We start from the raw sequence: 57,671 nt of genomic DNA on the forward strand, positions 1-57,671 counted from the left end.
GTAGCGCCTGGTTTTAAATTTCATAGGATCAAACTCAGAGGTAAAACAGTGGCTAAAAATTCTGGATTTCGTGCATCAATTTTGCCATAAGTCAGCTCTTTTCCAGTAGTCAGATCGATGATACTTCCTTCCACTTCGCGCAGTAGCGCGTGGCCAGCTGCAGTGTCCCACTCCATCGTCGGGCCGGGTCGATGATAAATGTGTCCTTTACCTTCAGCCAGGTAAGTAAACTTAATAGCAGAACCCACTGAATGAGTCTCGACTACAAATCGCTCAGATAGTTTGTTTTGAAATTTAGTATTTGTTCCTGAATCATGGCTTTTGCTCCGAAGAAATACAACTTTCTTTTCTTGTACCGGAAGTTTAGGCTTTGGCACTGGTTGAGCAATACTACTATCCTTTGACTTCCAGTTTTGAACAATTCTTTTACGAATGCCTTCACCTGCCACTGACCAGTATATGGTATTTTGTACAGGGATGGCAATCACACCAATCATCGGCAAACCATTGATTACGAGCGCAATATTAACGCAGAATTCGCCGTTTCTTTTGATAAATTCCTTTGTGCCATCCAGCGGATCGACGAGCCAAAAAGTATTGATTTGGTCAATTGATTCAATTTTTTTTTCGCTTTCTTCACTAATAACCGGGATACCCGATTCTGACAAAATGTTCTTAATAACCTCATCAGAAAGCATGTCAGCTTGAGTGACAGGAGTTTTGTCAATTTTTTCTGTAATATTGAAATCACTGTTGTAATAAACATTCAATATAATATGGCTAGCTCTTGAGGCTGCTCTCTGCGCGAGTTCCGATAAAGATGTAAATTCTTTCATTTTTTACCATTATCATATCCGGTTGGCTGAAAGCCTATACTGTAAATCGTTTCCAGCGCATCAAAGTCATTTAAAATCACACCTACGTTTTTTAGTTGGTTTTTGATCAATTTGTACTCGAGATTTTTTAAGAATGAAATTTGTGTAACATTTTTACGAGCGATCATAAAGTTTATATCCGAATAATTCATCAACTCATTCGCATCATTTACTGCTAAAATGGGAGGAGAGTCAATTACGATGTATTCGAATCTTTCCTTTACTGTAGTAATAAGTTCTGTGAACTTTTTTGTGATTAGCAATTCACTCGGATTTGGTGGTATAGGTCCTGAGCTGAGGAAATAAAGATTTTCGATGAAAGTGTGACGAATCACTTCATCGATCGTAGAGTGGCCTGATAAAAAAGTGCTCAGTCCGACGTCATTTTTCACTTTCAACTCTTCATACAGCTTGGGTTTTCTCATATCGCCCCCTATCAAAAGCACTTTCTTACCTCCTAAAGCTAAAAGAGAAGCGAGATTGAGCGACACAAAGCTTTTTCCCTCTCCAGGAATAAAACTTGTAACCAACACTGTAATACAACCTTCCTCAGGATTTTTGTAAAAAGGAATTTTAGAACGAATGATTCTTAAAGACTCTGCTACTATAGACTGAGGATAGCTGATTACTACATTCGGCTCAGAATACTTGCTATGTGGAATCTGAGCAATAAAATTTAGGTGATTAAATCTTTTAAAATTCGTAATTTCATCAATTGTAGTTTTTGAAATTATACGTAGGAAAACAAACAAAAACGAAATAGTGAAAAAAAATGTACCTCCGATGGTAACGTTTGAAAACAATTTCGGAGATTTTTTTATAGGCTCAAATGAGTAATAATCAATAAATAAAATTCCTGATTTATTAAAGTTTAGGCTAATTTCTAATTCTGACTTTTTATAAAGAAAAAAGTTGTAGATATTTTCAATAATTTTATAATTTCTTTCTACAGAAAGCATTCCTAGTTCAAGCCCTGGTATCTCAGCTAATTTGCTTTCTATTTCCCGAATTTTAGCTGTGTTTTGCTTTAGTGCTTCTTCATTATTTTTTAATAAATTTTCAGCATTGATGCGTATGAGTTGTAAAGTAGATTTAATCTGTTCATTCAATTGGCGAATTAAAGGGTTATTTTCACTGAGATCTCCAAGCTTTCTCCGCTGAATTTTTAGTTGATTTAACTGGTTGATTAAGGATAACAACACCGGATCACTGATACCAGATGCATGTGGGGCGGTACTAAGTCCGTATTCCGTAACATCAGAAGAGGAAATTAAATACCTCAAAAATTTGTCAATCATCCGATGTTCATAGTCTTTTTTATCTAATTCTTGAAGTTTGAGGAAAAACTGTCGTCCTTGCTCAGCAGCGTTGATAAGCAGATTGCCGGCACGCATGCGTTGTATTTTCGTCTCTAAAGTTCGAAGTGAATCTTGTAACTTAACAAGTTCTGCATTTATAAAATTAAGTGTTTTTATGATATTTTCTGTTTTAATTTCATTACCTAGTTTTTGATACTCTTCAATGTGCTTCTTAAGTAAAAATTGAGTTTTTTCAGGTGTATCAGAATACATAGTTATATCAACTCCCGAACTCTCCTTTGCTGTAGGTGAAAATTTGAGATTACTTGATAACTTCAAAGCTAATTCATATGGGTCATTAAATTTAAAAATTATTTCATTTTCAGATTCTACTCCAGATTTTTTCTCAATCCGAATTCGGAAAAACGGTGACTCAATCCATTGACCGAAAATATACTTTTTGTCATATTTATTAAATTTATCAATCTCATTCTTAATTTCGGTAAAAATCTTTTTTTCATGCGTAGAATAATTGTATATATTACCACTTGATTTTTTAATCTTTAATCTATACGTTTGAGAAACTTCATCTACATCATAAAGAATAAATTCTGTGTTGAGAAGTTGCCACTTTTCATCATCAAAAATTACCTGAATCGGACTGGAGAAGGTAATGTCCTTTTTTTTGAAAAAGTAGGGCTTATAGTAACTTATTTCGTAATCATATGATTTAATTGTACGAAGACACAATAAGTTCGATTTCATCACCACGACCTCATTCTCATACATGAGCCGAGGGTTATAGCTACTCACCAGCTCCTGAAGGCTCTTTAATGCATTGCTACCATCGTCTTCAACATTTAGCAGTAGCATGGCTTTGGCTTCGTATTTAGGGGTAGTATAGAAATATGCGAATACTCCTACTGCAATGCCAATAATTATTGAAAAGACAAATAATTTCCAGTACCCAAAGAGTTTATTAATAAGCTCGTTTAGCGAAATAGATGATTCTTCTTCTTGCTCTTCGAAATGGTCATTGTCTTTTTGATAATTATAATTCAACATTAATATGAATATTTTCGTTTTATGCGTCCAAATTAAAAGGACAATCGGAAGAAATTTTTAGAATTTTTTTGAATTTGTGATTTCTTTATTTTTTAACAAAAGTTCAGTTTTATGTAGTTGCAATCTTAAAGCTTTACTTTTGACTGCGCTTTTTGAGATATTCAGAAAGTACATGATAATAGCCAGCTTGAACGTCAGAGAGGTGAATATCAATGCCAGCATCAAGACAGTAAGCGTGTAATTTCTTGATTTGCTTTAGGATGTTTTTTTTGTAAACTTCTTTTGCCTCTGCTGGCGACACTTTGACTTCTTTTCCTGTTTCAGCATCAACCAATATTATGGGTGCTGAAGTATCGAAGTCGAATTCAACTTCTGTTTTAAAGTGAAGAGTGTGGAAAATTAGGAGTTGTATTTTGTTGAATTTTAGATGATTAAAAGATTTATTTAGTTCATCTAAGGCATTTTGGTCGGGTAGGATCAGATCGCTAAAAAGTATAATTAGTGAATTTTTTGGGCTGGTTTCGGCCAGCTGGTGGAGTACTTCCGGCAGTTTTGTTTGTCGCCTTTTTTGGGTAGGAGGCATGGGTAAAGCTGCTTTAAGGTACTCGAAACACTGGCGCTGATGCAAGGCACTGTTGCCTTCGCCGGTGTGCGTATAGGTGTTTTCGTCGAAAAAGGTGAGAGCAAAGCTGTCTCTTTGCGATTTAAAAAGGTGGATAAGCGCTGCGGCCGAGAGTATGGAAAAGTGAATTTTTGAGGGATTTTCAGGTGTAATGTGTTGTGGATCGACTGCGGGATAGTACATAGATGAACTGGTATCTACCAGTATGCGACAGCGAAGATTTGTCTCTTCTTCAAATTTCTTGATGAGGAGTTTTTCGGTGCGGGCGTATACTTTCCAGTCAACAAATCGGATGCTTTCGCCGGCATTGTAAGGGCGATGCTCTGCAAATTCGACTGAGAAGCCGTGGTAAGGGCTGCGGTGATACCCACTCATAAAACCATTGGCCAGCTGCTTTGAGATCCACTCAAGCGAGCCAAATTCATATTGACCGGGAAGTTGTACTTCGTTGGATTTCAACTTAATGGAAATAAAAAAGCCGGATAGTCCGGCTTTTTTTTATTTTTTAGAGTTGTTTGTTAAGCTTTTCTGCCAAAACGCTTTTTGAAGCAACGCCTACATGCTTATCGACTACTTGTCCGCTTTTGAAGATGAGAAGGGTCGGAATGTTTCGAATACCATACTTTGAGGCTACGGAAATATTTTCATCTACGTTAACCTTTCCTACGATAGCCTTTCCTTCAAATTCTTTAGCCAGTTCTTCTACAGTGGGGCCAATGATGCGGCATGGGCCACACCACTCTGCCCAGAAGTCAACAAGTACGGGTTTATCGGATTTAACGACAATTTCGTCAAAGTTTCGTTCGTTGAGTTCTACGGTCATTGTTTCGTTATATTATTTTACAGGTACAAATGTACAAGGGATGCACAAATTTGACTTACTCGATGTAAGTAGTGATAGAATCCGTTTATTAAAGCTAAATATATCTCAAATGCCAATCTTTACTCTTTTGTAAGTTGGGCCTTTAATTTTTCGCTGTTGGTTTTAAAGGGTATTTTAAAAAAGAAAAATCCTTTCGATTTTTGGTTTTTTAAACGGGTCCTTATTCTTATAGCGGCAGCAACACCACTGCTGGATGAATAATATCAGATATTAATAATTGAAGAAGAGCCATTTTAAGGCTTTTGGGAACTCTCGCCCCCAGTCGCTCTCACTGTGATGGCCATGGGGATTGACAGAGAGCTTGCTTTTAATGAAAGGATTGCCTGATTGCTTAATGCCAGCATGGAGCTTACGCTGATATTCGACCACGCCTGAACCTTCGCGCCCACCGCCGTACATATAAATGCGGCCGCAGTATGGTGGATCCATATCGAGAAACTGTTGGATCAGAGAAGGTTGTACCCACAAGGAGGGCGAGAAGACCATTAAGCGCGAAAAGACTTCGGGCTGTGTGATGGCTGCATAAAGTGTGATGAGGCCGCCAAGGCTGCTTCCACCTATACCAGTAAACTCGCGATAGGGCAATGTGCGCAGGAGGCGGTCGATATGTGGCTTGAGCTCGTGAGCGAGAAAGTGGCTGTACTCGCGGCCCAAACCTTCGCCAAGGGCTGTTTTCTCAGAAGGGGTGAATTCGAGGATTCGCTTTTCGCTGGCGTGGTCAATAGCGATGATGATGATTTCGTGGAGTCTTATTTCGGCAAGACGTGCAAGGCGTTTGTCGAGTGCCCAATTGCCATAAGGAGCAAATTCGTCGAAGAGGTTTTGGCCGTCTTGAAGGTAAAGTACGGGGTATCGCTTATTAGTCTTGTGATAGTCCCAGGGCAAAAGAGCTGTAATTCGACGTGTTTGGATTTTAACGGGCATGTTGAATGTACCCTCAATGGGCTGAATGATGGGGAGAAATTCTTGTCTGAAAGTCTGGTGTTGATTGCGCCATTGTGGCACATAATCATATACGTGACGGGCTGTTTTATTGGTTTTCCGATTCATTCGTGTACGACCCTGGTCGTCGAGCTCTTCGTGATGCCAATCGCCAAGGGTGTATTTGTATTCGATGTGGTTCGGAAGCTTTGAAAGATTTTTGAAAGTATATTCGTAAGTATTAGCATCGATTTTTTTGAGTTTAAACTTGGGGTCGTCCACCTGCCAATTGTTAAAATTACCTGTGAGATAAATAGGCCTTTCGAGGTTTGGGATGGTTTTCAAGTGAAAGGTGAGGGTTTCTTTGGATTGGTCGATGGAGTTTGATTCCATGGTCTTGGCGATTGTAAACAGTAGGGTGATGAGTTAAGGGTTAAGGCTTAAAGTAATGAGAATTAAAAAATTAAAAGAAAAAGCTGCTTTAGAAAAAGCAGCTTTTATTAGCAATGTATTTGGTAAAACTAGTTCGCTCGGCCTTTGTATTCGCCTGTTTCGGGGTTGATGATGATGCGTTCACCTTGTTCGATGAAGAGAGGAACTTTCACCTCAGCGCCTGATTCTACTTTTACGATTTTAGTTGCGTTTGTCGCTGTATTACCCTTTACAGCCGGCTCGGCATAGATTACCTCCATGGTGACACTTGAGGGCAGATTGCATGCAAGAGGGCGATCCTCATCAGCGTGGTACATCACGATGCATTCCATGCCGTCCATTAAGAACTCAGGGGCGTTGATCACTTCTTTTGGGAGGGTGATTTGATTAAAATCGTTCATATCCATGAAGTGATAGCCATCGGCGTCTTGATAGAGAAACTGAAAATTTCTGTATTCGATGCGAATCACATCGATTTTAGCACCTGAAGGGAAGGTGTGCTCCAAAATGCGTCCATTGTTAAGGTTGCGCAGTTTGGTGCGCACAAAGGCGTTGCCTTTTCCGGGTTTTACATGGAGGAATTCGATGATTTGGAAAGGTTCACCATTTAGGTCGATACAGAGACCATTTTTGATATCAGCAGTTGTAGCCATTTGATATTGAGTGAATTAAGTTGTTTTTAAATTTGGTGCAAATATAGACACACCTGTTATTGAGACGCAGTTTCAGGGTCGAGCACCAGAACGATTGGGCGCCCTCCGGCATATCGCATAATCCAAAGGCTCACTTGATCAGCCGTAAGAGCATCAATAAGGGAGCGTTGATAAGAAACATCCGCTGACGACTCTGGCTTTGAAAATTTGATATACCCTTGCATGAGATTGTGCCAAAACTGGGCTGTAGTTCGTCCTTTTTCAATGTCCTGACGAAGGAGTTCTTGTACTTTGCGAAGGGTTTCAGCGTCGATTTGCTGGGCGTTTTTCGCCAATACATCCCTGGCAGCTTGGGTAAGCTCTCTTCGACGAGCCGGATCGGTATTAAAGGCGATTACAATGGTGTATTCGTCGTTGAATGGGCTATTTACGTTGTAAAACACGCTTACGCCATACACACCGCTTTTTTCTTCGCGCAACTCTTCGCGAAGCTTGATTTTCAAGACTTCGACCGCAGTTTTGAGCTGAAATTCATCGGCAGGATCAGCAAGTTTGCCGTGGTATACGAGACGCACTTGTGAGCGAGGATTTTCCCCTTTTCGAAGCTCATACAGTGTATCGCGAGCACTTATGCGCAGGTTTCGATCGATGAGATTGACTGGAGAAGTTTTGTTTTGAAGGTCAGATAAATATTTTATGGCAAGTGCTTTCACCTTCTCTTCGTCCACATCGCCAGTAATAATCCAGCGCAGGCGGGCTGGTGCTCCGAAGAGTGCTTGCCAAAGTTGGCGTTGAGTAGTTATTGTTATTTTTTCTACTTGTTCCACGGTTGGGGTTGTTGCTCGTGGATTGTTGTTGTAGAGTATTCTGTTCAGTTCGCGGCCGAAGTAGGTATCCGGATTGTTGTAAAGGCCCTGTAAAAGATTGATCTCTCGTGTCTTTACACGGCCGAGGGCTTCTTCATCGATGCGCGTTTCGGTGAGATAAAGGCGAATTAGTTGAAAAGCAGTTTCAAGCTCGTCGGGCGAGCAAAATCCGTTGATGCCGTGATAATAGTTGCTAAGATATGGATAAATATTTACGCGCTTGCCTGCCAGGAGCTTGCGCAACTCTATGATGTCGTGCTGTCCTACGCCAGACTCAAAAACCGTCTGCATCAGGTAATTAGCTGCTGGCAATAGTGAGTCAGCAAAAGGTGAGTTACCTCCAAAGAGGAATCCATCGATGATGATGCGGTCTTTTTCTTCAGGTACTCGTCGTATGTAGAATTCCATTCCGTTGGCAAGAGCAAAGCCTTTGTAGCCAGCCCGATTTTCTGGTAGAATTGAAAGCGTCTCATCGGGATAGGTAGCAGACGTAACTTGAAGCTTAGGAGCTGGAGGGTTGAAGATGTAAGGAAAGGTCTTATTTGTAAGAAAATAATATACAGCCGCCATCAGCTGAGCGTCGTTTGGTACATGTTTTTTGTCAGATTCAGGTGCTACAGCTGTGGCTGCCCAGGTTTCAGAATAAAAATAATCAGCAATCAGTTTGCGAACAGTTTCAGCAGTAAGCGACTCAGCCCATTCGTCGAATCGCTTTAGGCGCTCTTCAGGATCGATGAAAGGCGATTGGCGAAGTGCGTGGCTAACCAAGTTTGCTGTCCACTCATTTGAGGGAGTTTTTTCCTTCACCTTTACAGCTGACTCCAGCCGCTGGCGATATACGCGCTTAACGTGTTCGAGCTCAGCATCGTTGGCCGGATGATCGGCGGCTGTTTTTATAATGTTGAAAATTTGTGCAGATGCCTCATACCATTGTTGATTTTTTGGAAGTACTGAAAAGGTAAGTGCTGAAGCTGTACCGAGTGTATTTCCAATAAAAGCATTGGCATTGATAGCCTTGCTTTGAGCATTGGCTAAAAAATCTTGAATCCGCATTCCCATCAGCATATTGGCAATGCCAATGAGAAAGTTTTGCTCCACTCCCCCATCAGCAAAGTAGTCGATTTCAGGCCTCATGAAGCGAAAAGACAGATTATAGCTCTGAATTTCAGGGTCAGTGACTGTAATAACTCGAGCTCCCGGAGTAAGAGGAACCACCTGTGAATAGTGTAGTCTCGGACGCTTGGCGCGTTTTAATTTAGAAAAACGACGTCGGATGATCTTTTCCACTGTTTGCACATCCACATCTCCTACCACAACTACGGTCATCAGATCGGGTCGATACCAATCCCGATAATATCGCGTAAAAGCCTCATAAGGTGCATTTTGGATGATATCCGTCTTACCGATAGGAAAGCGATCCGGATATCTACTTCCTCTGAAAACCACAGGAAAAGTAATCTTGCTGATGCGCTCATTGCCTCCGGTACGCGTGCGCCATTCACTCAAAATTACACCTCTTTCTTTATCGATTTCATCGGGCTCAAAAGACACATAACCGGCCCAATCTTCCAGAATGAGTAATCCCTTTTCGAGCAAGCCTGCTGTATCGGTGCGTACTTGCAGAATGTAAACCGTCTCGTCAAACGAAGTATAGGCATTAAGATCAGGGCCAAATCGAGTACCTGTACTTTCAAGAAAATCTACGAGAGAGGTTTTGCTGAAATTTCTGGTACCATTAAAGCACATATGCTCTACAAAGTGCGCAAGTCCCTGCTGATCTTCGTCTTCGTTTAGGCTACCGGATCGTACTACTAAACGAAGTTCAGCGCGATTTTCCGGAGTTTTGTTTTGCATGATCAAATAGGTGAGGCCATTGCGCAGCTTGCCTGACTTCACATATGGGGGTAACTCAATAGAATTTTTCTGTTTTTGGGCGTGTAAGACACTGATAAAAATCCATAAAAATATAAAGAGCGAGAATCTCATACAGTTTTTTATGTGCGAATGTAATGGACAAGACCCAAAAATCCACTTCAGGTGCAGAGATCTTGACTGCTTTTCAACAAGGAAAATTCAATACCCCGCTTTCTGAAAGATTAGTTTTATTTTGACTCTTTGACCTCTTCAGAAGGAAATTCCTGACCTTTAAGCTTATGCGTAATGGGGTTGTATTTGCCCTTCAGGTCGTCGTGAAGGGAATTCTTCCACAAGGGTATACCAATGAAATAAGATACTCTGCCGATCAAATGTGCTCCTACAGGAGAGGTGAGAAACACAAAAAAAATTATAGCTAAAACCCTGGAAGCAATTGACTCGGTGCCAAAATACACTGCCGCTGAAGCCAGCATAAGCCCGATACCAAGGGTTACAGCTTTAGTCGTTACAGAAATACGCAGGTATATATCAGGCATTTTCACAAATCCTATGGCAGCCAGTAGTATAAAAATAGCACCAAGGGTAGCCAATGCGGCAATGATAAAGTTGCTCATTCGTTTTTGTTTTTCTTTTCCAGGTAATAACTAAAAGCTACTGTGCTCAAAAAGGCTATAAGCGCCAGAATCATTGCAATATCGAGAAAAGGTGCTCTGCTGCTCACAATGCTGTACATGGCTATTATCCCTATAGCGATAGTAATGAGCAAGTCGACCGCCACTATGCGATCGGGCATATCAGGCCCTTTTAAAAACCGATAAAAAACCAACAACATACTGATTACCAGTATCGGAAGAATGAAGTAATACAAGTAGTCCTGTAGTGTCATCGGGTCAGTTCTAACAATCGACGTTCGAAACCATTTTTTATGGAATGGACAAAAGTTTCCTTGTCTTTGATAAACATTCCATGCACATAGAGCACGCTCCGATCATCACTCACATCGAGGCTCAATGTGCCGGGTGTCAATGAAATAAGATTGGCTAACAGAGTTATTTCCAAATTTGTTTTAGCATCCAGGGGTATCATTACAATTCCCGGCGTCATGTAATTTTTAGGCGTGACCACGTCATATGCTACCTGAATGTTTGCTTTCAGAAGTTCGTATAAAAAGTAGAAAATAAATCCTATCACTTTCGGAACGATAATAAAATACTTTCGACCGGGGTCGCCCTTACTGCCAATACCGCGGCTTATCAACCATAGGATAAAGTAGCTTAGAGCGAAGCCGAAGAGAAAATTTTTTAAGGCAAACGTACCTGTGAGCGCAATCCAAATGAATGCGAGCATGTTGTTCATCAAAAACTGCGATCTCATGGGCGTACTAAGAGTTTATCTGGTAATACAATGTGTATGTAATCAACAGGATTCATCAGTTCTGAAGCGATTTTTTGAGAAATGATGTGGACGTCGCCCGCTCTTAAGGCAATTGCTAAGGAGATTAATGATAGCAGAGCAATTGGAAGTACATATTGAATTTTCTCAGCCTTATTAAACAGATGCCAAAAACGGAAGTTAGGTCTGTGTGGCAGATTCTCAGCTGGCCTCCAAAAGACCTCAGCCCACACACGCGCAATCACCAAAAGGGTGACAATTGTGCCGAAAGCTAAACTAAAGGTTATAAAAGTACCTCCCTCGTCCCAAGCAGAGCGGAAGAGATCAATTTTTGGCCAAAATCCAGAAAGCGGAGGCACTCCCACTAAAGAAAACAAAGGAATGGATAACAATAGTGACAGTCGAGGAAAATTTTTAAAAAACCCACCCAACCGATCGATGTGATGTGTGCCCTGAACGCGATAGAGCAAGCCACTGACCATAAAGAGATTGGTTTTTACTATGATGTCGTGAATCATATAAAAAACAGCTCCTGTAATTGCGAGTTCCGAATGTATGCCAAGAGCTATGACCATGTATCCAATATGACTGATAATGAGATAGCTAAAAATCTTTCGAATATTCGTTTGCACCATTGCCCCAAGTGCACCTGTGATGATAGTAATACCAGCGAGCACAATCATGATGTGGTCTATGATGGGATCTTCAAAAAAGACCAACGTAAATACTCTTAGCAGAGCATACACCCCGAGTTTGGTAAGTAACCCACCAAAGATGGCAGCTATGGCCGCCGGTGGAGTGTGATACGAAGCCGGAAGCCAGAAGTAGAGCGGAAAAATGGCTGATTTAATACCAAAACCAACCAGAAACAAAATAGCTGTAACCTCTACTAAGCCTTTGTTTGGAAGGTTCTTGACGTGAATAGCTAAATCTGCCATGTTAAGTGTACCTGCCAGGCCGTAGAGAACTCCAATCGCTGTCAGAAAAATAGTAGAAGCTAAAATATTGAGCGTAAAGTACTTAACAGCCCCTTCGAGTTGAGGCTTTTCACCCCCGATGGTCAACAGCACAAAGGAAGATATGATGATAATCTCAAACCATACATACAAGTTGAAAATATCGCCGGTGAGGAAAGCTCCGTTCAAACCGGCAAACAAGAGGTGCATGATGGGGAAATATCCAAACCGCATACGGGCCTCTACAATATTTGCCAGAGAAAAAAGGGTAACTGCAAACCCGGAAATAGAAGTAGCAATAACCAACACCGTCGCAAAGGTGTCGGCCACAAAAACAATCCCAAAAGGAGCAGGCCATTTGCCTGCGCTCATGGTTAAAATTCCCTTATGCTGCACAGCGTAGAAAAGGAAGATTGCAAGGCCTATCTGCACGCTATTGCCCACAATGCTGACTACACGCTGAATTCGCGGCTGAAACCACAAAAACATTTGAACAATCGCTATGATAAACTGCCAAACAACAGGAATAATGACTTCAATAGAATTCATAAATCGTCGTCTATGGTATTTACAGTGTCGAGATCATCGGTGTGAATGGTTTGATATACCCGCTTGAAGAGAACGATGGCAAATGATTGTAAACCAAAACTGATCACAATGGCTGTCAATATCAAGGCCTGAGGCACAGGATCAGCATAAATATCTGTTAACACTTTAGCATCCGCTGGTATGATGGGAGGTTTTCCTTTAGCGATTCGACCTAATAAAAAGATGAGGATGTTGGCACCATTACCTAATAAAATCAGACCAATAATCAATTTTACCATGCTTCTGCGCAGCATCATAAATAATCCTGCACCGTATAGCAATCCTGTAACTATTGCAAGTAATATTTCCATCTTCTAAGCAGCTTCTGCAAGTGTAAATATGATTGTAAGACTCACACCCACTACTACTAAATAAACGCCGATATCGAAAATGAGCGGTGTACCCACCATTCCTACCACTTCGAGCGGTTCCTTGAGCCATTTGGCTGTCATGAAGGGTTCGCCACTTGTAAGCATCGGAAACAATCCACTGCCCAAAGAGGTGAGCAGCCCGATGGGCATCAGAAATCCCGGATGTATGCGCAGCAAGTCGCGTGTTTGCTGTAGTCCATTAGCAAAACTGTGCAACACAAAGGCAATGGAGGCAATCAATCCGCCTACAAAACCACCTCCCGGCAAATAGTGCCCTCTAAACAAAATGAAAACCGAAAAGAGCAGAAGCAAGGGAAGCAGGTAATCGGAAGCTTTTTTAAGGATAATACTTTTCATAGCTATTCCCAGGTTTTTTCGTTGTCTTTAAGTCTCAATTTCATTAAACCAAATACTCCTAAAGCAGCAATCGTTAGTACTGTGATTTCCACCATTGTATCGGCCCCTCTGAAATCCACAAGGATCACATTGACTACATTCTTACCCTTGGCAAGTACGTAGGAATTTTGTACGTAATATTCCGTCGTTTCACGATTTACAGGCTCATTTAGTACTTCGAGTGCCAGCATAGTAATCATCACCCCAAACATGGCCGAAACAATTACATCGCGCACCTTAATGGCTACTGAAGATGCATTGATGTACTTCGGAAGTTTATACAACACTAAAACAAAGAGAATCACAGTAAGCGTATCAATCGAAAATTGAGTCATCGCCAAATCAGGAGCACTGTAAAACACAAACATCAAACTAATCGATATGCCTAAAACTCCCATTGCAGCCACCGCTGCCAGTCTCGATTTTGCCAGCAAAATGAATAAAGTGCTGATTATCAAAAGAAAAACAATAGTTGCTTCATAAAATGTAACTTCCGAAATTTTTCGAAAATCAATGTAAATATGTACACCCCTGAAAAGAGAATAGCCTACCAATAACATCAAGAAAATCATGATTGTAAGCACATATAAGCGCAGGTATCCATTTTGCAAAACATTTGTGTAAAGCTGACTCAAAAACTTAATGAACTTTTGAATTTTATCGTAAATCGAAACAGATGAATAGGAGAGACTCTCTATCGAATTGCGATAAATCTCGCCGGGCTTTGTAAAGTAATAAGCACTCACACCTACTATCAACGTAGCTAATGACAAGAAAAACACCGGTGTAAATCCATGCCAAACCGAAAGAGGTACGTGCTCAACCTCAAATCCATTGGTCAATAAAACCCCCTCCAACAGTCCTTTCATTAGTCCCGGATAAACTCCAAAAATCACAGTAAGTGTCGCCAGTATATAAACTGGTAGCGACATCCACCGAGAAACGTGAAATTTCTGATCCATATGTGAATTCTCAGTTCCAAAAAATGGCTTTACCCCTACCCAAAACCCAGCAACAAACAGTAAACAACCTGCAAAAAATGCCGATAATATTGGCATATATGATCGCGATGAAATACCAAAAGCAGCTTCGTATAAAAATTCTTTACCGATAAAACCAAAGGTCAGTGGAACTCCTCCATGACTAAGTGCCGCAATCAAAGCTGCCGTGCCAATTCCCGGCATCGATCTGATAAGTCCATTGAGTCGTGTGATATCGCGCGTATGAGTTTCGTGATCTACAATGCCAGTTACCAGAAAGAGGGTTGCTTTGTATAAAGCATGAACAGTGATAAATACAATGGCAGCTGAAATACCCTGCTCACCGCCAATGCCAGTTAAAAACACTAAAATTCCCAAGGCGCTCAATGTTGTATAAGCCAAAATGCTCTTCATATCGCGAAAAAAAAGGGCCTGCACCGCACTGTATACCATTGTAATGCCGCCGACAACCATCAAAACCGGTTGCCAGTAAGTATAATGAGCATAAACCGGATAAAATCTCAACAGCAGAAAAACTCCTGCTTTCACCATCGTAGCCGAATGCAAATATGTGCTAACAGGTGTGGGTGCCTTCATAGCGCCTGGCAGCCAAAAGTGAAATGGAAACTGCGCTGACTTTGTAAAAGCAGCGATCAGAATGAGCCAAAATGCATTCTGCCCGGCCTTTGAATTAAGGAGTACTTCTTTATTTACTAATAGGGCTGAAAACGAAAAACTACCCGTAACCGTAGATATCAGTATTGCAGCCAGCAACAGAGCTACACCTCCCATGCCTGTGATGGTAAGTGCTCTCAATGCAGCATCTCTTGAGGCTTTTTCCTCGTAATGAAACCCTATGAGAAAAAAGGAAGAAATGCTTGTTAATTCCCAAAACATAAACATCATCACCAAATTGTCGCTCACCACCAAGCCAAGCATGGCTGTCATAAAAAGCGACAGAAAACCGTAAAAACGAAATTTTTCAGGATGACCTTTTAAATAATAATGCGAATAAGCGAAAACTAAAGTTCCAATACCACTAATCAAAAGCAAAAACAAGAGCGACAAGCCATCAATCCTCCACTCAAAGTGTACACCCAGCCCCTCTTGCCATCGAATAATACCGGTAAGTGGCTCTTTTATATGTAAATAAGTTGAAAAATAAGTAAATACAGCAATCGGCACAATGAAAAAAAACGCTGATAAGTACTCCTTCAAATAATCTCTAAAGAGTACTAAAAGACTCGAAAGCAGTACCCCTGCAAGCACAAAAAAAAGTATCATCCCCCTGTACTCTTTTTAATAAAGGCAATGCTAAAAAAAGAATTTCTCAAACTTAAATATTCTAAGTTACTTTTTGATGAAATTCTTAAGAATATCAGCACTGCTTTTTACAAGCAAAGATAGATCAGGCGACAGGCGGTAATAAATAATTCCTATAAAAAGCAACACAGCAGCTAGGATAACTTTTAAAAGCGAAAGTAACACAACTGGAATATCAATACTAATAAAATGAACCAGAATAAACACGAATACCAACAACATTAGAGCTTTAGCTGAAGAAGTGTTAAAAGGTGTAATGCCATAATCTCTCTTCATTAAATAATAAGACAAAAGATTGTACACCAAATATGATATAAAAGTAGCTAAACCTGCACCGGTGATTCCATACAGAGGTATCAGAAAGTAATTGGTAACCACAGCAATACCCGCTAATAAAAGCAACAGATACAAATTATATCGGTACTTCGGCGAAAAGGAGATAATCTCTGCCGTTAATCCAAAGGCAAGATCCGTGAGCTTAGCCAGGCCAATAAATAATACCACCCATTTACCGGCTGAATACGTTTCACCGTTGGGCATGATGTAAAAAATGCCATCAATCCCCGCCCAAATCAACAAAAGCATGCTTCCACCAAACAAGAGTTGATTTATCGAACTACGAGCATGCAATTCATTGATTTTTTCAATGTTCTGATGTTTCCAACTCTCTGAGAGTACAGGTCCGGCTATGGCATTCAGCGAACGCTTTGGCATCTCTATTACTAATCCAATGTATGATGCTATTACATAAATACCGGCATTGCCGAGGTTAATCATTCCTCCGATCATCAGACTGTCAATTGTCGTAACCAAAATGCTGGCAGTAGAAGTTAGCACCGAAAATAATCCGAATGAAGCAACTCCTTTTAAATGAGGTTTTAACCTCCAAAACTGAAACAACGGACGAAAAGGTGCCAAACGGTGATTGTACCAAAACACACCGAGCAGTGCAAGGCCATATATCGCTATTTGAAGGTTTAAGAAATGGTCGAAGTCAAACCATTTTACTACTATTCCCAGGAAGAAAAGAATGGTGAGCACACGGATTCCAACATCTTTAATTGCTGAAGGTACTACAATGCGGTTGTTCATCCGGGCATATGAAGCTGCTGCGAGGTAAAGGGTATTTAGAAGGGTTATACTCCAAACAAGATAGTAATATCGGGTAAGTTCTTTGGCGTTTTGAGAATAAAAATCAGTGATGGGCTGCTTAAAAGCCAAAAAAATCAAATAGCAAAGCAACACACCGACTAAGGGAACTATATAAAGCAAAGTGGCATATGCTCTGTAATCATCACCCTGCTGAACATAGGGAAGGTACTTCACAGATATCTGAGGAATACCCAAAACAGCCAGGGTTGAAAACATACCTGCTGCATTGGTCACTATACGCAACAGGCCTATTTGCTCTTGACTTAAAAAAGCAGGGAATAGAAATAAAAGTGTGAAAGTACCCAGCCCAACGCCTACGTAGGAGGCTACGCTACCTTTTATGGTCTGACGAGCGATGAGTCCCAAAGAATATCTGCAAATTATAAAGTTAGAATCTGAGGTGTTTTACAGTCAAGCCATTGTTGATAAGCTCAAGCAGCGATTCTACTCCAATTTTTACATGTAAATTCACAAAATTCGCAGTTACTACTTTGTCGCTTTCTTCGGTTTTTACTCCTTCAGGCACCATGGGCTGATCACTGATAAGCAAGAGCGCTCCTGTAGGAATTTTATTTCGAAAACCGGCAGTGAAGAGCGTAGCCGTTTCCATATCGATGGCAATGGCACGAGTCACCTTCAGATACTTTTTAAATTCCACATCATGCTCCCATACACGGCGGTTGGTCGTGTAAACGGTGCCAGTCCAGTAATCGCGTTCGTTGTTTCGAATGGTAGTTGATACTGCTTTTTGCAAAGCGAAAGAAGGCAGAGATGGCACTTCAGGAGGCATATAGCTGTTTGAAGTTCCTTCGCCTCGTATTGCACCAATAGGAAGGATGAGGTCGCCAATGGCATTTTTCTTTTTCAATCCACCGCATTTGCCGAGAAACAGCACTGCCTTGGGCTGAATGGCGGTGAGCAGATCCATAATAGTAGCAGCGTTGGGGCTGCCCATTCCAAAGTTGATGAACGAAACGCCATTGGCATGTATGCTTGGCATGGAGCGATTGGTTCCCATAATCTCGCCACCATACATCTCCCGAAATACTTCTAAGTAATTATTGAAATTGGTGAGCAAAATGTATTTACTAAACATGTCGAGCGGTACTCCGGTGTATCGTGGCAGCCAATTGTTTACAATTTCTTCTTTCGTCTTCATTTCTATAGTTTTTTGATTAGTTTATCGCTTTTCCAAATGCCTTTAGCTACAATCTTGTTCTCATCGTCCAGAAGTTCTCCGTAGCCTTCGCGCAGGTCATCGCGCCATCCACCTTTGTATCTATAGCCATTGCTGTAAATGTATTCTCCTTCGCCGTGGCGTTTATCGTTTAAAAACTCTCCTATGTAGCGATCGCCATTTTTCCACACATATTCACCCCTGCCATGGCGTATGCCCTCTTTCCAATAACCGATAAAATAGCCTCCTGTACTGTAAAAACCTACCCCCAGTCCTTCAGGACGCTTATTTTCAACTTCACCGATGTATCGAAGTTGTATATTGTCTTTGAGGTTCAAGTTGATTTCAACCACGCGATTCATCAGTTGATCGGCCTGTCGCTTGGTCAATTCTAATTCTTTTTTCAAAAGTTCAATTTCGGCATTTTGGAATAAATATTTTTCTTTGAGTTCTTCGACGGATAGTTGGGCTTGGTTTTGCATTTTTTCAGCGATGCCAATACTGTTTCTAAATCGCCGAAACATTTCATTCATTACCAAGATTGAATCTGAATTTTTACGGATATTTTGATGTAATTGTCGCATTTTTTGCAGCAGCAAATCAGGCATAATAGAGTATGCTGAGTCACCTTGATAATCAAACAAAGCATCTTCTTCGCTAAGTGCTCTTTTTATTGCATTAATGAGCATCTCATTACGAATTGAAAAAGTATCAATTTCACGCTTCAAAAACTCAATATTTCTTATCAGCTTATTGTACTCAAAATGCTGATAAATATTGAATAATATTGACAGAATTAAAAGTGAAAAAAGTATGTAAATCGTTCTTTTGTGCATTAAAATCCGAGGTTAATATTTGGCAGTCTCTTTTCTACACTTCGCACATCAAGTCCTATCATCACATTAAAGCGAAGAATATGAGAAGTTTTGTACTCAAAACCTGAAGATTTTTGACCAAGGGTGTACATATGGCCTACAAAGAAAGTTAAGTTGTTGTTGTAAACATATCCTATTCCATTATAAGTTCTAAAATCTTCAAAGGGATTGTTAATAATGGAACGGCCTGATTGCATAAAGATTTCAAAAGACGGAGAAACAAACCAAGTTTTTTTTTCGATTTTTTTCTTATTAATGGGGATATAAGCGAAAAATTTATATCGATATCTATCGGTATATTCATAGGTAGAGTTTTTCAAATTACTTCTCCTCCAACGATGTTCAAAGCGAAATTGGTGATAAATTTTTACCCTGCCCATCGCTGGCATGGAGAAAAGCCATTGATGCCATATACGAGGCTCGAGAGTTATTTTATCAAAAGCTGTATCATCCATCCTTGGCGCATAATTGAATACCAAAGTGGGTCCTATAACAGCTTCGAAGTAGGGATTGAATAAAATATTGATTCCAGCTCTATTGTACCACTGTCTTGGCCTGCCGTAAAACGACCAAAGATCTTCTTCACGATTTCGAGTTCGATAATGATGCTCTCCGTAATAACCTAAATATTTTGAAAATCGCACTTTTAAATACAAACCATTCCAAATACCGGTTTCTTCCATCTGAATGCTGGGCTGCTGGCCATTAAGCAACCGGGAGATGCAAAAAAATATAGGTAAAATAATCTTAAATCTCAACAAATCAATATTTTAAAGGCTTTTTCTTTCCATTTTCGTCGTACGTAAACCACTTTCCAACCTTCTCACCCATTTTATATTGACCTTCTACCTTTATTTTTCCGTCTTGATAGAATTCTTTGTACGGACCGTCGAGCTCATTTGCCCGGTAGGTAGATATGGCTGCTATTCCACCCTCTTTGTAGTATTCAATAGCTTCACCTTCGATTACGCCCATTTTATAGGTATAAGCCACTGCCGGATTACCATTGTCGTAATACCATATGTATTTACCGTGTTTTTGATTGTTTACATACGTTCCTTCTTCGCTGATTTTGCCTGTGTTAGGATTAAATTTTTTATAAGCGCCCGAAAGTACCCCTTCGGTAAATTCCTTTAATTCCATTAGTCGAGCAAATCCGTCGTAAATCTTCTGCTCGCCGTGCAATTTGCCCATTTTGTAATATTCTTCGATATTTAGGTATCCGCGATCATTTAGCGTAATGCGGATTCCATCCAGCACATTATCTACATAATTTTCAATTGTTTTCAGATTACCGCTTGGATGGTAATAGACCCATATCCCTTGTCTTTTTCCGTTTTCGTCTGTCCTATTTGGATGGTATTTACTTTGGGCTGTAACACTTGAAATTCCAAATAATATCGAAAATGCTGAGATGAAAAATTTTTTTAAAAAATGCACCATTGAGTCGATTTTTTGCAAAAATAGAATTTTAGCTCATCAAAAGCTGTCAATACAATGTTATCAAACCTTTTTAGCTAAAAATGAAAAAGCCACCTTTTGAATGAGATGGCTTTATACCTGTGTTAATTAATTCTAAGCTTGCTCCTCAGTTACAGTTGACTCTTCTGTGATCAATAGAGCGTCTTTGGCCTCGTTTACTTCTACCACCAGAATAGATCCTTCTTTAAAGCGGTTGTTTATAATGTCTTCTGCCAACGGATCTTCCACATATCTCTGGATGGCACGTGCCAAAGGACGTGCACCAAACTGTGGATCGAAACCTTTCTCAGCGAGAAACTCTATGGCTGCGTCGCTCATCTTGAGCTTATAGCCGATCTTTTCAATTCGCTGTAGGAGTTTATTGATTTCAATGTGAATAATTTTGAGAATGTCTTCTTTTTTAAGGGTATTAAAGAGCACGATGTCGTCTATGCGGTTTAAAAATTCGGGTGCAAAGGCTTTCTTAAGGGCATTTTCGATCACGCTCTTTGTTAATGCATCCATGTTTTCTTCCTTTGCCTTGGTCACAAATCCCACACCGGTGCCAAAGTCTTTGAGCTGACGCGTACCGATGTTTGATGTCATAATGATTATGGTGTTTTTAAAGTCAATTTTGCGACCTAGCGAATCGGTCATCTGTCCATCGTCGAGTGCCTGCAGTAAGAGGTTAAAAACATCGGGATGTGCCTTTTCGATTTCATCGAGCAATACTACAGAGTAGGGTTTGCGTCGAACTTTTTCGGTCAGTTGACCTCCTTCTTCATATCCCACATACCCCGGAGGCGCGCCTATGAGACGCGAAACGGAGAACTTCTCCATGTATTCGCTCATATCGATGCGTATGAGTGCATCCTCAGAGTCAAACAGCGCTTTAGCGAGTTCTTTAGCCAGTTGAGTTTTACCAACTCCGGTAGGGCCGAGGAAGATGAAAGAGCCAATGGGTTTTTTGGGATCTTTTAGTCCGGCTCTGTTGCGCTGTATTGCTTTTACAACCTTTTTAACTGCCTCATCCTGACCAATGACTTTACCCTGCAGCTCGTCAGCCAGTTTGGCAAGTCTGCTGCTCTCGGCTTGAGCTATGCGTTGCACAGGTATGCCAGTCATCATAGATACTACTTCGGCCACATGGTCAGCAGTGACGATCTCTTTATTTCGCTTCACCTCTTCTTCCCATTCGCGCTGAGCTTCGAGCAGTTGATTTTCAATGCGTTTTTCATCGTCACGCAAACGGGCAGCATCTTCGTATTTCTGGCGTTTTACTACTTTAATTTTCTGCTCGCGAATTTCTTCGAGCTGTTTTTCAAGGTCGAGTATAGCCTGAGGAACTTTAATGGAGGTAATATGAACTCTTGAACCTGTCTCGTCGAGAGCATCGATTGCTTTATCAGGTAAGTGTCTGTCAGATACATATCGCTGTGTGAGATACACGCAGGCTTCGATGGCCTCGTCGGTGTACACCACGTTGTGATGCTCCTCGTATTTGTCTTTTATGTTTTTGAGTATTTGAATGGTTTCTTCAGGTGTAGTTGGTTCTACCATCACTTTTTGGAAGCGTCTTTCCAAAGCACCGTCTTTTTCTATGTATTGGCGGTACTCATCGAGTGTGGTAGCACCTATGCATTGAATTTCACCTCTAGCGAGTGCCGGCTTAAACATGTTTGAAGCATCGAGAGAACCAGTGGCACCACCGGCACCAACTATTGTATGGATTTCGTCGATGAAGAGTATGATGTCTTTGTTGCGCTCCAGTTCGTTCATGAGCGACTTCATGCGCTCTTCAAACTGTCCGCGGTACTTAGTACCTGCCACCATCGAAGCCAGGTCTAAGGCTACTACGCGCTTATCAAATAGTACACGACTTACTTTCTTTTTTACAATGCGAAGTGCGAGCCCTTCAGCAATTGCTGACTTACCAACACCTGGCTCTCCAATGAGTAAGGGATTGTTTTTCTTACGGCGCGAAAGTATTTGAGAGACGCGCTCTATTTCCTTTTCCCTACCTACGACGGGATCAAGTTTACCTTCTTCAGCCAACTGGGTAAGATCTCGGCCAAAGTTGTCAATAACGGGGGTTTTTGATTTTGTTTCCATTTTTCCTCCGGGTCTATTCATACTGCCGAAGCGCTCTCTGCGCTCAAACTCATCATCGTCTTCGTATGCACTCATGGAAATTTCTTCTTTGTATTTGAAATCTTCCGCTGAGGTAGGATCCTGAATTTTTAAGAAAGCCTGGCGAGCGCTTTCATAAGTAACTCCAAAATTTTTGAGTATGCGTACTACAGGGTCATCATTGTCCTTTAATATACATAGCAGTAAGTGGGCAGTTCGAATCTCAGGGCTATGAAGCAATTTTGCTTCTAATAAAGTAACCTTTAGCACCTTTTCTGCTTGTCGAGTAAGAGGAATATTCTTTTTGATATTGATGTTAGTCGAATAATTTGCTGGTATTAATGCCTCAATTCTTTTGCGCAGAGCTTGTATATCTACGCCCAGATCATGCAATATCTGGATGGCACTTCCTTCTCCCTCGCGAATAATTCCAAGCATAAGGTGCTCGGTACCAATCACATCGTGCCCCAGCCTGAGTGCCTCCTCTTTGCTGTAACTAATTACGTCTTTAACTCTTGGTGAAAAATTCTCTTCCATTGAAATATCGAAGTATTTAAATAACGAAATTCAGCCAAAATCTGTTTATCAAATGTAATGCATGAAAGAATCATGCAATTTTTACACCGGTTATATTTTTAACAAAAATCTGTGTAAAATTCGAAAAAGTGTGTAATGGTTCAAAAAGATTAAAGCTAACGAAATAGCTATTTTTGCCACTTTGACGAAAAAGCTCTATTTTTTGAGACATATTTGACATTATGGCAGAAAACGAAAGAATTATTCAGGTCAACATAGAGGAAGAAATGAAATCTTCCTATATCGACTATTCGATGTCGGTAATTGTATCAAGGGCCTTACCTGATGTGCGCGACGGTCTTAAGCCAGTACACAGGCGGGTGCTCTACGGAATGTATGAATTAGGTGTTTTATCCAATCGCCCTTATAAAAAGTCAGCCAGAATTGTGGGTGAAGTGCTTGGTAAATACCACCCGCACGGCGATAGCTCAGTGTACGACACCATGGTGCGCATGGCTCAAGACTGGTCAATGCGCTACACTCTGGTGGATGGGCAAGGAAACTTCGGCTCTATTGACGGCGATAGCCCGGCTGCTATGCGTTACACAGAGGCGCGTCTTCGAAAGATCGCTGAAGAAATGCTTTCTGATATTGAAAAAGATACAGTCGATTTTCAACTAAATTTTGACGATTCGCTCCAAGAGCCCACCGTTCTGCCCACAAGAATACCCAACCTACTCATCAACGGCGCTTCGGGTATAGCCGTGGGTATGGCCACCAATATGCCGCCCCACAACCTCAAAGATGCTATCGACGCCATAGTGGCATGTATTGATCAGCCTGATATCAGCATCGATGAACTAATTAAATACATCAAAGCACCTGACTTCCCCACCGGAGGAATTATTTATGGCTATGATGGTGTGAAAGAAGCCTATCACTCAGGTCGCGGAAAAATTGTGATACGCGGAAAGGCCAACATCGAAGAAATAGACGGGCGCCCGTGTATCATTGTGACAGAAATTCCTTATCAAGTCAATAAAGCGGAAATGATCAAAAAGACCGCTGATTTGGTTAACGAAAAGAAAATCGATGGCATATCAGACATCAGAGATGAAAGCGACCGCGACGGGCTCCGTGTTGTATATGTCTTAAAGCGCGATGCCATCCCGAATGTAGTGCTCAACCACCTCTATAAATACACCCCTCTTCAGAGCACCTTCTCAGTAAACAACATCGCCCTGGTAAACGGCCGGCCGATGCTCGTAAACATTAAGGAACTCATCCAGCACTTCATCGACTTTAGGCACAGTGTTATAATGCGCCGTGCGCGCTACGAACTCGACCAGGCAGAAAAGAAGGCTCACATCCTCGAAGGGCTTCTCAAAGTCATCTCTACTAAAGACGACCTCGACCGCGCTATTGACCTCATACGAAATTCAAAGAACGTAGATGAGGCTAAAACTGCCCTTATATCGGCATTTGAGCTGTCAGAAGTCCAAGCCAAGGCGATACTTGAGCTGCGCCTGCAGCGTCTTACTGGTCTGGAGCGCGAAAAAATAAAAGAGGAGTACGATGCCCTCATGAAAACCATCGCCTACTTAAAAGAGGTGCTCGAAAACCGCGAGCTTCAAATGAAAATCATCAAAGACGAACTGCTCGAAATTAAAGAAAAATACGGCGATGACCGTAAAACCACCATCGACTACTCCGGTGGAGACCTCTCCATAGAAGATATGATCGCCGATGAAGAGGTTGTAATCACCATATCGCACGCCGGCTACATCAAGCGTACCTCCCTCAGTGAATACCGCACACAGAGCCGTGGAGGTGTCGGTCAGAAAGGCGTAGCTACGCGCGATGAGGACTTTGTAGAACACATTTTTATGGCGACCAATCACAACTATTTACTGCTCTTTACTGAAGCTGGTCGCTGTTTCTGGTTGAAAGTGTATGAAATTCCGGAAGGGGGTAAAACTTCAAAAGGTCGTGCCATTCAAAACCTCATCAATTTACCGCCCGACGACAAAGTGTTGGCCTACATCAACGTAGATAACCTTTCAGACCAAGAATATCTGGACAAGCATTACATCACTTTGGTTACTAAAAAGGGTGTTATCAAAAAGACCACGCTGGAAGCGTACTCTCGCCCAAGAGCTAATGGCATCAATGCCATCACTATTCGCGAAGGCGACCAGCTGCTCGAAGCTTCCCTCTCAGATGGAAATTCCGAAATCATCATCGCAGTAAAATCCGGAAAAGCCATCCGCTTCCACGAGAGCACTGTTCGGCCAATGGGTAGGAATGCTGCCGGAGTAAAAGCTGTAACACTTGCTGATGAATCAGATGAAGTGGTGGGTATGGTCTGCGTGAGCGACCCCAATCGCGACATCCTGGTGGTTTCAGAAAACGGTTACGGTAAACGCACATCCATCGACGAATACCGAATTACCAACAGAGGAGCTAAAGGAGTAAAAACCATAAACATCACCGAAAAAACCGGTAAACTAGTAGCCATAAAAGACGTAACCAACGACGACGACCTCATTATTATTAACAAAAAGGGCGTGGCCATACGCTTTTCAGTAGCCGACCTTCGAGTGATGGGTCGCAATACTCAAGGGGTAAAGTTGATTAATCTAAAAAATGGCGATGTAATCGCCTCAGTGTGTCGGGTGCCCAGATCTGAAGAAGAACAAACAGATCAAAACAACGAGAATTCTATCTCTGAAAGCACCTCAGATAATGCTGAATAATAATAATCGTGCGTACTTTTGGCATACTTTTTAAATTTTTAAATTGAAATTCAAGCATATAACCATTATGAGAAAATCAATCATCCTTCTTTTTGTGGCAGCCGGTTTTGCTTCTGTAGCCCAGATTGGTCCTACGGTAAGCTCTGCCGTCATCGCTCTTGAGCGCAGAAATGACCTGGCCGATGCCAAGCGAAACATCGACAATGCGACAGCAAAGCTCAAAGAAGTAGGTACTTCCGGCATTAAACCCAAAGATTTAGCCAAGTACTACTATTACAATGGCAAAATACACCTTGAAATCTATCAATCACAAAATCAGGCTATCTCAAGTTTAGAGCCAAACGCCCTGGACATTGCTGCCGAAAACCTGAAAAACAACCTCGAATACGAAAAGTCCATCAATAAAAAATTCTTTTCTGAGCAGGCTGTAGCCGATATGTACACCGTTATTAATCTAATACAGCGCAGAGGTGAAAAAAATGCCAGAAACGAAAAGCTTGAAGAAGCTTACAAAGACTTTATGCTCTCTTTCGAGCTGGGTAAATCCCCAGGCATTGACATTATTGACACTGTGATGCTGTACAATGCAGCGCTGATGAAATTCAACGCAAAAGACTTCCCCGAGGCTATCCGTTTATTTAACCAATTGATCCAGCTCAACTACAAGGGCGTACAATATTTCGCATATGATAACGAGCAAAAGCGCGAAGTTCAATTTGGCTCCCCGAAAGAGTTGCAACGCAACATCAAGTTGAGACCCGATCGCTTCACAAATCCTCGCGAAGAGGGCGACATTCGTCCTGACCTCTACATCATGCTGGCTGTTGCTTACAAGAGCATCAACGACCAAGAGAATTATCTATCCATCTTAAAGAAGGCCCGCGCCGAATACCCGAATGAAGAACGATTCATCCGTGAAGAGCTCGACAGCTATATTAAAACTAAACAGTACGACAAGGCAGTGGCTAACCTGAGACTGTCGCTCCAAAACGAACCTAACAACAAGCTCTTCTGGTTTATTCTCGGTACAATTTATCACACCGAAATGAACGACCTAAAACAGGCCGAAGAAGCATATGACAAAGCCTTAGCCATTGATGAAAATTACGCCGACGTGCTCTACATGAAAGGTCTCATTTACATCACAAAAGCTAATGACTTGGTAGAGCAAATGAACAAGCTCGGCTTCAATGAAACCAAAAAGTATGAAAAGCTCAAAAGCCAGCAATTAGATCTCTTCCGCCAGGCGTTGCCCTTATTTGAAAAGGCGCATCAAATTAATCCAAAAGACAAAGACACTATCAAAGCTCTGCGCGAAGTGTACTACAAGCTCGGCAATGCACAAAAAGCTCTCGAAATGGATAAGCTGCTTCAGCAAGGATAGTACTAAACAGTAACCACTAAAAAAAGCGCTTAAGCCAACCGGTTTAAGCGCTTTTTTTATCCTCCTACATTTTTGGTTTTAATTTTTTTGGTGGCAAACCAGTTGGCCACCCCTTTTCGACAATTTCCTTGAAGCACAATTTCGCCGTCTTTTATACTACCTCCCGTGCTTAGCACTTTTTTAAGCTCTGAGGCAGTTTGTTCCAGATCCATCGAGGCTGGTAGATTTCGCACGATGGTCACTGGTTTTCCATTTCTTCCTTTTATCTCGTAGTGAAGCTCTACTACATTTTTGTCATTTGTTTCATTTCCATCATCCGTTGAATTAGCCAATACAGCTAAGGCTTCAAAAGGATTATACGAGGCATTGGTGCTATAAGCAAATGAATAATCCTCACTAATGTCTTTTGATTTTGACTTCTTCACGAGCGTTAAAACATTTTGAACAAAAATAAAAAAGCGCCATCGGTAGTGCCGTGGCGCTTGGGAATTTCAAGCAATAAATTTACACTGTGGCAGCATTAAGCTTATTTACATGTCTCATCAGCTTCGATTTAAGATTAGCTGATTTATTCTTGTGAATAATGCCTCTTTTCACAAGTTTATCGACCATTGAAATAACCTTGGGAAGCACTTGAGCGGCTTCGTTAGAATCGGTCATAGCTCTTAATTTTTTAACAGCATTTCTGGCTGTTTTATAGTAGTATCTATTGTGAAGACGTCTTTTTTCGTTTTGACGAATTCTCTTGAGTGCTGATTTGTGATTTGCCATTTTATCTAATCCAATTTTTTAACTGTAGCCCATAGGGGAATCGAACCCCTCTTTTCAGAATGAAAATCTGACGTCCTAACCGATAGACGAATGGGCCTAAAGGCTTTGTAGCCCATAGGGGAATCGAACCCCTCTTTTCAGAATGAAAATCTGACGTCCTAACCGATAGACGAATGGGCCTTACCGCAATCGGGCTGCAAAAATATATCACTTCGAGTATCTACCAAAAGTTAGCATGAAATATCTCAAAGATTTTATTACTTGATTTTCAATAATTTATCACAAATGCAAACCACATAAGATGCGTATTAATTATTCATTAAGACTCTAAAAAGGTGTGAAACTTTGGTACCTTTGCTTCAGAGAAACAAAATCGTGGTAAACTATACTACCACTTCTTTGTCTATTCTTTGATTTTGGAAAAAACGGAAAATGAACAGTCAATCAAAAACTGTTTCAGCACTCTTAAAGGATTACGAAGCAGCTGATTTGTCAATTCACTTAAATGAACTTTTAAAAAATCCCTCATCAAAACACTTTCATCTTCATGGGGTTCAGGGCTCACTCATCTCATTAATAACGGCACTTACATTTAAATTTTCAGCAAAAAATTGTTTGTTAGTCTCTCCATTTAACGATGAGTCGTCCTATTTGTATAACGACTTGCGGGAGCTGGTTGGTCAGGAAGGGGTTTTTTACTTTCCACCTTCGCACAAGCAACCCTACGAGACAGAAGAAACAGACAACGCTAACGTGCTCCTGCGTGCTGAAACATTAAGCCGTATAGCTACTAATCCACAACCCTGTATAGTAGTAACCTCTGCCGACGCTTTTTTTGAAAAGGTAATTTCTCAGAAATCACTTGCCCGGCAAATGATCGAGGTGCATGTGGGAATGATTTTGAGCATTGACTTTTTAAACGAAACCTTGTTTGAATATGGCTTTGAACGCGTTGATTTTGTTACAGAACCAGGTCAGTTTAGTATTCGCGGTGGTATCGTCGATGTATTCTCATATGTAAATGAACATCCTTACAGATTGGAATTTTTTGGAGATGAAGTAGAGAGCATTCGACTGTTTCAGATCGATACGCAACTGTCTTTCTCCAAGGTTGATAAAGCTCTGTTGTTACCCAACATCGAAAACAAGCTGGTTGAGGACCAGCGCCTGTCGCTCGCAGAAGCTATGGCTGAAGACAAAACCATAGTGCTCATGGTGGATAGTCACCAGATTTTGGCGAGGATGAATCAACTCATGGAGAATGCCCGGCAGAAATTCCAATCGCTTAGCTCTCCGATTCGCCGTCTGGCACCTGAAAATTTATTTATTTCAGGAGATGATTTTTTTGAGTGGTTACAGTCAAAAAATTCAAAAACAATCGAATTTGGTAATTCAACATCCTTTAAAGAAGTTGCATTTTTAGATTTTTCCTGCAGTCCGCATCCAGTATTTCATAAAAATTTTGAAACCCTCTCAGAGTATCTACATCAAAAAAATGCGGAGGGATATGAAGTGACCATCAGTTGCAGCAGTGCCCGTCAAATGGAGCGCCTGCACTCTGCATTGAGTGAACACGGTTGCTCAGCCGAATTTTATACCACTTTGGTCACCCTGCACGAAGGTTTTGAAGATCACACCCACCGCAAAATACTGCTTACTGACCATCAGATTTTTGAACGTTTTCACCGTTTTAAAATCAAGAATTTTTACGAGCAGAAACAGGCTATTACTCTCAAAGAGCTCACATCGCTGCAATATGGCGATTACGTAGTGCACATTGATTACGGCATTGGGAAGTTTGCCGGGCTCCAAAAAATCGAAAACGATGGCAAGGTTCAAGAAGCCATTAAGCTTATCTACAAAGACAATGACGTGCTCTACGTGAGCATCCACGCTCTGCACAAAATATCAAAATACAACAGCAAAGAAGGCACCGAGCCCACTCTAAGTAAACTCGGCACGGCTACCTGGGCCAAAAAGAAGGAAGCTGCCAAACGAAAAGTAAAAGAACTAGCCTTCGACCTTATACAGCTCTATGCAAAACGCAAAGCCAGTAAAGGCTTTGCGTTTTCACCCGACAGTTATCTACAAGCTGAGCTCGAGGCTTCCTTTATCTATGAAGATACACCGGATCAGCTCAAAGCTACTGCCGACATTAAGGCAGATATGGAAAGCGATACACCTATGGACCGCCTGGTGTGTGGCGATGTGGGCTTTGGAAAGACAGAAGTAGCAATACGCGCAGCCTTCAAAGCAGCTGTAGATGGCAAACAAACAGCCGTATTGGTGCCTACTACCATTCTCGCCTTTCAGCATTACAAGACTTTCTCAAACCGCTTAAAAAACTTCCCCGTCAAAGTAGAATACTTGTCGCGCTTTAAAACTCCCAAACAACAAAAAGAAATACTTGAAAAGCTCGAAAAAGGAGAAATTGACATCATCATCGGCACTAATCTATTGGTTAGCGACCGAGTAAAATTCAAAGACCTTGGCCTGCTTATCATCGATGAGGAACAAAAGTTTGGGGTAGCCGTAAAAGAAAAACTGAAAACACTTCGCGTAAACATCGATACTCTCACCCTAACAGCCACTCCTATACCTCGCACCCTTCAGTTTAGCTTAATGGCGGCTCGCGACCTTTCGGTGATGACTACTCCCCCGCCCAATCGTCAACCTGTCGACACACAAATCATTACCTGGAACGAAGAAGTCATCCGCGATACCATCATTCAGGAGCTGCAGAGAGATGGACAGGTGTATTTCATCCATAACCGTATTGAAAACATATACGAAATCGCCGGCCTGTTACAACGGCTGGTGCCAGGTGCCAACATTGCTGTAGCCCATGGACGGATGGAGGGTAATAAATTGGAAGAAATCCTTTTAGGCTTTATGGAAGGTGACTACGATATACTGGTTAGTACCTCTATCGCTGAAAACGGCCTTGACATCCCGAATGCAAACACCATTATAATAAATCAAGCTCACAACTTCGGTCTGAGCGACCTGCACCAGCTGCGCGGGCGCGTTGGTCGAAGCAACAAAAAAGCTTATTGTAAGCTCATTGCTCCTCCTCTCTCGAGCCTTCCGGAGTTTTCGCGAAAGCGCCTTAAGGCTATTGAACAATTCAACGACCTCGGAAGTGGTTTTCAAATTGCCCTTAAAGACCTCGAAATCAGAGGAGCTGGAAACTTGCTCGGCGGGGAGCAAAGCGGATTTATCTCCGATATTGGTTTTGAAACGTACCAAAAGATTCTCGAAGAGGCAATACAAGAACTTAAAGAAAACGAATTCAAAGACTTATACGAAACCGAACTTTCCAAAAATGTAACTCCCAAAGAATGCAGTATAGAGACCGATATCGAAGTACTCTTTCCTGATGAATACATCAACAAAACAGAAGAGCGCTTTAGGCTATATCAGCAACTCGACCAGGTGCAAAACGAAGATGAACTGACAAAATTTGAAGAAGAACTCGTGGACCGGTTTGGCCCATTACCTCAACCAGCAGCAGAACTGCTTAACAGCATAAAACTTAGATTGCTCGCGCGCGAATGCGGTTTTGAAAAAATTACGATCAAGCAAGGTGTTTTTCTTGGATATTTTCCTCAGAATCCTAAGCACCCTTTCTACCAAAGCGAAAAATTCAAGCAAATGTTACAAAACATTTCTATGTTTAGACACATTCAATTAAAGGAAAAAAACGAAAAGCTCTTTTTGCGCATTGATGCCATAAATAGCATTAAAAGCGCTATGGAATGGATAGTGAAAATTGCTCGCCACCCCATGCCTGCCTCATTGACGTAAAGAAATTTTGACAAGATTACAAGATTGATGAGCATTAAACAATTTCCAAAATTTTTCGATTAACGAAATGCAATAATTTTTTTTATCGAATGTTAAATGATTTAGTAATATTGTTGCCCGAAAAATAGTTAACCAATATACCTGTTGACTATTTTTGTGAAAACAAATGACAATCCTGTAAAACCTGGTATAATGTCGATCAGAGGTAAAACTCTAATTCAAATTATTGCACTTATTTCCTTTTTAGCGGGTGTTAAGGCTCAAGACGCCCATTTTTCTCAATACTACGCCAATCCCCTTTATTTGAACCCAGCATTTGCCGGTGTAGCTCGCTGTCCGAAGGTGCATCTGAATTATCGATCACAGTATCCCATCGGAAATGTGTATCAAACCTTTTCAGCTTCTTACGACCAATATTTCGACAATTTAAAAGGTGGTATTGGATTTTTAGTGCTGCGAGACGAAGCCGGAGACGGCACCCTCAACACCACTGAAATTGGGGCCATCTATTCCTACCATCTACAGGTATCGAGAACATTTTCGGTACTGGCTGGTTTCCAGGCCAACTTCAGGCAGAGAACACTCGAATGGGGCAACTTCCGCTTTCCGGATATGATCGACCCCTTTTATGGATTTGTAAAACCTACAGAAGAAGTAGGGCCTGATCGCGTTCAAAACAACCACGTTGACTTAGCCGTAGGTTTTATAGGTTACTCCAAAGATTTTTACATTGGAGTCGCCGGTCATCATCTGACACAGCCTGATGAGAGTTTTTTCGTAGAAAGCAAGCTTCCTTTTAAGCTCACCATCCATTCAGGGGCTAATATTCCTATCAGCCGCAGAAGATTGTATGGAGAATATCAAAGCGTTTTAATACCAAACATTGTAATCCAAAATCAGGGGTCTTTCTGGTCGTTTTTTGGAGGGCTCTCGTTTAATTATGCAGCTATTACGGGCGGATTAGGTCTCAGACATGGCAATACCAACCCTGATGCCCTCGTTATATTACTTGGATTAGCGCCCTCTGAAATGCCCTGGAGAATCGGATATAGCTACGACTACACCATTAGTAAGCTCACCAATGCCCTCGGAGGAGCGCACGAAATCTCGCTAATGTATCAGTTTGCCTGTCCGAAAAAAGTCAAAAAAATTGAACCTTTGCGTTGTCCAAAATTTTAATCTTTGCAAAATCGTATAAAAGAGCATATGAGAAACCTTTTGCCACTTGCCTCATTAGCCCTTGTAGCTCTCATAAGCAGCTGTGGAAAACCTAAATCAAGCACCACTGGCTGGAGAATCAACGACACAAAACACGGGGGCTTTATGGCCAATTTGAAATTTAAAGGCCAAATGACCGGCCCAGGTCTCGTATTTATCGAAGGAGGCACCTTTACGATGGGTCGCGTAGAAGAGGATGTAATAAAGGATTGGAACAACATACCTAGGCAGGTTACAGTGTCGTCTTTTTACATGGACGAGCACGAGGTTACCAATCTGGCATATCGCGAATACCTCTACTGGCTACAGAGAGTTTTTGACCTCGATTATTTTCCAGAAATATATCGTTCTGCACTTCCAGATACGCTTGTGTGGAGAGATAAGCTCGCCTACAACGAGGCCTTAGTAGAAAACTACCTCCGCTATCCGGCATACAACTTCTATCCGGTAGTAGGCGTAAACTGGGAGCAAGCTATGAAGTACTGCGCCTGGCGTACCGACCGCGTGAATGAAATGATCTTAATCGAAAAGGGTGTACTTTCACCGCTTAACGACCAAAAAGATGCAGATCACTTCGATACCGAAGTATATCTCTATCTACCGGGTGAATACACTCAGCAAAACAAAAAAGGATTAAAAGACTACCGCCCAAACAGCCCTTATGGAAAGGAAGGTCGCCCTGTAACAATCGAAGATGGCATTCTGCTACCGAAGTATCGCCTGCCAACAGAAGCCGAATGGGAATACGCTGCTTACGGTAACATTGGCAACCGTCAATTCGACAGATTGTACGAAGGCAATAAGTTTACCTGGGCTGGTAACTCAATGAGAAATTCAGATAGCCGTTCGCGAGGCGATATGCTTGGAAACTTTAAGAGAGGCCGTGGCGACAACATGGGTCTTGGTGGCTGGCTTAACGACCAGGCTGACATAACCATGCAAGTGAAATTCTACCCACCAAACGATTTCGGTCTTTACGATATGGAAGGCAACGTGGCTGAATGGGTAATGGACGTATACAGACCTTTGAGTTTTGAAGACATTACTGACTTCCGACCCTTCAGAGGTAATGAATTTACAACCTTCGACACCGATTATCAGGGTGCTGGCGAACTTACTGTACTACAAGAAGCTCAGGTAGATCAAAATGGAAAAATTGTAAGACTGCCTGGCCAACTCCCCATTCGCCCTGTAACAGAGCAAGAAAACCTGAATCGTAGAAACTATCAATACAGCGACTACCGCGATTACCTCGATGGCGATGTAGAATCGAGCATTTACTACAGCAAAGATGTACCTCAAGGCGAGTCGCCAATGTATGATTACAACAAAACAACCCTCATCGGAAATACAGTGCGCGTGGTAAAGGGAGCTTCCTGGAAAGATAGACAATACTGGGTAAGCCCGGGTACCCGCAGATTTATGGAACAGACTGTGGCTACTGACTGGATTGGTTTCCGCTGTGCAATGGATCGCCTGGGTATGCAAAACGACCTTAAACGCAAAAAGACATCTAAGAAGCCCAAGCGCCAGAAATTTAGACCCTATCGCATGAGCCGATAAACTTTTTATTCAAAAGGATTAAAACCTCCGTTCCGAAAGCACGGAGGTTTTTTTATTTCTTTGCACTGTTATGAAATGCTATTTGCCAAACTTTTTAACCCTTCTCAACCTGCTCTGTGCATTACCAGCTATAGAATCGGCATTGGTATATAATTTTTATGGTACTGCATTTTGGATGGGTTTGAGTTTAGTTTTCGACTTTTTTGACGGATTAGCAGCCAGGGCGTTGGGTTGCACTTCTCCATTGGGAGCACAGTTAGACTCCTTGGCCGATGTGGTGAGCTTTGGGGTGGTGCCGTCATTGGTACTCTACAAAGTGCTTCAAACCTATATACCGCCTGAAGTTCCTGAACTGGGTCTGCTGCCCTATCTGGCCTTTGGTATTGCTGGTGGAGCAGCCTATCGACTCGGCAGATTTAATGTAGATGCTAGTCAAACGTTAGATTTTAAAGGATTACCCACACCTTCCATGGCCATTTTTGTATTAGGGATTCCATTTTTTATTGAAAGCAAAGGACGCGATATTTTAAGCCTACCTATGTTGGCACTTCTGCCAATATTTCTCATTTGGATCATGAATTCAAATATTCGTCTTTTTGCATTGAAATTTAAAAGGAATGACACCTACCTCTGGCTTAAACTTTTATTTTTATTACTTTCCTCTGTTGGATTGCTATTATGGAAATTGGCTGCTCTCAGTTTTGTGATACTTTTGTACACCCTTTTATCCATAGTTTTTTACAGACCATCAAAAAAAATAAAAAATGAAATTTCGAGTTGAAGTTAACGTAATGCCACACCGCTCTCTTCTTGATCCTCAAGGAAAAGCTGTGTGCAACAACCTGCCAAATCTTGGAATTACCGGGGTAGAAGAAGTCCGAATCGGTAAACACATTCAACTCGAACTCGAAGCAGCCTCAGAGGAAGAAGCAAGAGAAAAAGCTGAAATTTCTTGCAAAAAGATTTTAGCGAATCCAATTACCGAGTATTACGAATTCACGATTCATCCCTTAAACTAAAAAATTTCAGGAAGTACCTCTCAAACTGCCTACGTAGTTCAATTTCGTTTTTTTAAAATTTTAGCTGTTAGGATAAGATGGAAATCTTTTAATCTATGCGCTGATAATCAATAATTTTTTAAAATTAGAAACAATTTTTAGTCAGTTAAGTCAACTACAAGTTAACCAAACTCATTTCAACTGTGCATACTTTGCACTGTTAAGAGGGTCAATTTCATTAAGTACGTTTCGAAGATTCACTGTATTAATGGGTTCGCCCCCAGAAAAAATTCCCGCAATCTCATCAGCTTTTGCCTGGAAGAAGATTTGAAGCAAGATGCTTTGTGGGCGCTTTTTGTACACAGGTTGAAGAGCCAAAAGCGCTTCACTGATTTTTTCTTTACCCTCCTTAATGCGACTGTTTGAATGTAACACATCGATACCGAGCCTGTGATAGGTGTAAAGAGCCTGGAGAAAATCGCCGGTTGTACTGTGATTTAGGTGTTCGGCAATCCAAAATCGATTTCGAAAGCCTCGGCCATCGTCGCGCCATCCCGGGAATCTGCCTTGGCTTTGCATGAAATTTACAATGTTTTGCATCATTTCAAACTGTTCTTTACCCGCTCCGAGAGCGAAAGTAGCATTATCAAAACCAATGATCATGTAAGCATAAAAAGCCATTATGGCTACCAAATTGTTATCGACGTTTTGAGGATTAAACTCAAGGCGCTCAAACTCTGTGTAGGGAAAGTAAATATCGACATCCTGATAGTTGATGACGGGAGAGTTATAGGAAGTGCCATAGGCTGGCCTGCTATATTGGATTTGCAGCTTGCCTTGAAATTCGTTAGGCGAAGGCTCAAGTTCAAGGATAAGGGTGAAGTTGCACTCAATGCGCTCTTGTGGAGCATAGCGCGCACCTGTCCAGCGCGTATTGTTGAGAAATTCGTAAAGCGAATTTTCAAGAGTTTTGAAAATACTTATGTTGCTGCGCTGAATCTGCTGGTGATTCACTGTGACGCGTGCATTCAGCTCTTGGGCTAAGAGCTCATGGACACTAAAAAGCAATTGAAAAATTACAAATGCAGTGATTTTAGAAACATATCCCATAGCCAAGACGCTAACTTTTCTTTTAAAACGAGCTGACTGGTAGCTGTAGTACCGTCTTTAAACAATACAGAGACTTGATTGGTGGGTGTGGAAAATCCGGTTGCTTGACTTGGCGAATTCAAAACAATGGCATCCACATTTTTATTTATGAGTTTTTTTCGGGCATTTTCGATCTGATTTTCGGTTTCCAAAGCAAACCCAATAAGCACTTGGTTCTCTTTTTTACGCTTCCCTAAGGTGGCGAGAATGTCTGGGTTTTTTTCCAGTTCAATAAGAAGGTTCTGTTCGTTTTTTTTGATTTTTTGTTGAAAGGTAACCTTCGGTCTATAGTCGGCTACGGCAGCAGAACAAATGACTATATCTGAATCAGCTGACAGTGGCAAAAACACATCGAGCATTTCAAGTGCGCTTGTCACATGCTTTACCGTAAAGGGAAAGATATCGTTTTTATACCTTGTAGGGCCGAGAACAAGGGTCACTTCAGCACCTCTTTTATGAGCTTCCCATGCAAGAAAGACAGCAGTATCGCCTGACGAGTGATTTCCAATAAAGCGGACTGGGTCAATGTACTCATAGGTTGGACCCCCGTTTATGAGCACTTTTTTTTTAGCAAGACTTGATTTGGCTGCAAAAAACTGCTCAATATGCTGGAAGATATGCTCAGGCTCTGCCATACGCCCCTTGCCCTCAAGACCGCTTGCGAGGGGACCCACTTCTGCATCTATCAGGTAATTTCCAAATGATTGAAGGCGAGCGATGTTTTGCTGTACTGCAGGATGTGCGTACATATCTAGATCCATCGCTGGTGCGAAGAATATGGGACACCGTGCACTCAAGTAGGTGGCCAACAACAAGTTGTCGCACAGCCCGTTGGCCATTTTTGAAAGGGTATTGGCTGTGGCCGGGGCTATCACCATTACATCAGCCCAGAGACCGAGCTCTACATGATTGTTCCATTGACCGGATTCTGGTTCGAAGGTATCAGTATAAACTGGTCTTCCGGTAAGGGCGGAAAGTGAAAGTGGCGTTACAAAATCGCGGGCTGAAGGCGTCAATACGACCTGTACTTCAGCTCCAGCTTTTACAAAAAGCCTAGCCAGGTGAATAGATTTGTAGGCAGCTATTCCACCTGTGATACCCAGTAGAATTTTCTTACCTGCCCACATCAGGCATTTTTAGCTTCGGCTTCGGCGTAGCGGTAGTAAATTTCACCATCAAGCCACTCTTGCAAGGCCATCAGATGGGGCTTTGGCAAACTCTCATAGTAACGCGAAAGTTCTATCTGTTCCCTGTTTTCAAATACCTCTTCTAATATTTCGGAAGCAGATTCAAATTCTTTCATTTTGTTATTGATCTCCAACTTAAGCTCATCGGCGATCTGAGCAGCTCGCTTAGATATGATGATGATAGCTTCATAAATGTTACCTGTCGGGGCTGCTACTTTTTCGATGTCAACGGTAGCAGTGATTCTTGGGGCGTTCAGCTTCTTTTTAGATTCCATATTCCGATTGATTCTCTTTTAAAAATTGAATTTGTGACAGTGCTCTTTCTTTGATTTCGCGTGCCTCTTTCGCAAATTTACTTTCGGGATAGCGCTCCAAAAAGTCGTCGCAGGCAGTTTTAGTTTCTATGAAGCGCTGAAGTTTTTTGCTTTCGACCGAAAACCGCGCTAATTCGTAATTGCTTCTCAAAAGAAGTAAGAGTATTTCTTCCCGAAATTTGGTTTCAGGGAAGTCGTTCAGTACATTATTGAGGGCTACCACAGCAGCCTGGTATTGCATGGTGGTATAGTATTGTTTGGCGCGTTCAAAGTTTTTTCGCTCCAGTTTACGTCGCAATTCGATGATCAGTTCGTTGCATTGGTCGATTCTGCTGCTGCGCGGATGGGTATTGATGAAGAGCTGCAGCTCGTTAATGGCCTTTAGTGTATAAGCCTGGTCGAGAGAATAAACAGGCGACTCCAGATAATAGCAATAGCCCGTCATAAACGCAGCTTCCTCAGCATACTTGCTCTGGGGAAAAGTTTTGTAAAAATTTTTAAAGTGATATGCTGCCAACAGGTTGTCCTCCATCTTATAGAGGTTCATACTATAGTAATAGTACACCTCTTCTGCCTGTGCGGTACCGCGGTAGAGGTTCAGCAATTCGTCAAAAAGGGGGTAAGCTTTGTTGTATTTTTTGCGTTCAAAATACCTTTTGGCCATGTCAAACTTGTAATTCAAGTCGTTTGACTTGAGCACTTTGTTGTACTCACTGCACGATGTACCGACCAAAGAAAGTAATGCAAACAGAATGAGGAATTTACTAACTTTCATAAAGCCCGCAAAAATAGATAAGTTTTGGAAAAAGAAACCAAAGCTCTAAGTGCTTTATTGGCTGATAGTTGTGTTTTTAGGGAATGTTTTATGGATCACAGGTAATCTTTTATTTTCCTGCATTTTGAATTTTTAAGAGCAATATTTCAGTAAGAGTCACATCTTCGCCTGCTTCGCGACCTAAGGCAACAGACCGTTCTGCCCACTGACGGGCCTCTTGCCAGTAGCCGAGGCGGTAAAGCAAATGAGCTAATGTATCAGTATTGTAGAACTCTTCGCGTATTTGCACCGACTTTCGCGCCCATGAGAGGGCATATTTAAGCTCTTTTTTCGAAGCATCCGGATTTTCGTATATCTCCCAAGCGGCATTGTTGAGCTGGTCGGCATTTTCTATGTATTTTTCATATAATATGTTGTCTATTTCAAGCAATTTCTTGTGATTGTTTTTGTTCTTCTCGGCATAACGCTGAGCCGTGAGCATCACGCGATCTCTAACAAATACGTTTTCATTAGATTTCAAAAATCGTTCGGCCACTGAGTTGTCGTATTTTTTGTCGTCGATCTTTCTGGCAAACGATTTGGCGAGTTTTACATAAAAAAATTCTTTGAGCGAGCGCTGGTAATCGGGATACATCGCCAAGGCTGTGATTACCGTATTGTAGTTATCAAAAATGCCCTTTGTGTATGGGTCGCTGCAATCTTCAGTTCTGCCGGAGTAGTCGAGCAGTACTGAGAGAATGTCTATATCTTTCCAATCTTCGGGAGTCATCAAATCCAGATATTGCCTCAATCGCTTTTCGTCGCTTTCCCCCTGTTCGTTCAATAGTACCAGATACTTTCTAAGTATATTTTTATCAACTTGTTCCGACGATTCTATCAATTTTTTTATCGTGCTGAAGCGATTGTCTTCGTTCATGAGTTCTTTGGTCTCTTTTAGCAGTCGAAAAGCTTCTCTTGCTCCTAAGAGACGGTGAATTTCATTTCCTTCGGCATCAAAATAAAGCAAGGTGGGATAGGCCTGAACATTGTATTTTTTGGCAAAGTCAATGCCTTCGCCTTTTTCCATGTCGATTTGTAGGCTTACAAAGTTTTCGTTGTAAAACTTCCCGAGCTCGCTGTCCGGAAAAACTTCGCGCGCCAACCATTTGCAAGGGCCGCACCAAGTAGTATAGGCATCTACAAAAACGAGTTTACCTTCGTTTTTTGCCTTAACTAGTGCTTCGGCAAAGGTGCCGCTTTCAAATCGAATTCCTTGAGAAAAAATCTGAAAACCAACAAGGTAGAGAAAAAAAAATGAGTGTTTCATGCAATCGTATTATAAATCAAAAACGGATGTTTTCCGCTTTCTGATATAGTATCTGATTTCTTTGATGAACAGCAAGATCATGTAGAGAATTACCGGAGATCCCATTGTGAGAAAGGCGGCATAGATGAAAAACAAACGGATTCTCGCAGCTTGAATTCCCAAATAATCACCCAATCGTTCACATACCTCGAAACCAAACTTCTCAAAGTAACTTCGCAGATGTTCGATTTCTCTGTTCATGATTTGATGATCTTATATCCGATGGAACAAAATAAACACTTTTTCGGAACACAGTAGAAATTTCTTAATTGCAATAGTCCTTGACTTTCTAAAGCACTTTTGTTTTGAAATCCTGAGGCAGTCATGTGCCGAATAAAGCGGTTGTTTTCAGATGGAAGTTGCTCCAGCCATTCCAAAGGAATGTTTTGTAAGTCGGCATTGTCTGTGTTTTTGCCAAAACTTAACATAATTGGTATTACTGCATTAATGAGGATGCGATTGATCAAGTCATTTCCCACCTTTTTCGGAACGTCCTTCTCAGTAGGTACGCCAAATCGATAGTGGGTATTCCAATAGGGCGAAGCTTCAACAGCTAGGATATTTTTTAAGTGCTCTAAATCTGGTCTTTTAAATACAGCTTGCACCAATTCATCCCATCGCAATAAAAGAGCAGCTAACTGAGAAATACGAATGGTAGGAAAGCTAACCGGCTGTAGGCGATGAAACTTCCACATGTGGGCCGGCAGACAATCGTCGATTTGGTGTTTTGCTTTCAGGTAATGGAATTCACGCAGGAGTTTTTCCGAATATTCATCTACGGGAGTATCTGGCAAAAGAGATGCTAAGCCATACAAAAGAGCTTCGATCGACAGCCTTTCGTCGGCAAGTTGCACAACTTTAGAAAGGGGAACGCGAATTGCTAAAGACTGCATGGGCTGCGTATTGGCCTTAAGGCCAAAAGCTTTAAACACCTCCGACAAAAGCCATTTGTGATAATCGTAATCGAGCGAAGCTAGTACTTCGGATTTTTCCAGTTGTTTTTGTTCCAGTCGCTCAATAGCTGCTCGGCTTATCATTGCCATTTTGGTTTTGTCATCTACATTTTTAATCTGGTTCGCACAGGCTATTTCATCGGTTGAGGTAAGCAGGTTTTCTGCTTTGTTTACGATCTCAGGTTCCAAATAGTTCTTAAGCTCTAAAATAGGAGGTTCACTAGGGTCTAGAGGAAAAATATCAACTGAATGCACCACATGCAATACCACGTTTCTATAAGCTTGGTCGAGGTGATGACCATGCTGACGCCACTGGGAGGCGTGTACGTGTATTTCAACATTTCCTGCCCACAACTGCCCGTCGATTCTGATGCGAGCATTTTGAAAATCAGGACCTGAGTCGTGATTTTGATACCCAGGATGTAGTATTTCTACCGGTTTGCCGTCAAAAGTCTTTAACAAAAGGGGTTTAAACAATCGGTTTTTCCACACAAAGTGCAAAACAGATTCGCGCATGTGTACATTTGTGAATTTACTTACATTTTAAGAAAAGGAATAACAAAAGTGTTAAAAAATTTTAAATAAAGCGCTATGCTCGGCGACATGGCGTAATTTTTTCATTCACTATTTTCTATAAAATCATGAATATGAGAAAGATAAGGTTACTTGTTTTATTTTCTATCGCCGTTTCTCTCACCGGCTGTGCAGTCATCAGACAGGGTGACGTAGGTGTTAAAAGAACTCTTGGCAAAATTTATAAACGGGAGCTGCAACCTGGTCTGGTGCTTTACAATCCCTTTATAAGTACAATAATGCGCGTACCTACCCGTACTACCAATATTGAGATAAGGCTCGACCTGCCCAGTAAAGAGGGGCTTAATGTGAAAGCCGATATTTCAATTCTTTATCACGTAAATGAACGAAAGGCTACAGATGTGATTGGTACCATAGGCAAGGACTATGAGACCAGTATGATACTGCCAGTATTCAGAGCTGCTGCTGCAGATGTCACCGCAAAGTTTATGGCAAAAGACATGCATACCGGTAACAGATTAGGCATTGAAAACGAAATCCGTAACAAAATGGCTGAGATTCTCGAGCCTCGCGGATTTGTGATCGAAGCTGTACTGCTTAAAACCATCATGCTGCCGCCCGGACTCTACCGCGCCATCGAAGAAAAACTCGAAGCCGAGCAAGAAGCTCAGCGAATGGAATTTGTGCTGCAGCGAGAAAAGCTCGAAGCTGAGCGGAAGCTGGTAGAGGCTAAAGGTATAAGAGATGCAAACAGAGTAATTTCTGAAGGATTGACTCCCATCATCATTCAATACAAGACGATCGAAGCCTATCGCGAACTCTCAAAATCGCCCAATACAAAGATTATCATCGGCAGCGGAAGCCAGCCGATTCTCCTTCAGCCATAGTGTTGGTGATGGATTTTGGTTAGCAGGAAGGCCGGCATTCTATAAAAGCCGGCTTTTTTTATTTTAAGGCTTCTACAATACGCTGAGCCAGTATTTCAGCCAACTTCACATGACTCTGAAAGCTCCAACCGGCAATATGAGGGGTAATCATTACTTTGGGATGCTGAACTAAGTATTGAAAATCAGCCGGTAGCTGTTCCTGTTCCAGACCCTCGAAAGAAGTTTTTTCGTATTCGAGCACATCGAGACAAGCTCCGAGCACTTTACCGCTCTTCAAACCCTCTACCAAACTGTGGGTATCAACGCATTGGCCACGTGATGTGTTGATCAGATAAAACGGCTTGTGCATGCGGTAAATCCAACGGCTGTTGATCAGATGGGTAGTTTCGGCAGTTAGAGGTATGTGTAATGATACAATATCTGCTTCCTCTTGAATTCGATATTCGTTTGTTTCTATGATATTGCCATTTGAAAAGCCGGTTTTGTATTTGTCGTAGACCAGCACTTTTACCTCAGGAAAAGTACTCACCAACCGGGCAAAGGCTGAACCTGTGTTCCCGTATCCGATTATGCCGACCGTCTTGCCCGACAACTCCTCTCCCCTGTTCTCTTCGCGCTTCCATTGATTAGACTTGACCTCGGCCGATGCTTTGCATAGGTTGTTGAATACCGAAAGCAACATGCCTAGAGCGTGCTCAGCCACAGCTTGTCGATTGCCTTCGGGTGCGTGTACACATCGGATGCCCTTTTCAGTGGCATAAGCCACGTCGATGTTTTCCATGCCACTGCCGTAACGTCCAATTACCTGTAGTGTAGAAGGCATTCGATCGATAAAATCCTTATCTATCTGAAATCTGCTGCGTATTGTCAAGGCATGGATTCCGTCCAATCTGCTTAAAATTTCCTCCTTGTCAAATGAGGTGAGATCCACTATATGAAATCCGCGCTTAGTGATAAGTTCCGTAAAGCGCGGGTGAACGGTATCTAAGAGCGCTATAGTTTTCACTTTTTGTACTTATTGCCTGAGATGTGTTTTTGTCTATCGCACTTGTGAGTACTCACGGAAAAGCCCCTTAAGCTTCGGTGCTTGGTGGCGCGCCCGGATACGCGCTCTCGCCACATCCTGAAAGACGATGGCTTCATATTACGACGCATGATGTCGATAACGTCCTTCTCAGCCAGGCCAAACTGTGCCTCTATCGCTTCGAAAGGCGTTCGGTCTTCCCAGGCCATTTCGATTACGCGATCCAAAATTCTGGGATTGGCCTCCACCCATTTGATACGATCGCTACTGTTCGTCTTTTGAGCCAATTTCACCGTTTTTGTACGATAAAAACAAACCGGCGCCAAAAAGGATTAGAAAACCAATCGAAGCAAAGCGCGCGTACTGCTCGCCTTTCAGGTAGCTCTCCGGCTCAAAGCGAAACTCTACTTCGTATTGACCTGCAGGCAGCTCCATGCCACGCAAGGCATAGTTTACGCGTATGTGCCGAGCCTCTTTGCCATCGATGTAGGCCTTCCAATCGCTGCCAGAGCCCTCGTAATAAATTTCTGAAAAAACGGCAAACTGGCTGCCTGAAGGATTACTTACCGAATACCTGAGCACATTCGGGGTGTAAGAGGTGAGCTTGATTTCTGCTCCATCAGGACTGTAATCATTTTTTGTTACTCGGCCTTTGTAGCGTTCGTCGATCACAACAGTTGTTTTTGGATCAAAGGGTGCATTGAGCGCTCCAATTTCTTCGTCGGCGTTCTTTGCCCAGCGTATTTCTCTTACAAACCACGCATTGCCACAGGCATTCGGATTAAATTGGGGCTGGTCGTTTGAAATGATGTACTTCGTATTTAGCATGTTAAAGACAGCCTCATTGCCCTTGCTCAGGTGGGCATCGATCAAGTCCTGATATCTGCCCAGCTTGGCACCGTGATAACCGGCAATCGAATGGTGGTGATAGCTCGTAAATGCATCGCTGGTAAGGCCTCGCTGCGCATTGAAGACCCTAAAATGCGGATCGGGATCCTGGCTTATCTGAATATTGGCTTGGGTAGGTCTCAAAGGTTTTTCAAATTCTTGCTGAGACACGAAGTCCTTCCAACTCAAGTGCTGAAGAGTAAACGACCACTGATCAAACAACACGAGTGCACCAAGAATCAAGGGTAAAACCTGAGCCTTTACAAATCCTTTTAAATGCGCCCAAAGTGCACCAGCTGCAAGCAGTACAAAGAGCAGCGTTTTGCCGGCACTGCTCCTCAGCAGTCCGATGCGGTCTTCTACCAGCTGGTCCAGATTGAGCCCATTTTGGCGAAGCATCTCATCGTTATTGCCTGTAAAGTCAAATAAAGCCCCTCCCAACACGATAAAAAACAAACAAAAACCGCCTGCTATGTAAACGGCTTTCAGCAGCTTTTTCTCAGCTTCTTTTTTGTTTTGTAAGTTTAAAAAGCGCTGCAAAGCCATAAAACCAAGCATTGGTACAGCCACAAACAAGATGGTGAATGCCATCGAAGGCACCCGAAACTTCTTAAACAAAGGAAGGTAGTCAAACAGCATTCGGTTGAAGCCCTCTAAATGCTTGCCCCATGCCATTGCGATCGACAACACAATCAAAACACCCAATGTAATAAGCCAATGCCGCTCAACCACAAAAAAGGCCAACACAAACAGGAAGAAAACCACTGCACCGATGTAATAGCCGCCATTTACCAGGCTCTGCTCGCCCCAGTAGAAGAAGGAAGCAATCGTGCGATTGGCCTGCTCCTCGGCCATTTTCTTGTTCATCCCTTGGTCCATATACATCTGCCTGAAGCGCAAGAAATACGCATCGTGCGTGCGTGTGCCCTCATAATTCTGCGCTATACCGCCACCTGTGGCGTTCGGAATTACCAGATTAAATGTCTCTACCGGGCTGTAGCTCCACATCATGGCGTAGTCAAAGTCAAGCCCGCCTTTAAACTCTTGATTTTTTGAAAGTTCTGATATACCCCCGCGCATTGTCTCTTTTTGATATACGTAGTTGGTCCACAAATGGCTCACGTTGGGCAGTATGCCGATTACAGCCGCCAGGAGCAGGCCTGCCGAAGCGATAAACCACTCTTTTAGCTTTCCAGCTCTTACCATCAGCACGGCGTATAACACTACCACTACCAGAATCATAAACGACTGATAATAAGTAATTTGTATATGATTTGAGTTGATTGCCATACCTATAAAAAAAGCTGTCAGGGCCCAGCCCAACCACTTCCGGCCCTGATAGGCAAGCAAGATCGACGCCAGTGTAGGAGCGATCAATGCAGCTGTGCGCACCTTAGCTACGTGACCGGCTCCAAACGATATGATGAAAAATGCCGAAAACCCAAAAGCCAGTCCGCCCACGGCAGCCAGCCGGTACTCTACTCCCAGCACTACCAGCAGAAAGTACATGCCCACCATCAGCCAGGCAATCGTGTATATCTCCGCATTGATCACAAAGATCCTCGCCAGCAGTTGCTGTAAGTAGTGGTACACATTGTTCCAGTAAATCACTCCGCACTGAAAACCCGGCATTCCTGAAAATAGCGCATTCGTCCACAGAGCCTCTTCTCCCGTCTTCTCGCGCCAATCGCGAATCTCCTTGCTGATGCCAAGCCCGTGCAGAATATCATCTTGCGGAATAAGTTTCCCGCCAATGGCTGGAGCAAAATAGAGAACATTAAGCACCACTAGTACCAGGGCCGGAAGTAATACAGTTTTTAAAGATTTCATTATCTCAATCTGAATTTGGACAAACGTACAATCGAAATCCAAAAATCAGCATTCTTTCGCCATTGTTCAGTATTTGGTAGAGGGTTAAGGGTTAAAAATTAAAGATTGTGATTGACTCAATAAAGTGGACTTGAGCTTTAATTATAACTGGAACATAGATTAATGCGGATTTTTATACGGATTTTTCGCGGATTTTTTTCAGCAGATTAATACGAGAGCCGCGAAAAGGCGTCAGTTAATAGCATCGCCTTTACTATCGAATAATCAGCTTCACAGGAGCTACACTAAAGAAGCTCTCTTTACTCACCATCCTATGCGAATCCACATCACCTTTGCGTTACTTTTGAGGCATGAGAATACTTAATTCATTCCACATAACCTTTTTCGCACTGTTTCTCGCAGCTCATACTGCCTCTTTCAGTCAAAATCAATCTATTCCACTGGGAGGCTGGATCGAGCATGTATCTTTCCGCTCAACCTCGGCCGTGGTTGAAACCGGCGCTGACGTGGTAGCCGCCTCAGAAAAAGGCCTCATCATCGTAAACAAAGCAGACCGCTCCGAAATCCAAACCCTCACCAAGAGTCGCGGACTCAGCGACATCGACATTCAACACTTGGCCTGGTACGCTCCCGAAGACCTGCTCATCGTGGGCTATCGCAATGGCAACATCGACCTGGTCAGTTCGACCTACACGGTGCGAAACATCAGCGACATAGCCCGCTCAAACATCTTCCTCGGCCGCCGTCGGCTCAACAAAATCCGCATATATCGCGATCGTGCCTACATCTGTATGGGATTCGGCATCGTCGTTTTCGACCTTCGCCAGCGCCTCTTCCCCGAAACGCTCATTATAGGCCCCAATGGCTCACAAATCGAGGTCTTCGACCTAGCCTTCGACGAAGCCGGCGGCCGTGTGTACGCGGCTACAGAGCTCGGTGTGTTTTCAGCCTCGCTAAGCAGTTCGCTCAGCTTCTTTCTCAACTGGACCCCAGAGCCCGGCATGGTCAATAGACCATTCAATCACATCGTCAACTGGCAAGGAAAAATCGTAGCTAACCGCCTGACCGGTACCAATGACGACAGCCTCTTCATCCGCGAAAGTGGCACCTGGGTATGGATGAGCGATGTGTTTATCTCCAAGAATTTCGACGTAGAGGTATGTGGCGAAGAACTCGTCATTACCAACGACTTTTCGGTCGTAAGCTATCGGCCCAATCGCTCTAAGCGCCTAAACATCGAGCCAGGCAATGTCTTCAATCCGCGCTTTAAACCCAAAGCAGCAGTGCTGGCCAGAGACGGCAACTGGTACTGGATCGCCTCCGAATTCGAGGGTATGTACGGCTACTTTTACCCCGAAGGCTGGCTCTTTACCTTCCTGCCCGACGGACCGTTTGACGAAGACGTCTTCCGGATGCGTTACTACAACGGCAGACTCTGGGTAGCGCCGGGAGCTCTCAACAGCGTGTGGGGTCCGACCTTCAACAATAAAGGCATCTATTACTACGAAAACTTTGACTGGCAGCACCTCACCGCCTCACAGCTCAACAACCACACAGACATACTCTCCATCACCCCATCGCCCAGAGAGCCGGGCACTGTGTATGCCACCGCCTGGGGACAAGGCATCGTTCAAATCACCAACGGCCAATATGTCACCACCTTCAATGCCTCTAATACTGGTGGCGCCCTTTCGCCAGTGGCTGGTGCACCCGATCAGGTGCGCGCCTACGACGTGGTATTCGATTCTAAAGGCAACCTCTGGACGGCTACCTCGCTCAGCGAAAGGCCATTGACTCGGCGAACATCCACAGGACAGTGGATGAATTACGCCATGGGTACCGTGGCCGGCACCTCTACCAACATAGGCCGAATGCTGGTGACCCGCGAAGACCAAATCTGGATGATCGTGCAAAACCGAGGCATTGCCGTTGCCCGTCTCGACCAGAACGGCACCTTGCAGTTGCGCCAGCTCACCCAGCTCGAGGGCAGCGGCAACCTACCCTCGCCCGATGTGCGCGCCTTTGCCGAAGACCTCGACGGGGCTGTCTGGATCGGTACCTCTGCCGGTGTGGCCGTGCTCTACACCCCGCGCTTCATCTTCGAACCCAACCGCAACTACGACGTGCGTCGCATCACCTTCGAAGAAAACGGCATTGTACAAGCCCTATTGGCTCAGGAAGTGGTAACAGCCGTTGCCGTGGACGGTGCCAACAAAAAGTGGTTTGGCACCCAAAATTCAGGCGTGTTTTACACCTCAGCCGACGGACGCGAACAAATCTTTAACTTCAACCGCAATAACTCACCCTTGCCCTCAAACAACATTCTCGACATAGAAATCGACCGCCGTACCGGCCTTGTATATATCGCCACTGATCGCGGCATTGTGGCCTACCAGGGAGCTGCCACCGAAGGCAATGAAACCTTCACCGAAGTATTCGCCTACCCTAACCCCGTAAGGCCTGACTACGAAGGGCCCATCTTTATCCGCGGACTGGTTACAGGAGCCTATGTAAAAATAACCGATGTGGCCGGAAACCTTGTCTTCGAAACCCGAGCCGAAGGCGGTCAAGCCATCTGGGACGGCAAAAACTTCAAAGGCCTCAAAGTACAGTCGGGCGTGTACCTCGCTTACATGAGCGACGAGCTGGGCTTTAACACCCATGTGACCAAAATTCTCATCGTCCGATAGCTCCATCGGTTTTTTTATCAACGGCTGAGAGAACAATTTTTCGGTATTTTTGATATCAGTTTAAAAAAGGATTAAAATGCAGTGGAGACAAGGAGATGTGCTCATAGAGCGCATCGACGACAACGCAGTGTTGTCACAAAAAACAGAAGAAACGCTGCTGGTGCGCGGTGAGGGCCGTTACCACGGGCACTTTGCCACCGGCGACGTAACGGTGTACACCGACAATGGCAACTTGTACCTCGAAGTACACTCTCAAGCTCAGGTAGAACACCTCCATACCGAAACGCGCTCTTTCACCGGCGAACACCACCCCATCAGCCTGCCGCGCGGCAAGTACCGCATCATTCGCCAGCGCGAGTACAATCCCTATGAAAAGACCATCGCTTTTATTCAGGATTAAACAGACGCTTGGAGGGCTATACAATCGACATCATCGGCTACTACTACGACCTCGGCGGCTTTCAGCCGCCTTGTGAAATTGTTTTTTCACAGACTCCTGCTGAATTCTCCAGACAACTGGCTGCACTTGCTGCCAAAGATGACGCTAATTCGCTGCATTCTAAGGTTCTCGATGGCTTTCGGCAAAAAATTCTGGCCCCGCTCAGCAGCTGGCTACAGCGGCATAAACTCGCGTCAGCGTACCATTCTACGTTCAATGCGCATTACCGCACGCGCTTTTTAAACCTTAAACACCAACGCGATTCGCTTGTCACTGCCCTTTTGCCTTCGGCCAAAGCAGCCGAAAAAATCCGCAAAATCCCTCATCACGACTTCCTGGCCGCTACCTTCATTGAGGCTCTCTTTATCGATTTTCTCAAAAATTTTTCAAATGAGCGACCCTTCGAAGGTCAGGCCGGACTTTTTTTAGAGCTCTATCGTCAGCCCATCGGTTTTTTAAGCTTCTTTACCCCTGAAACAGCCCTTGTATTGCGCTGGCCTGATGCCTTCGAAACAATGGCCGACGGGACACTACACTCGTCTGTTGGCCCGGCACTGCGCTGGGCTGCCGAGAGGCATTACTTCTACTCAGGCTGGAAGATTCAGCCTGAGTTTTACGAAAACCCAAAACTGGTGAAGCCGGGCACCGTTCTGGGTGAAAGTAATGTGGAGAAACGGCGTGCCTACATGGAACTGCTGGGCACCAGCCGCTATGCCGAACTACTCGACCTCGAAATCAAAGACCAATCCATCGACCGATATGGCAATCTGATAGAGCTGTACCGAACCCGAACCATCGACGAGCTGGCACGTGATCACTTGCAATTCGTAAAAGTGACCTGCCCCAGCACCGGTCGCAACTATATGCTCTGTGTGCCGCCCACCATAGCCACTGCCCGCGAAGCTGTAGCATGGACCTTCGGCAAACGCCCCGACGACTATAATCCCCTGGAGGAGACATAAGTTAAATTATTCAAGGATTTTCTTACTCATATCTCAGCGCTTCTACCGGGTCGAGGTTAGCGGCTTTGTTGGCCGGATAATAGCCGGCAGCTACCCCGGTAATAAAGCAGAGCACAAAGGCCAGCAGTATCCACTGCCAGGGTGCGATGAACTTGCCGCCGATGAAATAAGCCGTTAGGTTGCCTATGGCTAGGCCGAGTATTATTCCGGCTAGGCCGCCTAATTGCGTAAGCACCACAGCCTCCGTGAGAAATTGTTGCCGTATAGTGGCCCTGCGGGCACCGAGGGCTTTGAGAATGCCGATTTCGCGGGTGCGCTCTGTCACCGATACAAGCATGATGTTGAGCAAGGCGATGGCAGCACCCAGCAGGGTGATCAGTCCGATACCTGTCGCTGCCAAGGTGACGTAGCGCAGATTGCTGATCAGGATTTGGGCAAAAGAGTCACTTTTTACGATTTCAAAATTGTCAGGCTGGTCGGGTTTCAGCTTTTTGATGGCGCGCATGGCGGCCGTTACTTCGCCGATGAGAGCATCAAGCGCTTCAGCTGAAGGAGCCATTACATTTACTGAATAGGTTTCAGAGCGACGCTTGTAAATGGCGCGCGCATTGGTGAGAGGGATGATGACCGTGCGATCGCCTCCGAAGCCTGAAGCCGCTCCTTTAAAAGCCAGCACACCAACTACGCGATATCGATTCGGCCCGATGGTAAAAGTTTGATTCAGTGCACTTTCTAATCCGGGGAAGAGCAGTTCCTTTACATCGTGACCAATTACCGCCGAGTAGCTTCCACGACTTATTTCCTGGTCGGTAAAATAGCGTCCTTCTTCCAGGTCATACCCAGATGTGATTAAATAGTCGCCTTCAGCAGCCCAAATGCCTACATTTGGATTGGACTTAATGGAACCGCGTTTTACTTCAGCCACACCGGTTGCCAGATAGGAGATCGAATTAACAACGCCTTTCTCATTTAAAAAAGCTGCCAACTTGCGTGCCTGTGTCAATGTGATTGGCGGAAAGGTGCGAACAGGCTCGCGCCTGCGACCGATTTGAATAGTGAGTGCTCTGTTTTGTACAGTAAAGGTAGTGGCACCGAGTCGGCTGAACTGCCCGCTGATGGTCTGCTCAATAGCTGAAGTAGAGGTAAGAATGCCTACCAGTGCCGTGATGCCAAAAGCAATAATCAGCAAGGTAATGATGGTGCGAAGCCTTTGGTTAAAGATGTTGCGTATCGACTGCACCAGATTCTCCCGAAAGACGATCCAACGCTCCAAAGCTCGAAGAGATTAAAATTCGATGATTGCACTTTGATAGGGCTCCAGGTGCACTGATACCCGACCTGATTGTCCTTTCACTTCGATGACATAGCCATTGTTACGATTCAGTATATCCTTACCCGGAAACTTGCCCTGAGCCAGCTGAAGTCGCTTCACCGCCACAGGCGATAGCCTTAAAATCAAGTCCGAACTTTTATCTGAAAAGTTCACTACAACCAGCAGTCGGTTCAACCCCTTATGGCGAATATAGCTGAAGAGCATATTGTTGTACTCAGACGGGTTTTCTGCGCGGTTATAGAGGTGCAGGTCGATGTAGTCGCCACCCAATGCCGGATGGCTGCGGGCTATATTGAGCAAAGTTTTGTAGTAGTTGCGAAGGTCTTTTTCGCGCTCTGTAAGTCCTCCGCCGTCAAACTTGCCACCATTCATCCATCGCTGATGGGAAGGCACTCCCACATAGTCGAAGATGCTTGTGCGCGTTGGCTTGCCAAAGCCGGCATCTTCAGCCCCCGGTTCGCCCACCTCCTGGCCGAAGTAGATCATGGTAGCACCTTTATCAACCGTTGCAGAAACAACCATTGCCGGCAGGGCTTTGAAAGGATCGCCTGCAAAGGCCGGACTGGCAATTCGCTGCTCGTCGTGATTCTCCAGAAAGTGCAAGAGCTTGTGCTGAATATCGGCATTTCGCTCTATGATGGCAGGAAGTTGGTCAGTATTGCCACGTCCTTCTACAATGTGGCGAAGGGTATCGTACATTTCCACTTTGTCGTAGAGATAATCCATTTTGCCCAGATAGATATAATCGCGGTAAATAGACGGGTTGTAAATCTCAGCCAGTAAAAAGGCATCGGGCTTTTTCATCTTAATGGCCGAATTCATGTAGCTCCAAAATTCCACAGGCACCATCTCGGCCATGTCGTAGCGAAAGCCATCGACGCCAAAGTCGATCCAGTACTCAGCAATTTGCCGAAACTTCACCCACGTGTCGGGTACAGTCTTGCCTTTCCAAAAGTCAAAATGTGCTTTATAGTCCTTATTGCGATAATCAGCCGGAAGTTCGGGGAAGTGCTTCGTACCGTCAGGCGCTATGCCGTAGTTCACTTTTACAGTTTCATACCAGTCGTAAAAGTCAGGGCGAGGTGAACGGCTGCCGTTGCCTGTCCACTTGGCCGGAAATTCGTCAAATTTTCCATCTGCCAGCGGATGCGGTTCTCCGCCTAATGGGCGATAGCCATCGCGCCATTCAGGCACCTGAAAGGCCTTGCCCGGGATGTAGTAAAAGTTGTTGTTCACATGAAATTCGACCGAAGCGTCGTCGTCTTCACCTAAGTCTTTCACACCTGCAGGTCGGCTAATGCTGTTGTACCGACGAGCCACATGGTTGGGCACAAGGTCGATAATCACCTTGAGCCCAAGGCTGTGCGTACGGTCGATCAAGGCTTTGAATTCCTGAAGTCGCTGGGTCACGTCTACGGCCAGGTCTGGGTTTACGTTGTAATAATCCTTTACGGCATACGGACTGCCGGCGCGACCTTTTACGACGTCGGGATCGTCAAGGCTGATACCATACTGTGTGTAGTCGCCCACCAAAGCATGATGGGGCACCCCAGTGTACCAAATGTGTGTAGCCCCAAGATCTTTGAGCTCCATCAGCGCTTCAGTCGTAATGTCGTTAAACTTACCTACGCCATTTTCTTCCTTTGTTCCCCAGGGTTTGTTGGTGGTCACCTTATTGCCAAAAAGACGTGTCATCATTTGGTAAACCACCGGTTTTTGTTCAAAAGCTGATGATTCGCTCATCTCATTTGATTTTTCTGAAGTAGTACACCCATGCCAAAGTATTGCACCTGTCAGTAGGCTGAAAATTCTTTTCATGGCACCGCCTGATAATTTGCTACGAAGTAAGGATATTTTGCCCATCTGTTAAAAAAGATATTGGGATGATTTTTTTCAAAATCAGACGAGAAAAAAATATTAAAACTTCTTACAAAAACTGACGAACCGTAAAATAAGACAGAGGCCGGGCGATGGACGTGTATCTTTGTGCCTTGAACTGGAAAAATCCCATTCGTACATGAATACCGCACTGTATCCGCCGGTAAATCTAGCCACAGCCAGGGAGCTCGGCCTGCTGGAAGAGGAATTTGAACGAATTAAAGAACTTTTGGGTCGCGAGCCAAACTTCACTGAGCTGTGTGCTTACTCAGGCATGTGGTCAGAGCACTGCTCGTATAAAAATTCGATCATATGGCTCAAAACGCTGCCCAAAGACGGTCCTCATATGCTGGTGAAGGCCGGTGAAGAAAATGCCGGACTGGTGGATATAGGCGATGGTTATGGATGTGCCTTCAAAATTGAATCACACAACCACCCCTCAGCGCTGGAGCCCTATCAAGGGGCTGCCACCGGAGTTGGCGGAATTAACCGCGACATCTTTACTATGGGAGCACGCCCGATTGCACTGCTAAATAGTTTGCGCTTTGGCGACCCTGCTCTTGAACGCACCAAATGGCTGGTCAAGGGCGTAGTAAAAGGTATTGGAGATTACGGAAATGCTTTTGGGATACCCACTGTGGGAGGCGAAACGTATTTTGATAAGTGTTACAATCAAAATCCACTCGTGAATGCCTTTTCGGCCGGAATTGTTCGCACTGACCGCATCATTCGGGCCAAAGCCGAGGGAGTGGGTAACCCGGTCTTTATCGTAGGTTCAAGTACCGGCAAGGACGGAATCCACGGTGCTTCATTTGCTTCAAAAGACCTCACAGAAGATTCGGCTGACGATATACCTGCCGTACAGGTGGGCGACCCTTTCATGGAAAAACTGCTGCTCGAAGCCACAATGGAATTGGCCGAAACCGATTACGTAGTGGGCATGCAGGATATGGGTGCAGCAGGCATTATCTGTTCCACTTCAGAGATGAGTGCCGCTGGTAAACACGGCATGAAAATTCACCTGGACCGCGTGCCGCTGCGGCAGAAAAACATGGAGCCGTGGGAAATCCTGCTTTCAGAGAGCCAGGAACGCATGCTTGTAGTGGTAAAAAAGGGCTACGAAGAGCAAGTTAAAGCCATCTATGACAAATGGGACATACATTGTGAACAAATCGGCGAAGTGATTTCGGGTGACAGACTGTACTTCTACTGGCATGGGGAGCTGGTAGCCGACTTGCCGGCCAGTTCGCTGGTGCTCGGTGGCGGTGCGCCGGTGTACTATCGCGAGTTTCGCCAGGCTGCCTATTACAGCGAATTGCAAAATTTCGACATCCACCAAGTACCCGAACCTGCAGACCTAAAAGAAGTGGCCAAAAAGATACTCGCTCTGCCCAATGTGGCAAGCAAACGCTTTATCTACGAGCAATACGACTCAATGGTCGGCACGGTAAACATGAGCACTAATCGCCCCACCGATGCTGCTATAGTTAACTTGAAAGGCACGCCCAAGGCGCTAGCCATGACGGTTGACTGCAATCCGCGCTTTGTATGGGCCGATCCTTATGTAGGCACCATGATGGCCGTGAGCGAAGCCGCGCGCAATATCGTGGTATCTGGCGGGCAACCTTCAGCCGTAACCAACTGTTTGAACTTTGGCAATCCGTACAATCCGGAGGTCTATTGGCAGTTTGTAGAAGCAATCAAGGGTATGGGCAAGGCGTGCGAAGCGTTTAAAACACCTGTAACGGGAGGAAATGTGAGCTTTTATAACCAAACTGTAACCAAAGAAGGTGTAGAGCCAGTATTTCCTACCCCTACGATTGGTATGATCGGCATCGTAGAAAACAAAAATTATATCACTTCGATTCCTTTTAAGCAAAAAGGTGATTTGATCTACCTGATCGGTACGGTGCGCGAAGACATCAATCAGTCGCAGTATCTGGTGCACATACACGGCATCGAAAAATCTCCTGTGCCCCTGTTTAGCCTCGAAGAAGAATTTGCTCTACAAGAGCAACTAAAAATGACCATTCGCCAAGGGCTGATTCAGAGCGCACACGACATTTCAGAAGGTGGTCTTTGGGTGTGCTTAATGGAAAAGGCTTTGACCAGCGGATTAGGCTTTGACATCACTTTACCTGCTGAAATTCGGAAAGATGCTTACCTCTTTGGCGAAGGTCCCTCTCGCGTAGTAGTAACTGTAAAGCAACAAGACGAAACTGCCTTTATCGACTCCATGATGCTCAATGGCGTAGATTTTGATTTGCTCGGCCATGTGACCAAAGGCAGCATCCGCATCGACGACGAAGACTGGGGACATGTGGACGACTACCGCAAACTATATGAAGATTCCCTTACTGATACCATACTTTCGTAATGCGTTGACTGTGCTCGCACTACTTATTGTGCAACTCGGACACAGCCAAAAGATATTGACCTGGTTTACACTGGGTACCACCCTCAGTGGCGAAGACCCGGCTAGACCAGGCTTTTACCAGCCCATCTTTTCTCCTGAATTGGAAAAATACAACGGTCAGGAGGTGATTTTGACAGGCTACGTGATACCAGTGGACTTTTCAAACAACACATATGCGCTGTCGAAAACCCCCTTTGCCAATTGCTTTTTCTGCGGAAAAGCAGGAATTGAAACGGTAGTAGGCCTGAGGTTTAAAAACCGACAGAGCAAGTTTTTGGTCGATCAATTCATTGTCGTAAAAGGCATCTTAAGGCTCAATAAGCACCCAAACGGTGATTTCATTTACTATTTAGAAAATGCAGAGTTGCATGGTTAAAAATTTTCTCTTTCCTAGAATGAGTGCTTTTCTGTTCATTTTAACTTGTGGTCTAACAGCACCGCATAGCACAATTGCACAAAATCAAGATATAATAAAAATCACTTGGAAAACCCTTCAAGATGTAAAATTTACAGAGAAGTATTACAAAGAAGCCGAAGCGTGGTTTCTCTTCCCCAACTTTGGGCAATCGCTCAAGCAACTCAATGGTAAAACGGTAGAAATCAAGGGGTATGTGATACCTATTGATGCCGAAAACGGGATGTATGCTCTCTCGGCCTTTCCTTTCAGCTCGTGTTACTTCTGTGGTGGAGCTGGTCCGGAGTCCGTATTGTCACTAAAGCTGAAAAAAGGCCATCGGCGCTACAAAACAGATGAGGTGCTCACCTTCAGAGGCACTTTTCAGCTCAACGACAAAGACATCAACGACTTTAATTACATCCTCCGAAATGCAGAGGAGGTAAAACAGTAAAATCCATTGGCAGCGAGTAATAAAAGCACTTTAGCTACTCCTGAGAGGCTGTATCCCAATCTGGTCGGAGGAGTCATTGAGGCCTTGGAGACCATTTTCGGTATGGATGTGTATGCTGACAAGGCGATAGAGCGCCTTTTTAAAGCTAATCGAAAATGGGGCGCCAGAGACAGAGCCTTTGTAGCTGAAAGTGTGTATGAAATCGTACGACACTGGCGACTGCTCTGGTATCTGCTGGGCGAAAACCCATCGCTCAAGCGCAAAAAGCTCTACAAAATCTTCGCACTTTACCGATTGTTCTCAGGTAAATGGCTTCCAGGCGATGACCCCAAATGGTCTGATATTGCTTCGGAATGGCCATTGATACAAAAAAGGTTAGATCAGATAAATGACCCCAACATTCGGGAGTCATTCCCAGACTGGCTGGCTGAGTTAATCTCACCCAATAAAGAATGGACCACCCTTGCGCATACTTTAAATCAACCCGCCGGCTTACACCTGCGCGTAAATACACTACTCACTACCCGCGAAGCTGTCATAGAGCGATTGAAGGCTGAGGGAGTAGAAGCTACTCTCCTGCCCTACAGCGATGTAGGCTTACAATTGAGTGAGCGCGTAAACGTGTTTAGGCTGGAGAGCTTTCACGAAGGGCTGTATGAGGTACAAGACGGAGGTTCACAACTCATAGCGCCCTTTTTAAACCCTAAACCGGGCGAGCGCGTGATCGATGCCTGTGCCGGTGCAGGAGGCAAGTCGCTGCATATGGCTGCCCTAATGCGCAACAAGGGACAAATCATCGCTATGGACGTAGAAGAACACAAACTCAGCGAACTGCGCCGTAGAGCAGCGCGCAATCGTGTGGACAACATCGAAACCCGACCCATAGAAGGCAGTAAAACCATCAAACGACTGCAC

General features: G+C 43.6%; 50 protein-coding genes and 2 tRNA genes (2 of these 52 only partly in view). 15 read left to right on the forward strand and 37 right to left on the reverse strand.

Translation table 11 applies throughout. The features are described from left to right. The 21 genes from ACK4EX_RS05305 to ACK4EX_RS05405 all read right to left on the reverse strand — a co-directional run. A protein-coding gene (locus ACK4EX_RS05305) for a diacylglycerol kinase family protein (RefSeq protein ID WP_409770485.1) crosses the window boundary here: on the reverse strand, positions 1 to 24 show its 5' end (the start). The gene continues 369 nt to the left of window position 1, outside the view; only the first 24 of its 393 coding nucleotides appear in the window; the start codon lies at positions 22 to 24; its stop codon lies off the left edge, out of view. Beyond that, complete coding sequence (locus ACK4EX_RS05310) at positions 21 to 836, reverse strand: 3'(2'),5'-bisphosphate nucleotidase CysQ (protein WP_409770487.1); 816 nt, start codon at positions 834 to 836, stop codon at positions 21 to 23. Before ACK4EX_RS05310 ends, ACK4EX_RS05305 begins: the two co-directional genes overlap by 4 nt. Next, complete coding sequence (locus ACK4EX_RS05315) at positions 833 to 3,238, reverse strand: polysaccharide biosynthesis tyrosine autokinase (protein ID WP_409770489.1); 2,406 nt, start codon at positions 3,236 to 3,238, stop codon at positions 833 to 835. Before ACK4EX_RS05315 ends, ACK4EX_RS05310 begins: the two co-directional genes overlap by 4 nt. Before the next feature lie 133 nt (positions 3,239 to 3,371). Next, positions 3,372 to 4,319, reverse strand: a complete 948-nt coding sequence (locus ACK4EX_RS05320; RefSeq protein WP_409770490.1) for a DUF58 domain-containing protein — start codon at positions 4,317 to 4,319, stop codon at positions 3,372 to 3,374. Between the two features lie 46 nt (positions 4,320 to 4,365). Then, complete coding sequence (trxA, locus tag ACK4EX_RS05325; protein WP_409770493.1) at positions 4,366 to 4,683, reverse strand: thioredoxin; 318 nt, start codon at positions 4,681 to 4,683, stop codon at positions 4,366 to 4,368. Between the two features lie 270 nt (positions 4,684 to 4,953). After that, the gene (locus ACK4EX_RS05330; RefSeq protein WP_409770495.1) at positions 4,954 to 6,057 is read right to left on the reverse strand and encodes an alpha/beta hydrolase; all 1,104 of its coding nucleotides are present in this window, start codon (positions 6,055 to 6,057) and stop codon (positions 4,954 to 4,956) included. 128 nt (positions 6,058 to 6,185) lie between these two features. Next, on the reverse strand, positions 6,186 to 6,749 hold the full coding sequence (efp, locus tag ACK4EX_RS05335; protein WP_124398298.1) for an elongation factor P: 564 nt from the start codon (positions 6,747 to 6,749) through the stop codon (positions 6,186 to 6,188). A 56-nt stretch (positions 6,750 to 6,805) separates the two neighbouring features. After that, positions 6,806 to 9,601, reverse strand: a complete 2,796-nt coding sequence (locus ACK4EX_RS05340) for a M16 family metallopeptidase (protein ID WP_409770498.1) — start codon at positions 9,599 to 9,601, stop codon at positions 6,806 to 6,808. Between the two features lie 116 nt (positions 9,602 to 9,717). Next, positions 9,718 to 10,104, reverse strand: a complete 387-nt coding sequence (gene mnhG / locus ACK4EX_RS05345; RefSeq protein ID WP_409770501.1) for a monovalent cation/H(+) antiporter subunit G — start codon at positions 10,102 to 10,104, stop codon at positions 9,718 to 9,720. Further along, the gene (locus tag ACK4EX_RS05350) at positions 10,101 to 10,376 is read right to left on the reverse strand and encodes a cation:proton antiporter (RefSeq protein ID WP_409770503.1); all 276 of its coding nucleotides are present in this window, start codon (positions 10,374 to 10,376) and stop codon (positions 10,101 to 10,103) included. The genes mnhG and ACK4EX_RS05350 overlap by 4 nt, the downstream gene beginning before the upstream one ends. Further along, positions 10,373 to 10,864: a Na+/H+ antiporter subunit E gene (locus tag ACK4EX_RS05355; RefSeq protein WP_409770506.1), complete on the reverse strand. Its 492-nt coding sequence runs from the start codon at positions 10,862 to 10,864 to the stop codon at positions 10,373 to 10,375. The genes ACK4EX_RS05350 and ACK4EX_RS05355 overlap by 4 nt, the downstream gene beginning before the upstream one ends. Continuing rightward, positions 10,861 to 12,387, reverse strand: coding sequence for a proton-conducting transporter membrane subunit (locus tag ACK4EX_RS05360; RefSeq protein ID WP_409770508.1), 1,527 nt, complete (start codon positions 12,385 to 12,387; stop codon positions 10,861 to 10,863). Before ACK4EX_RS05360 ends, ACK4EX_RS05355 begins: the two co-directional genes overlap by 4 nt. Further along, positions 12,384 to 12,737, reverse strand: a complete 354-nt coding sequence (locus ACK4EX_RS05365; protein WP_409770510.1) for a Na+/H+ antiporter subunit C — start codon at positions 12,735 to 12,737, stop codon at positions 12,384 to 12,386. The genes ACK4EX_RS05360 and ACK4EX_RS05365 overlap by 4 nt, the downstream gene beginning before the upstream one ends. Before the next feature lie 3 nt (positions 12,738 to 12,740). Then, positions 12,741 to 13,154, reverse strand: coding sequence for a Na+/H+ antiporter subunit B (locus ACK4EX_RS05370; protein WP_409770512.1), 414 nt, complete (start codon positions 13,152 to 13,154; stop codon positions 12,741 to 12,743). Positions 13,155 to 13,156: 2 nt separating this feature from the next. Next, positions 13,157 to 15,457: a hydrogen gas-evolving membrane-bound hydrogenase subunit E gene (gene mbhE / locus ACK4EX_RS05375; RefSeq protein WP_409770515.1), complete on the reverse strand. Its 2,301-nt coding sequence runs from the start codon at positions 15,455 to 15,457 to the stop codon at positions 13,157 to 13,159. Between the two features lie 66 nt (positions 15,458 to 15,523). Beyond that, entirely contained in the window at positions 15,524 to 17,014 is a 1,491-nt protein-coding gene (locus ACK4EX_RS05380; protein ID WP_409770518.1) for a polysaccharide biosynthesis C-terminal domain-containing protein, read from the reverse strand. A gap of 22 nt (positions 17,015 to 17,036) precedes the next feature. Then, positions 17,037 to 17,807, reverse strand: coding sequence for an AMP nucleosidase (locus tag ACK4EX_RS05385; protein ID WP_409770520.1), 771 nt, complete (start codon positions 17,805 to 17,807; stop codon positions 17,037 to 17,039). Positions 17,808 to 17,809: 2 nt separating this feature from the next. Then, on the reverse strand, positions 17,810 to 18,553 hold the full coding sequence (locus tag ACK4EX_RS05390) for a hypothetical protein (protein WP_409770521.1): 744 nt from the start codon (positions 18,551 to 18,553) through the stop codon (positions 17,810 to 17,812). A gap of 107 nt (positions 18,554 to 18,660) precedes the next feature. Beyond that, entirely contained in the window at positions 18,661 to 19,458 is a 798-nt protein-coding gene (locus ACK4EX_RS05395) for a DUF2490 domain-containing protein (protein WP_409770523.1), read from the reverse strand. A gap of 4 nt (positions 19,459 to 19,462) precedes the next feature. Beyond that, positions 19,463 to 20,143 carry a hypothetical protein gene (locus ACK4EX_RS05400; protein ID WP_409770526.1) on the reverse strand — a complete coding sequence of 227 codons (681 nt, stop codon included), beginning with the start codon at positions 20,141 to 20,143 and terminating at the stop codon, positions 19,463 to 19,465. A gap of 132 nt (positions 20,144 to 20,275) precedes the next feature. Next, positions 20,276 to 22,828, reverse strand: a complete 2,553-nt coding sequence (locus ACK4EX_RS05405; protein WP_409770529.1) for an ATP-dependent Clp protease ATP-binding subunit — start codon at positions 22,826 to 22,828, stop codon at positions 20,276 to 20,278. Between the two features lie 221 nt (positions 22,829 to 23,049). Between ACK4EX_RS05405 and gyrA the strand changes: the two genes are divergently transcribed. Together gyrA and ACK4EX_RS05415 are read left to right on the forward strand one after the other, a co-directional pair. Continuing rightward, the gene (gene gyrA / locus ACK4EX_RS05410) at positions 23,050 to 25,563 is read left to right on the forward strand and encodes a DNA gyrase subunit A (protein ID WP_409770531.1); all 2,514 of its coding nucleotides are present in this window, start codon (positions 23,050 to 23,052) and stop codon (positions 25,561 to 25,563) included. Positions 25,564 to 25,630: 67 nt separating this feature from the next. After that, a complete protein-coding gene (locus ACK4EX_RS05415; protein ID WP_409770534.1) occupies positions 25,631 to 26,947 on the forward strand; it encodes a tetratricopeptide repeat protein in 1,317 nt (438 codons plus the stop codon). Between the two features lie 56 nt (positions 26,948 to 27,003). Here ACK4EX_RS05415 and ACK4EX_RS05420 read toward each other — a convergent pair whose 3' ends face one another. The 4 genes from ACK4EX_RS05420 to ACK4EX_RS05435 form a co-directional block, all read right to left on the reverse strand. After that, entirely contained in the window at positions 27,004 to 27,372 is a 369-nt protein-coding gene (locus tag ACK4EX_RS05420) for a hypothetical protein (protein ID WP_409770536.1), read from the reverse strand. A gap of 79 nt (positions 27,373 to 27,451) precedes the next feature. Next, complete coding sequence (gene rpsT, locus ACK4EX_RS05425; RefSeq protein WP_409770538.1) at positions 27,452 to 27,718, reverse strand: 30S ribosomal protein S20; 267 nt, start codon at positions 27,716 to 27,718, stop codon at positions 27,452 to 27,454. 25 nt (positions 27,719 to 27,743) lie between these two features. Then, a tRNA-Glu gene (locus ACK4EX_RS05430) sits at positions 27,744 to 27,815 on the reverse strand. 11 nt (positions 27,816 to 27,826) lie between these two features. After that, positions 27,827 to 27,898 (reverse strand) — tRNA-Glu (locus tag ACK4EX_RS05435). 252 nt (positions 27,899 to 28,150) lie between these two features. Between ACK4EX_RS05435 and mfd the strand changes: the two genes are divergently transcribed. The 5 genes from mfd to purS all read left to right on the forward strand — a co-directional run bounded on the left by mfd (position 28,151) and on the right by purS (position 35,325). Continuing rightward, on the forward strand, positions 28,151 to 31,525 hold the full coding sequence (gene mfd, locus ACK4EX_RS05440; RefSeq protein ID WP_409770541.1) for a transcription-repair coupling factor: 3,375 nt from the start codon (positions 28,151 to 28,153) through the stop codon (positions 31,523 to 31,525). Positions 31,526 to 31,717: 192 nt separating this feature from the next. Continuing rightward, positions 31,718 to 32,704: a PorP/SprF family type IX secretion system membrane protein gene (locus ACK4EX_RS05445; RefSeq protein ID WP_409770542.1), complete on the forward strand. Its 987-nt coding sequence runs from the start codon at positions 31,718 to 31,720 to the stop codon at positions 32,702 to 32,704. Positions 32,705 to 32,731: 27 nt separating this feature from the next. Continuing rightward, a complete protein-coding gene (gene gldJ / locus ACK4EX_RS05450; RefSeq protein WP_409770544.1) occupies positions 32,732 to 34,306 on the forward strand; it encodes a gliding motility lipoprotein GldJ in 1,575 nt (524 codons plus the stop codon). Between the two features lie 70 nt (positions 34,307 to 34,376). After that, positions 34,377 to 35,087, forward strand: a complete 711-nt coding sequence (locus ACK4EX_RS05455) for a CDP-alcohol phosphatidyltransferase family protein (RefSeq protein WP_409770546.1) — start codon at positions 34,377 to 34,379, stop codon at positions 35,085 to 35,087. Continuing rightward, on the forward strand, positions 35,071 to 35,325 hold the full coding sequence (purS, locus tag ACK4EX_RS05460; protein WP_409770548.1) for a phosphoribosylformylglycinamidine synthase subunit PurS: 255 nt from the start codon (positions 35,071 to 35,073) through the stop codon (positions 35,323 to 35,325). The genes ACK4EX_RS05455 and purS overlap by 17 nt, the downstream gene beginning before the upstream one ends. Positions 35,326 to 35,496: 171 nt before the next feature. Here purS and ACK4EX_RS05465 read toward each other — a convergent pair whose 3' ends face one another. From ACK4EX_RS05465 to ACK4EX_RS05495, 7 genes are all read right to left on the reverse strand, one after another. Further along, positions 35,497 to 36,414: a DUF4835 family protein gene (locus tag ACK4EX_RS05465; RefSeq protein WP_409770936.1), complete on the reverse strand. Its 918-nt coding sequence runs from the start codon at positions 36,412 to 36,414 to the stop codon at positions 35,497 to 35,499. Beyond that, positions 36,381 to 37,580, reverse strand: coding sequence for a bifunctional phosphopantothenoylcysteine decarboxylase/phosphopantothenate--cysteine ligase CoaBC (coaBC, locus tag ACK4EX_RS05470; RefSeq protein WP_409770551.1), 1,200 nt, complete (start codon positions 37,578 to 37,580; stop codon positions 36,381 to 36,383). The genes ACK4EX_RS05465 and coaBC overlap by 34 nt, the downstream gene beginning before the upstream one ends. Then, complete coding sequence (locus ACK4EX_RS05475) at positions 37,580 to 37,915, reverse strand: DNA-directed RNA polymerase subunit omega (protein WP_409770553.1); 336 nt, start codon at positions 37,913 to 37,915, stop codon at positions 37,580 to 37,582. Before ACK4EX_RS05475 ends, coaBC begins: the two co-directional genes overlap by 1 nt. Next, a complete protein-coding gene (locus tag ACK4EX_RS05480; protein ID WP_409770554.1) occupies positions 37,905 to 38,729 on the reverse strand; it encodes an outer membrane protein assembly factor BamD in 825 nt (274 codons plus the stop codon). The genes ACK4EX_RS05475 and ACK4EX_RS05480 overlap by 11 nt, the downstream gene beginning before the upstream one ends. 109 nt (positions 38,730 to 38,838) lie before the next feature. Next, on the reverse strand, positions 38,839 to 40,035 hold the full coding sequence (locus ACK4EX_RS05485) for a thioredoxin family protein (RefSeq protein WP_409770556.1): 1,197 nt from the start codon (positions 40,033 to 40,035) through the stop codon (positions 38,839 to 38,841). Positions 40,036 to 40,044: 9 nt separating this feature from the next. Then, the gene (locus ACK4EX_RS05490) at positions 40,045 to 40,275 is read right to left on the reverse strand and encodes a PspC domain-containing protein (RefSeq protein WP_409770558.1); all 231 of its coding nucleotides are present in this window, start codon (positions 40,273 to 40,275) and stop codon (positions 40,045 to 40,047) included. Then, positions 40,272 to 41,543: a DUF2851 family protein gene (locus ACK4EX_RS05495; RefSeq protein ID WP_409770560.1), complete on the reverse strand. Its 1,272-nt coding sequence runs from the start codon at positions 41,541 to 41,543 to the stop codon at positions 40,272 to 40,274. The genes ACK4EX_RS05490 and ACK4EX_RS05495 overlap by 4 nt, the downstream gene beginning before the upstream one ends. A 131-nt stretch (positions 41,544 to 41,674) precedes the next feature. Between ACK4EX_RS05495 and ACK4EX_RS05500 the strand changes: the two genes are divergently transcribed. Next, complete coding sequence (locus ACK4EX_RS05500) at positions 41,675 to 42,448, forward strand: prohibitin family protein (protein WP_409770563.1); 774 nt, start codon at positions 41,675 to 41,677, stop codon at positions 42,446 to 42,448. Positions 42,449 to 42,506: 58 nt separating this feature from the next. Here ACK4EX_RS05500 and ACK4EX_RS05505 read toward each other — a convergent pair whose 3' ends face one another. The 3 genes from ACK4EX_RS05505 to ACK4EX_RS05515 are packed head-to-tail and all read right to left on the reverse strand — an operon-like array spanning position 42,507 to position 46,190. Further along, positions 42,507 to 43,454, reverse strand: a complete 948-nt coding sequence (locus ACK4EX_RS05505; RefSeq protein WP_409770564.1) for an NAD(P)-dependent oxidoreductase — start codon at positions 43,452 to 43,454, stop codon at positions 42,507 to 42,509. Continuing rightward, positions 43,451 to 43,759, reverse strand: a complete 309-nt coding sequence (locus tag ACK4EX_RS05510; RefSeq protein ID WP_409770566.1) for a TIGR03643 family protein — start codon at positions 43,757 to 43,759, stop codon at positions 43,451 to 43,453. The genes ACK4EX_RS05505 and ACK4EX_RS05510 overlap by 4 nt, the downstream gene beginning before the upstream one ends. Further along, positions 43,737 to 46,190: a hypothetical protein gene (locus ACK4EX_RS05515; protein WP_409770569.1), complete on the reverse strand. Its 2,454-nt coding sequence runs from the start codon at positions 46,188 to 46,190 to the stop codon at positions 43,737 to 43,739. Before ACK4EX_RS05515 ends, ACK4EX_RS05510 begins: the two co-directional genes overlap by 23 nt. Positions 46,191 to 46,540: 350 nt before the next feature. On the opposite strand from ACK4EX_RS05515, the gene ACK4EX_RS05520 reads away from it, so the two are divergent. From ACK4EX_RS05520 to ACK4EX_RS05530, 3 genes are all read left to right on the forward strand, one after another. Further along, entirely contained in the window at positions 46,541 to 48,880 is a 2,340-nt protein-coding gene (locus tag ACK4EX_RS05520) for a hypothetical protein (protein WP_409770572.1), read from the forward strand. A 76-nt stretch (positions 48,881 to 48,956) separates the two neighbouring features. Then, the gene (locus ACK4EX_RS05525) at positions 48,957 to 49,280 is read left to right on the forward strand and encodes a hypothetical protein (protein WP_409770573.1); all 324 of its coding nucleotides are present in this window, start codon (positions 48,957 to 48,959) and stop codon (positions 49,278 to 49,280) included. 8 nt (positions 49,281 to 49,288) lie between these two features. Next, a complete protein-coding gene (locus tag ACK4EX_RS05530; protein ID WP_409770575.1) occupies positions 49,289 to 50,281 on the forward strand; it encodes a DUF6745 domain-containing protein in 993 nt (330 codons plus the stop codon). Positions 50,282 to 50,303: 22 nt separating this feature from the next. Here the strand turns inward: ACK4EX_RS05530 and ACK4EX_RS05535 are convergent, their stop codons facing one another. Next, positions 50,304 to 51,554, reverse strand: a complete 1,251-nt coding sequence (locus ACK4EX_RS05535; protein WP_409770578.1) for an ABC transporter permease — start codon at positions 51,552 to 51,554, stop codon at positions 50,304 to 50,306. A 12-nt stretch (positions 51,555 to 51,566) separates the two neighbouring features. Then, positions 51,567 to 53,432: an alpha-amylase family protein gene (locus ACK4EX_RS05540; protein WP_409770580.1), complete on the reverse strand. Its 1,866-nt coding sequence runs from the start codon at positions 53,430 to 53,432 to the stop codon at positions 51,567 to 51,569. 199 nt (positions 53,433 to 53,631) lie between these two features. On the opposite strand from ACK4EX_RS05540, the gene purL reads away from it, so the two are divergent. The 4 genes in view from purL to ACK4EX_RS05560 are tightly spaced (at most 19 nt apart) and all read left to right on the forward strand, a layout consistent with a single transcriptional unit that may run on beyond the window. Continuing rightward, positions 53,632 to 55,869 (forward strand): phosphoribosylformylglycinamidine synthase subunit PurL, encoded by a 2,238-nt coding sequence (gene purL, locus ACK4EX_RS05545; protein WP_409770583.1) that lies wholly within the window; start codon positions 53,632 to 53,634, stop codon positions 55,867 to 55,869. Between the two features lie 4 nt (positions 55,870 to 55,873). Beyond that, positions 55,874 to 56,284 (forward strand): hypothetical protein, encoded by a 411-nt coding sequence (locus ACK4EX_RS05550; protein ID WP_409770585.1) that lies wholly within the window; start codon positions 55,874 to 55,876, stop codon positions 56,282 to 56,284. A gap of 19 nt (positions 56,285 to 56,303) precedes the next feature. Next, the gene (locus ACK4EX_RS05555) at positions 56,304 to 56,756 is read left to right on the forward strand and encodes a DUF3299 domain-containing protein (protein ID WP_409770588.1); all 453 of its coding nucleotides are present in this window, start codon (positions 56,304 to 56,306) and stop codon (positions 56,754 to 56,756) included. Positions 56,757 to 56,762: 6 nt separating this feature from the next. After that, positions 56,763 to 57,671, forward strand: the 5' portion of a protein-coding gene (locus tag ACK4EX_RS05560) for an RsmB/NOP family class I SAM-dependent RNA methyltransferase (RefSeq protein WP_277028527.1). The gene runs 336 nt beyond the window's last position; only the first 909 of its 1,245 coding nucleotides appear in the window; the start codon lies at positions 56,763 to 56,765; its stop codon lies off the right edge, out of view.

Origin of the sequence: Thermaurantimonas sp. (genome assembly GCF_046299575.1) — a bacterium.
GTDB lineage: Bacteria > Bacteroidota > Bacteroidia > Flavobacteriales > Schleiferiaceae > Thermaurantimonas.

Coding starts and splice junctions, on each gene's coding strand:
- ACK4EX_RS05310 (WP_409770487.1), bottom strand. CDS start 836: ATGAAAGAATTTACATCTTTATCGGAACTCGCGCAGAGAGCAGCCTCA.
- ACK4EX_RS05315 (WP_409770489.1), bottom strand. CDS start 3,238: ATGTTGAATTATAATTATCAAAAAGACAATGACCATTTCGAAGAGCAA.
- trxA (WP_409770493.1), bottom strand. CDS start 4,683: ATGACCGTAGAACTCAACGAACGAAACTTTGACGAAATTGTCGTTAAA.
- ACK4EX_RS05330 (WP_409770495.1), bottom strand. CDS start 6,057: ATGGAATCAAACTCCATCGACCAATCCAAAGAAACCCTCACCTTTCAC.
- efp (WP_124398298.1), bottom strand. CDS start 6,749: ATGGCTACAACTGCTGATATCAAAAATGGTCTCTGTATCGACCTAAAT.
- ACK4EX_RS05340 (WP_409770498.1), bottom strand. CDS start 9,601: ATGAGATTCTCGCTCTTTATATTTTTATGGATTTTTATCAGTGTCTTA.
- mnhG (WP_409770501.1), bottom strand. CDS start 10,104: ATGAGCAACTTTATCATTGCCGCATTGGCTACCCTTGGTGCTATTTTT.
- ACK4EX_RS05350 (WP_409770503.1), bottom strand. CDS start 10,376: ATGACACTACAGGACTACTTGTATTACTTCATTCTTCCGATACTGGTA.
- ACK4EX_RS05355 (WP_409770506.1), bottom strand. CDS start 10,864: ATGAGATCGCAGTTTTTGATGAACAACATGCTCGCATTCATTTGGATT.
- ACK4EX_RS05360 (WP_409770508.1), bottom strand. CDS start 12,387: ATGAATTCTATTGAAGTCATTATTCCTGTTGTTTGGCAGTTTATCATA.
- ACK4EX_RS05365 (WP_409770510.1), bottom strand. CDS start 12,737: ATGGAAATATTACTTGCAATAGTTACAGGATTGCTATACGGTGCAGGA.
- ACK4EX_RS05370 (WP_409770512.1), bottom strand. CDS start 13,154: ATGAAAAGTATTATCCTTAAAAAAGCTTCCGATTACCTGCTTCCCTTG.
- mbhE (WP_409770515.1), bottom strand. CDS start 15,457: ATGATACTTTTTTTTGTGCTTGCAGGGGTACTGCTTTCGAGTCTTTTA.
- ACK4EX_RS05385 (WP_409770520.1), bottom strand. CDS start 17,807: ATGAAGACGAAAGAAGAAATTGTAAACAATTGGCTGCCACGATACACC.
- ACK4EX_RS05400 (WP_409770526.1), bottom strand. CDS start 20,143: ATGGTGCATTTTTTAAAAAAATTTTTCATCTCAGCATTTTCGATATTA.
- ACK4EX_RS05405 (WP_409770529.1), bottom strand. CDS start 22,828: ATGGAAGAGAATTTTTCACCAAGAGTTAAAGACGTAATTAGTTACAGC.
- gyrA (WP_409770531.1), top strand. CDS start 23,050: ATGGCAGAAAACGAAAGAATTATTCAGGTCAACATAGAGGAAGAAATG.
- ACK4EX_RS05415 (WP_409770534.1), top strand. CDS start 25,631: ATGAGAAAATCAATCATCCTTCTTTTTGTGGCAGCCGGTTTTGCTTCT.
- rpsT (WP_409770538.1), bottom strand. CDS start 27,718: ATGGCAAATCACAAATCAGCACTCAAGAGAATTCGTCAAAACGAAAAA.
- mfd (WP_409770541.1), top strand. CDS start 28,151: ATGAACAGTCAATCAAAAACTGTTTCAGCACTCTTAAAGGATTACGAA.
- ACK4EX_RS05445 (WP_409770542.1), top strand. CDS start 31,718: ATGTCGATCAGAGGTAAAACTCTAATTCAAATTATTGCACTTATTTCC.
- gldJ (WP_409770544.1), top strand. CDS start 32,732: ATGAGAAACCTTTTGCCACTTGCCTCATTAGCCCTTGTAGCTCTCATA.
- ACK4EX_RS05455 (WP_409770546.1), top strand. CDS start 34,377: ATGAAATGCTATTTGCCAAACTTTTTAACCCTTCTCAACCTGCTCTGT.
- purS (WP_409770548.1), top strand. CDS start 35,071: ATGAAATTTCGAGTTGAAGTTAACGTAATGCCACACCGCTCTCTTCTT.
- ACK4EX_RS05465 (WP_409770936.1), bottom strand. CDS start 36,414: ATGGGATATGTTTCTAAAATCACTGCATTTGTAATTTTTCAATTGCTT.
- coaBC (WP_409770551.1), bottom strand. CDS start 37,580: ATGTGGGCAGGTAAGAAAATTCTACTGGGTATCACAGGTGGAATAGCT.
- ACK4EX_RS05475 (WP_409770553.1), bottom strand. CDS start 37,915: ATGGAATCTAAAAAGAAGCTGAACGCCCCAAGAATCACTGCTACCGTT.
- ACK4EX_RS05480 (WP_409770554.1), bottom strand. CDS start 38,729: ATGAAAGTTAGTAAATTCCTCATTCTGTTTGCATTACTTTCTTTGGTC.
- ACK4EX_RS05485 (WP_409770556.1), bottom strand. CDS start 40,035: ATGAAACACTCATTTTTTTTTCTCTACCTTGTTGGTTTTCAGATTTTT.
- ACK4EX_RS05490 (WP_409770558.1), bottom strand. CDS start 40,275: ATGAACAGAGAAATCGAACATCTGCGAAGTTACTTTGAGAAGTTTGGT.
- ACK4EX_RS05495 (WP_409770560.1), bottom strand. CDS start 41,543: ATGCGCGAATCTGTTTTGCACTTTGTGTGGAAAAACCGATTGTTTAAA.
- ACK4EX_RS05500 (WP_409770563.1), top strand. CDS start 41,675: ATGAGAAAGATAAGGTTACTTGTTTTATTTTCTATCGCCGTTTCTCTC.
- ACK4EX_RS05515 (WP_409770569.1), bottom strand. CDS start 46,190: ATGAAATCTTTAAAAACTGTATTACTTCCGGCCCTGGTACTAGTGGTG.
- ACK4EX_RS05520 (WP_409770572.1), top strand. CDS start 46,541: ATGAGAATACTTAATTCATTCCACATAACCTTTTTCGCACTGTTTCTC.
- ACK4EX_RS05525 (WP_409770573.1), top strand. CDS start 48,957: ATGCAGTGGAGACAAGGAGATGTGCTCATAGAGCGCATCGACGACAAC.
- ACK4EX_RS05540 (WP_409770580.1), bottom strand. CDS start 53,432: ATGAAAAGAATTTTCAGCCTACTGACAGGTGCAATACTTTGGCATGGG.
- purL (WP_409770583.1), top strand. CDS start 53,632: ATGAATACCGCACTGTATCCGCCGGTAAATCTAGCCACAGCCAGGGAG.
- ACK4EX_RS05555 (WP_409770588.1), top strand. CDS start 56,304: ATGAGTGCTTTTCTGTTCATTTTAACTTGTGGTCTAACAGCACCGCAT.